The organism is Pseudomonas sp. JY-Q, assembly GCF_001655295.1.
GTDB classification, from domain to species: domain Bacteria; phylum Pseudomonadota; class Gammaproteobacteria; order Pseudomonadales; family Pseudomonadaceae; genus Aquipseudomonas; species Aquipseudomonas alloputida.
The window spans coordinates 5,846,764-5,902,960 of the sequence record NZ_CP011525.1 but is presented as its reverse complement, the minus strand read 5'-3'; the positions used below and the strand labels follow the sequence as shown (position 1 = coordinate 5,902,960).

Annotated in this window: 53 protein-coding genes and 1 pseudogene (2 of these 54 running past the window's edge); 23 read left to right on the top strand and 31 right to left on the bottom strand. The window is 62.4% G+C overall.

Features of this window, described 5'->3' with window-relative positions; translation table 11 throughout:
- Nucleotides 1–202: the beginning of a delta-9 fatty acid desaturase DesA gene (desA, locus tag AA098_RS26545; protein ID WP_003255863.1), read on the bottom strand. It extends 983 nt beyond the left edge of the window; the window shows 202 of its 1,185 coding nt (coding positions 1–202); it begins with the start codon at nt 200–202; its stop codon lies beyond the left edge, outside the window.
- A 146-nt stretch (nt 203–348) separates the two neighbouring features.
- Between desA and dibA the strand changes: the two genes are divergently transcribed.
- Nucleotides 349–2,244 (top strand): phosphodiesterase DibA, encoded by a 1,896-nt coding sequence (dibA, locus tag AA098_RS26540; RefSeq protein ID WP_033726065.1) that lies wholly within the window; start codon nt 349–351, stop codon nt 2,242–2,244.
- Between the two features lie 28 nt (nt 2,245–2,272).
- Here the strand turns inward: dibA and AA098_RS26535 are convergent, their stop codons facing one another.
- From AA098_RS26535 to tcyJ, 9 genes are all read right to left on the bottom strand, one after another.
- Nucleotides 2,273–2,917, bottom strand: coding sequence for a methionine ABC transporter permease (locus tag AA098_RS26535; protein WP_003255861.1), 645 nt, complete (start codon nt 2,915–2,917; stop codon nt 2,273–2,275).
- On the bottom strand, nt 2,907–4,016 hold the full coding sequence (locus AA098_RS26530; RefSeq protein ID WP_033726693.1) for a methionine ABC transporter ATP-binding protein: 1,110 nt from the start codon (nt 4,014–4,016) through the stop codon (nt 2,907–2,909). The genes AA098_RS26535 and AA098_RS26530 overlap by 11 nt, the downstream gene beginning before the upstream one ends.
- Before the next feature lies 1 nt (nt 4,017).
- Nucleotides 4,018–4,818, bottom strand: a complete 801-nt coding sequence (locus AA098_RS26525) for a MetQ/NlpA family ABC transporter substrate-binding protein (protein ID WP_064615114.1) — start codon at nt 4,816–4,818, stop codon at nt 4,018–4,020.
- The gene (locus AA098_RS26520) at nt 4,811–6,196 is read right to left on the bottom strand and encodes an LLM class flavin-dependent oxidoreductase (RefSeq protein WP_054889040.1); all 1,386 of its coding nucleotides are present in this window, start codon (nt 6,194–6,196) and stop codon (nt 4,811–4,813) included. The genes AA098_RS26525 and AA098_RS26520 overlap by 8 nt, the downstream gene beginning before the upstream one ends.
- Nucleotides 6,196–7,377 carry an SfnB family sulfur acquisition oxidoreductase gene (locus tag AA098_RS26515; protein WP_004576379.1) on the bottom strand — a complete coding sequence of 394 codons (1,182 nt, stop codon included), beginning with the start codon at nt 7,375–7,377 and terminating at the stop codon, nt 6,196–6,198. The genes AA098_RS26520 and AA098_RS26515 overlap by 1 nt, the downstream gene beginning before the upstream one ends.
- Nucleotides 7,378–7,518: 141 nt before the next feature.
- Nucleotides 7,519–8,760: an SfnB family sulfur acquisition oxidoreductase gene (locus AA098_RS26510; RefSeq protein WP_054889042.1), complete on the bottom strand. Its 1,242-nt coding sequence runs from the start codon at nt 8,758–8,760 to the stop codon at nt 7,519–7,521.
- A 318-nt stretch (nt 8,761–9,078) separates the two neighbouring features.
- The gene (tcyN, locus tag AA098_RS26505) at nt 9,079–9,837 is read right to left on the bottom strand and encodes an L-cystine ABC transporter ATP-binding protein TcyN (RefSeq protein ID WP_003255850.1); all 759 of its coding nucleotides are present in this window, start codon (nt 9,835–9,837) and stop codon (nt 9,079–9,081) included.
- A 2-nt stretch (nt 9,838–9,839) separates the two neighbouring features.
- Nucleotides 9,840–10,508 carry a cystine ABC transporter permease gene (gene tcyL / locus AA098_RS26500; RefSeq protein WP_003255849.1) on the bottom strand — a complete coding sequence of 223 codons (669 nt, stop codon included), beginning with the start codon at nt 10,506–10,508 and terminating at the stop codon, nt 9,840–9,842.
- Entirely contained in the window at nt 10,505–11,299 is a 795-nt protein-coding gene (gene tcyJ / locus AA098_RS26495) for a cystine ABC transporter substrate-binding protein (protein ID WP_003255847.1), read from the bottom strand. Before tcyJ ends, tcyL begins: the two co-directional genes overlap by 4 nt.
- A gap of 307 nt (nt 11,300–11,606) precedes the next feature.
- Here tcyJ and epsC point away from each other — a divergent pair, with 307 nt between their 5' ends.
- Both epsC and betT read left to right on the top strand, forming a co-directional pair.
- Entirely contained in the window at nt 11,607–12,539 is a 933-nt protein-coding gene (epsC, locus tag AA098_RS26490) for a serine O-acetyltransferase EpsC (RefSeq protein WP_003255846.1), read from the top strand.
- Between the two features lie 268 nt (nt 12,540–12,807).
- Nucleotides 12,808–14,811, top strand: coding sequence for a choline transporter BetT (betT, locus tag AA098_RS26485; protein WP_003255844.1), 2,004 nt, complete (start codon nt 12,808–12,810; stop codon nt 14,809–14,811).
- Nucleotides 14,812–14,874: 63 nt separating this feature from the next.
- On the opposite strand, the gene tauD is transcribed toward betT, so the two are convergent.
- The 4 genes and pseudogenes from tauD to AA098_RS26465 all read right to left on the bottom strand — a co-directional run.
- Entirely contained in the window at nt 14,875–15,708 is an 834-nt protein-coding gene (gene tauD / locus AA098_RS26480; RefSeq protein ID WP_003255843.1) for a taurine dioxygenase, read from the bottom strand.
- 48 nt (nt 15,709–15,756) lie between these two features.
- Nucleotides 15,757–16,596 (bottom strand): taurine ABC transporter permease TauC, encoded by an 840-nt coding sequence (tauC, locus tag AA098_RS26475; protein WP_003255842.1) that lies wholly within the window; start codon nt 16,594–16,596, stop codon nt 15,757–15,759.
- Complete coding sequence (gene tauB, locus AA098_RS26470; protein ID WP_010951613.1) at nt 16,593–17,381, bottom strand: taurine ABC transporter ATP-binding subunit; 789 nt, start codon at nt 17,379–17,381, stop codon at nt 16,593–16,595. The genes tauC and tauB overlap by 4 nt, the downstream gene beginning before the upstream one ends.
- 13 nt (nt 17,382–17,394) lie before the next feature.
- Nucleotides 17,395–18,021, bottom strand: a pseudogene (locus AA098_RS26465) (glycine betaine ABC transporter substrate-binding protein); the annotation flags it as partial.
- Between the two features lie 136 nt (nt 18,022–18,157).
- Here AA098_RS26465 and AA098_RS26460 point away from each other — a divergent pair.
- The 8 genes from AA098_RS26460 to AA098_RS26425 all read left to right on the top strand — a co-directional run bounded on the left by AA098_RS26460 (nt 18,158) and on the right by AA098_RS26425 (nt 25,233).
- Nucleotides 18,158–19,498, top strand: a complete 1,341-nt coding sequence (locus AA098_RS26460; protein WP_003255838.1) for an OprD family porin — start codon at nt 18,158–18,160, stop codon at nt 19,496–19,498.
- 165 nt (nt 19,499–19,663) lie between these two features.
- Nucleotides 19,664–20,302 carry a peroxiredoxin gene (locus tag AA098_RS26455; protein WP_003255836.1) on the top strand — a complete coding sequence of 213 codons (639 nt, stop codon included), beginning with the start codon at nt 19,664–19,666 and terminating at the stop codon, nt 20,300–20,302.
- A gap of 218 nt (nt 20,303–20,520) precedes the next feature.
- A complete protein-coding gene (ssuE, locus tag AA098_RS26450) occupies nt 20,521–21,114 on the top strand; it encodes an NADPH-dependent FMN reductase (RefSeq protein WP_003255835.1) in 594 nt (197 codons plus the stop codon).
- Between the two features lie 85 nt (nt 21,115–21,199).
- Nucleotides 21,200–22,165: a sulfonate ABC transporter substrate-binding protein gene (locus tag AA098_RS26445; RefSeq protein WP_004576375.1), complete on the top strand. Its 966-nt coding sequence runs from the start codon at nt 21,200–21,202 to the stop codon at nt 22,163–22,165.
- Between the two features lie 59 nt (nt 22,166–22,224).
- The gene (gene ssuD, locus AA098_RS26440) at nt 22,225–23,373 is read left to right on the top strand and encodes an FMNH2-dependent alkanesulfonate monooxygenase (RefSeq protein WP_004576374.1); all 1,149 of its coding nucleotides are present in this window, start codon (nt 22,225–22,227) and stop codon (nt 23,371–23,373) included.
- Between the two features lie 10 nt (nt 23,374–23,383).
- Complete coding sequence (ssuC, locus tag AA098_RS26435) at nt 23,384–24,181, top strand: aliphatic sulfonate ABC transporter permease SsuC (protein ID WP_003255831.1); 798 nt, start codon at nt 23,384–23,386, stop codon at nt 24,179–24,181.
- Nucleotides 24,178–24,990: an aliphatic sulfonates ABC transporter ATP-binding protein gene (ssuB, locus tag AA098_RS26430; RefSeq protein ID WP_003255830.1), complete on the top strand. Its 813-nt coding sequence runs from the start codon at nt 24,178–24,180 to the stop codon at nt 24,988–24,990. Before ssuC ends, ssuB begins: the two co-directional genes overlap by 4 nt.
- Nucleotides 24,991–25,017: 27 nt before the next feature.
- Nucleotides 25,018–25,233 carry a molybdopterin-binding protein gene (locus AA098_RS26425; protein ID WP_003255829.1) on the top strand — a complete coding sequence of 72 codons (216 nt, stop codon included), beginning with the start codon at nt 25,018–25,020 and terminating at the stop codon, nt 25,231–25,233.
- Between the two features lie 79 nt (nt 25,234–25,312).
- Here the strand turns inward: AA098_RS26425 and AA098_RS26420 are convergent, their stop codons facing one another.
- From AA098_RS26420 to AA098_RS26405, 4 genes are all read right to left on the bottom strand, one after another.
- A complete protein-coding gene (locus tag AA098_RS26420; protein WP_004576373.1) occupies nt 25,313–25,945 on the bottom strand; it encodes a TetR/AcrR family transcriptional regulator in 633 nt (210 codons plus the stop codon).
- Nucleotides 25,945–27,513: a glutamate--cysteine ligase gene (gene gshA / locus AA098_RS26415; protein ID WP_371914693.1), complete on the bottom strand. Its 1,569-nt coding sequence runs from the start codon at nt 27,511–27,513 to the stop codon at nt 25,945–25,947. Before gshA ends, AA098_RS26420 begins: the two co-directional genes overlap by 1 nt.
- 153 nt (nt 27,514–27,666) lie before the next feature.
- Nucleotides 27,667–28,050 carry a PaaI family thioesterase gene (locus tag AA098_RS26410; RefSeq protein ID WP_003255824.1) on the bottom strand — a complete coding sequence of 128 codons (384 nt, stop codon included), beginning with the start codon at nt 28,048–28,050 and terminating at the stop codon, nt 27,667–27,669.
- Nucleotides 28,050–30,374, bottom strand: coding sequence for a Tex family protein (locus AA098_RS26405; protein ID WP_004576371.1), 2,325 nt, complete (start codon nt 30,372–30,374; stop codon nt 28,050–28,052). The genes AA098_RS26410 and AA098_RS26405 overlap by 1 nt, the downstream gene beginning before the upstream one ends.
- Before the next feature lie 217 nt (nt 30,375–30,591).
- Between AA098_RS26405 and ompR the strand changes: the two genes are divergently transcribed.
- Nucleotides 30,592–31,332 (top strand): two-component system response regulator OmpR, encoded by a 741-nt coding sequence (gene ompR / locus AA098_RS26400; protein ID WP_003255821.1) that lies wholly within the window; start codon nt 30,592–30,594, stop codon nt 31,330–31,332.
- Between the two features lie 13 nt (nt 31,333–31,345).
- On the top strand, nt 31,346–32,659 hold the full coding sequence (locus AA098_RS26395) for an ATP-binding protein (protein WP_003255819.1): 1,314 nt from the start codon (nt 31,346–31,348) through the stop codon (nt 32,657–32,659).
- 97 nt (nt 32,660–32,756) lie between these two features.
- On the opposite strand, the gene rimK is transcribed toward AA098_RS26395, so the two are convergent.
- Both rimK and AA098_RS26385 read right to left on the bottom strand, forming a co-directional pair.
- On the bottom strand, nt 32,757–33,662 hold the full coding sequence (rimK, locus tag AA098_RS26390) for a 30S ribosomal protein S6--L-glutamate ligase (RefSeq protein WP_003255817.1): 906 nt from the start codon (nt 33,660–33,662) through the stop codon (nt 32,757–32,759).
- Nucleotides 33,659–34,141, bottom strand: coding sequence for an ATP-dependent zinc protease (locus AA098_RS26385; RefSeq protein WP_004576370.1), 483 nt, complete (start codon nt 34,139–34,141; stop codon nt 33,659–33,661). Before AA098_RS26385 ends, rimK begins: the two co-directional genes overlap by 4 nt.
- Before the next feature lie 109 nt (nt 34,142–34,250).
- On the opposite strand from AA098_RS26385, the gene AA098_RS26380 reads away from it, so the two are divergent.
- Nucleotides 34,251–34,652 carry an RNA-binding S4 domain-containing protein gene (locus tag AA098_RS26380; protein WP_014755033.1) on the top strand — a complete coding sequence of 134 codons (402 nt, stop codon included), beginning with the start codon at nt 34,251–34,253 and terminating at the stop codon, nt 34,650–34,652.
- Nucleotides 34,653–34,679: 27 nt separating this feature from the next.
- On the opposite strand, the gene AA098_RS26375 is transcribed toward AA098_RS26380, so the two are convergent.
- Entirely contained in the window at nt 34,680–35,474 is a 795-nt protein-coding gene (locus AA098_RS26375; protein ID WP_004576368.1) for a phosphatase PAP2 family protein, read from the bottom strand.
- Between the two features lie 120 nt (nt 35,475–35,594).
- Here AA098_RS26375 and hslO point away from each other — a divergent pair, with 120 nt between their 5' ends.
- From hslO to AA098_RS26360, 3 genes are all read left to right on the top strand, one after another.
- A complete protein-coding gene (gene hslO, locus AA098_RS26370) occupies nt 35,595–36,494 on the top strand; it encodes an Hsp33 family molecular chaperone HslO (protein ID WP_064615112.1) in 900 nt (299 codons plus the stop codon).
- Nucleotides 36,495–36,673: 179 nt separating this feature from the next.
- Nucleotides 36,674–38,215, top strand: coding sequence for a phosphoenolpyruvate carboxykinase (locus AA098_RS26365; protein WP_003255806.1), 1,542 nt, complete (start codon nt 36,674–36,676; stop codon nt 38,213–38,215).
- A 281-nt stretch (nt 38,216–38,496) separates the two neighbouring features.
- The gene (locus AA098_RS26360) at nt 38,497–38,937 is read left to right on the top strand and encodes a thioesterase family protein (RefSeq protein WP_003255804.1); all 441 of its coding nucleotides are present in this window, start codon (nt 38,497–38,499) and stop codon (nt 38,935–38,937) included.
- 56 nt (nt 38,938–38,993) lie between these two features.
- Here AA098_RS26360 and AA098_RS26355 read toward each other — a convergent pair whose 3' ends face one another.
- The 3 genes from AA098_RS26355 to fdhD form a co-directional block, all read right to left on the bottom strand.
- On the bottom strand, nt 38,994–39,476 hold the full coding sequence (locus AA098_RS26355) for a glycine zipper domain-containing protein (RefSeq protein WP_003255803.1): 483 nt from the start codon (nt 39,474–39,476) through the stop codon (nt 38,994–38,996).
- A 196-nt stretch (nt 39,477–39,672) separates the two neighbouring features.
- Nucleotides 39,673–42,018 (bottom strand): FdhF/YdeP family oxidoreductase, encoded by a 2,346-nt coding sequence (locus AA098_RS26350; protein WP_060545256.1) that lies wholly within the window; start codon nt 42,016–42,018, stop codon nt 39,673–39,675.
- Between the two features lie 5 nt (nt 42,019–42,023).
- Entirely contained in the window at nt 42,024–42,854 is an 831-nt protein-coding gene (gene fdhD, locus AA098_RS26345; RefSeq protein ID WP_003255800.1) for a formate dehydrogenase accessory sulfurtransferase FdhD, read from the bottom strand.
- A 175-nt stretch (nt 42,855–43,029) separates the two neighbouring features.
- On the opposite strand from fdhD, the gene lysM reads away from it, so the two are divergent.
- Nucleotides 43,030–43,470: a peptidoglycan-binding protein LysM gene (gene lysM, locus AA098_RS26340; protein ID WP_004575933.1), complete on the top strand. Its 441-nt coding sequence runs from the start codon at nt 43,030–43,032 to the stop codon at nt 43,468–43,470.
- A gap of 111 nt (nt 43,471–43,581) precedes the next feature.
- On the opposite strand, the gene yrfG is transcribed toward lysM, so the two are convergent.
- Entirely contained in the window at nt 43,582–44,244 is a 663-nt protein-coding gene (yrfG, locus tag AA098_RS26335; RefSeq protein WP_003255795.1) for a GMP/IMP nucleotidase, read from the bottom strand.
- Between the two features lie 64 nt (nt 44,245–44,308).
- Between yrfG and nudE the strand changes: the two genes are divergently transcribed.
- The gene (nudE, locus tag AA098_RS26330; RefSeq protein WP_003255794.1) at nt 44,309–44,875 is read left to right on the top strand and encodes an ADP compounds hydrolase NudE; all 567 of its coding nucleotides are present in this window, start codon (nt 44,309–44,311) and stop codon (nt 44,873–44,875) included.
- Nucleotides 44,872–45,690 (top strand): 3'(2'),5'-bisphosphate nucleotidase CysQ, encoded by an 819-nt coding sequence (gene cysQ / locus AA098_RS26325; protein WP_003255792.1) that lies wholly within the window; start codon nt 44,872–44,874, stop codon nt 45,688–45,690. Before nudE ends, cysQ begins: the two co-directional genes overlap by 4 nt.
- A gap of 151 nt (nt 45,691–45,841) precedes the next feature.
- Here the strand turns inward: cysQ and AA098_RS26320 are convergent, their stop codons facing one another.
- The 4 genes from AA098_RS26320 to rfbC are packed head-to-tail and all read right to left on the bottom strand — an operon-like array spanning nt 45,842 to nt 50,102.
- Nucleotides 45,842–46,297 (bottom strand): YiiD C-terminal domain-containing protein, encoded by a 456-nt coding sequence (locus AA098_RS26320; RefSeq protein WP_004575932.1) that lies wholly within the window; start codon nt 46,295–46,297, stop codon nt 45,842–45,844.
- Entirely contained in the window at nt 46,297–47,703 is a 1,407-nt protein-coding gene (locus tag AA098_RS26315; protein ID WP_003255789.1) for a sigma-54 dependent transcriptional regulator, read from the bottom strand. Before AA098_RS26315 ends, AA098_RS26320 begins: the two co-directional genes overlap by 1 nt.
- A complete protein-coding gene (locus tag AA098_RS26310; RefSeq protein WP_003255788.1) occupies nt 47,700–49,514 on the bottom strand; it encodes an ATP-binding protein in 1,815 nt (604 codons plus the stop codon). Before AA098_RS26310 ends, AA098_RS26315 begins: the two co-directional genes overlap by 4 nt.
- A 42-nt stretch (nt 49,515–49,556) precedes the next feature.
- Entirely contained in the window at nt 49,557–50,102 is a 546-nt protein-coding gene (rfbC, locus tag AA098_RS26305; protein WP_003255787.1) for a dTDP-4-dehydrorhamnose 3,5-epimerase, read from the bottom strand.
- Between the two features lie 277 nt (nt 50,103–50,379).
- Here rfbC and aguA point away from each other — a divergent pair, with 277 nt between their 5' ends.
- The gene (gene aguA, locus AA098_RS26300) at nt 50,380–51,486 is read left to right on the top strand and encodes an agmatine deiminase (protein ID WP_064615111.1); all 1,107 of its coding nucleotides are present in this window, start codon (nt 50,380–50,382) and stop codon (nt 51,484–51,486) included.
- A 194-nt stretch (nt 51,487–51,680) separates the two neighbouring features.
- Entirely contained in the window at nt 51,681–51,887 is a 207-nt protein-coding gene (locus tag AA098_RS29990; RefSeq protein ID WP_033726529.1) for a hypothetical protein, read from the top strand.
- 66 nt (nt 51,888–51,953) lie between these two features.
- Here AA098_RS29990 and AA098_RS26295 read toward each other — a convergent pair whose 3' ends face one another.
- Complete coding sequence (locus AA098_RS26295; RefSeq protein WP_054888393.1) at nt 51,954–54,023, bottom strand: TonB-dependent siderophore receptor; 2,070 nt, start codon at nt 54,021–54,023, stop codon at nt 51,954–51,956.
- A 473-nt stretch (nt 54,024–54,496) separates the two neighbouring features.
- Here AA098_RS26295 and AA098_RS26290 point away from each other — a divergent pair, with 473 nt between their 5' ends.
- A complete protein-coding gene (locus AA098_RS26290) occupies nt 54,497–55,816 on the top strand; it encodes an OprD family porin (protein WP_003255784.1) in 1,320 nt (439 codons plus the stop codon).
- Between the two features lie 30 nt (nt 55,817–55,846).
- Here the strand turns inward: AA098_RS26290 and AA098_RS26285 are convergent, their stop codons facing one another.
- On the bottom strand, nt 55,847–56,197 hold the 3' portion of the coding sequence (locus AA098_RS26285; RefSeq protein ID WP_064615110.1) for an FMN-binding glutamate synthase family protein. Its footprint extends 1,317 nt past the window's final position; 351 of the gene's 1,668 nt are visible here — the last part of the coding sequence; its start codon lies off the right edge, out of view — the gene reads right to left on this strand; its stop codon occupies nt 55,847–55,849.

Here is a 56,197-nt window from a genome sequence, read left to right as displayed (position 1 = left end):
TCCACTCACGGGTGTTCTGCGCCGTGGTCAGCCACAGCCAGAAGCGGAAGAAGTGCTTGAGCGCGCCGTTGAGCTCCAGGGCCCGGTGCGCGGAGTAGCGATGCAGGTAGACCGTGACGCTGACAATGGTCACGTGGGTCATCAACAGAGTGATGCCGACCAGTTGCCAGGCCGACAGGTCGAGCAGGCCGTTATACCACATAGGTGCAAATACCCTCGAAATGCAGGGGGAAGGGCTGATTATCCCTTGGCGGGGAAATAAAACCAGTCAACCGTTGAGATAGGAGGTCACGACATGTTTCAGCCTTTATAATGCCCGCTCCTTTTTGATGGCCTTTCCCACCCGACATGTCTGTTTCCGTTCGCGACGCCTTGCGCATGGCTGCGCTGTATGTGGTGCTCTCGATCCTCTGGCTTGCGCTGGCAGAGGTGATGCTGCACAGCATGACTGACGACCCCTTGGCATTGACTGTGGGGCGGCAGATCAACGTGGTGGTCTGGGTGCTGCTCAGTGCCGTGCTGATCTACGTGTCGCGTGTGCGCCTGCTCAATTTCATCGGCCATGGCGCGCGTTTGCGTTGCGAAGACCGTGAACGGCTGCGCATGGCTGCCGCGGTGTTCGACAGTACCCTCGAGGGTGTGCTGGTGACCGACCGCCAAGGCCTGATCGTGCACGTCAATCGTGCCTTCATGCGCATCACCGGCTACCAGCAGGATGAGGTCATCGGCCATCGCCCGAGCAAGTTCAAGTCGGGCCGCCATGGCCTGGCCTTCTACCAGGAAATTTTTGCCACCCTGGCCGAGAAGGGCGAGTGGAGTGGTGAAATCTGGAACCGGCGCAAAAGCGGGGAAATCTACCCGCAGTGGCAGACCATTTGCGCCATTCGTGATGACGAAGGTGAGCTCAGCCATTACGTGGCGGTGTTCAGTGACATCAGCGCCATCAAGCATTCGGAACAAGAGCTTGCCTACCTCGCCCACCACGACCCGCTGACCGGCCTGCCCAACCGCCTGCTGTTTACCGACCGGGTGGAGCAGGCATTGGCGGCGGCGCAGGCCAACAAGCGCGGTTGCGCCCTGTTGCTGCTGGACCTGGATCATTTCCAGAGCATAAACGACGGCCTGGGCCATACCATTGGCGACCAGTTGCTGAAGCTGGTAGGTGAGCGTCTGGGAGAGGTGTTGGGTAACGGCATGACCCTGGCGCGTCTGGGCGGCGACGAGTTCGGCGTGCTGGCCGAAAACTGCCAGCAGGTTGGCCAGGCGGGCAAGCTGGCGCAATGCATCATCGAGCGCATGCGTGAGCCGTTTCAGTTCGAGGGCAATCGTCTGTTCATCAGCGCCAGCGTCGGAATCAGCCTGTTCCCCAGCGATGCCTTGAGTGCCGAGCAGTTGCTGCGCAATGCCGACTCGGCGTTGTACAAGGCCAAAAGCAACGGTCGGGCCTGTTATGCGCTGTACACCGAAGAGCTGACCGCCCACGCCCAGCATCGGGTCGAGACCGCCGCCGAATTGCGTCGGGCCCTGGAGCAGGATGAACTGCGGGTGTACTTTCAGCCGGTACACGACTTGGCGACGGGCCGGCAGGTCGGGGTCGAGGCGTTGGTGCGCTGGCAGCACCCCGGGCGCGGCCTGGTACCGCCGAGTGAGTTCATCCCGATTGCCGAGCGCACCGGCCTGATTGCCGAGATCGATACCTGGGTGCTGCAACAGGCCTGTCGGCAAATGGTGCAGTGGCAGGCTGAAGGCCGGCAGCTGGCATTTGTTGGGGTGAACATCTCCAGTCGCCTGTTTGGCCAGCATGAGCTGTATCGGCAGGTAGCCGAAGTGCTGCACGACACCGGCCTGGCCCCGGCCTTGCTGGAGCTGGAAGTGACCGAAAGCGCGGTGATGGAAGACCCTGAGGTGGCGCTGGAGCAACTGCACCGCTTGCGCGAACTGGGGGTGACCCTGGCCATCGACGACTTTGGCACGGGGTATTCGTCACTGCTGCGGCTCAAGCGTTTGCCGGTGCAGAAGCTGAAAATCGACCAAGGGTTTGTGGCTGGGTTGCCAGTGGATGAAGACGACATCGCCATTGTGCGGGTGATCATCGCCTTGGCCCGTAGCATGGGTATGCAGGTGCATGCCGAGGGCATCGAGCAGGCGGAACAGGCCAGCTTCCTGTTGCAGGAGGAGTGCCAGTTGGGGCAAGGGTACTGGTTCGGGCGGCCAGTGCCGGCTGCGGATCTTCGCTGGGATTGAGACCGGGCTGCAAAGCAGCCCTCAGATTTCAACGCTTGTTCAAACCCTTCGCCAGGCGGTCCCCGCCCAGCTGGATCAACGCCACTAACGCTACCAGCATGGCGATCACGGTCAGCATGATCTGGCTGTCGAAACGCTGGTAGCCATACCGATAGGCGATATCCCCCAGCCCGCCGGCACCAATCGCCCCGGCCATCGCCGACGAGTTGATCAAGGTCACCAAGGTAATGGTGAAGCCCCCGACGATCCCCGGCAGCGCCTCGGGCAACAGTACATGCCAGACGATGTGCCAGCGCCGGCAGCCCATGGCCTGTGCGGCTTCCACCAGACCATGGTCGACCTCACGCAGGCTGACCTCGGCAATCCGCGCAAAGAACGGTGTGGCGGCAATGGTCAGCGGCACCACTGCCGCCCACACACCATAAGTGGTACCCACCACCAGGCGGGTGAAAGGAATCAGCGCAACCATCAGGATCAGAAACGGAATCGAGCGGAACAGGTTGACGAAGGCGCCCAGCACCCGGTTCAGCAGCCGCGCCTCGAAGATCCCACCCTTGTCGCTGGTGACCAGCAGCACCGCCATGGGTACACCCACCAGCAGGGCGATCAGTGACGAAACCCCAACCATCAGCAGCGTATCAAGCAAGCCTTCCAGCAGGCGATCAAACCACATGGCCCAATACCTCCACGTCCTCGGCCCAACGGCGGGCACGTTCCAGCAATTGATGGGTGTCGTGCGGCGAGTGTTGCACCGAGAGGATGAGTTGCCCCAAGGCATGTTCGCCGATGGTTTCCACGCCGCCCTGCAGCAGACGCACACGCCCGCCCAGGTCGTTGAACAGGGCAGACAGCTCTGGCTCGCCAAGCACCGTCAGTTTCAGCACTACGGCGCTGTTGCCGCTCGCCGGGTGGGCCTGGAGGCTGGCTTGCAGTGCGGCGGGTAGCTTGGCCTGCAAAGGGGCGAGCAGGGTGCGGGTAACCTCGTGACGAGGTGAACCAAACACCCGCCAGACCTCGCCCTGCTCGACCACTGCACCGCGTTCCAGCACCACTACCCGGTGGCAGATGTCGCGAATCACCGCCATTTCGTGGGTGATCAGCACGATGGTCAGCCCCAGGCGCTGGTTGATATCGCGCAGCAGCTCCAGGATCGAGGCGGTGGTTTCCGGGTCCAGCGCCGAGGTGGCCTCGTCGCACAGCAGGATCTCGGGGGTGTGCACCAGTGCCCGGGCAATGCCCACGCGCTGTTTCTGCCCGCCGGACAGTTGCGCCGGGTACACGTGATGTTTTTCCTGCAGGCCGACCAGTTCCAGCAACTCGCGCACCTTGCGCTGGCGTTCGGCTTTTGCCACGCCGGCGACTTTCAACGGCAACTCGACGTTCTGCCACACGGTCTTGGCCGACATCAGGTTGAAGTGCTGGAAGATCATGCCGATGCGCCGGCGCAGGGCCACAAGCTGGTCCTCATTGAAAGGCGCGATATCCACCTGGTCGATCAATACGCGGCCCTGGCTGGGTTGCTCCAGGCGGTTGATGGTGCGCAGCAGTGATGACTTACCGGCGCCGCTGCGGCCGATGATGCCGAAGATCTCGCCATGGCGGATGTTCAAGTCAATGCCTTGCAAGGCCGGTTGCGCCTGGCCCGGGTAGGTCTTGCCCAGGCCGATGAAGCGCACGTGGGCTTCATTGACCTCGGGGCGCAGGGCCTGTTCCCTGGCCATAGGCGGCAGTGCTTGGGGTGTAGGCGCCCTGAGCGCGCTGGCCTGGCTCATGTCAGCCTTCCCAGCCGGCTTGGTAGAGCTTGCCGTGAGCTTTGTTCAACGCAGCGCGCACCACTGGCGAATGCTGGTAGATGTCGACGAACTGGGCCAGGCGTGGGTCGTCCTTGCTTTGCGGGCGAATGACGAACTGGATCACGTATTCCTTGTTTTCCAGCCCATCGAACAGCAACGCCGAGGTGGCATCGAAGGTGTTGGCCAGGCGGATGTAGGCCGGGTAACCCTGCACCAGGTCGGCGTCGTCGTAGGCGCGTACCAGTTGCACCGCCTCGACCTGAAGGATCTTCAGCTTTTTCGGGTTGGCGAGGATGTCATCCTCGGTGGCCTTGTAGCCCACGCCGGGCTTCAGGGTGATCAACCCGGCCTTGGCCAGCAGCAGCAGGCCACGGCCGCTGTTGATCGGGTCGTTGGCGATGGCCACGCTGGCGCCTTCAGGCAGCTCGGCAAAGCTTTTGTACTTTTTCGAGTACAGGCCAACGTTGTTGATGATGCCCGGGGCGTAAGGCACAAGGTTGAAGCCTGCAGCAGCCTTGGCGTTTTCCAGGAACGGGATGTGCTGGAAGTAGTTCACGTCGATGTCGCCGCTGTTGAGGCTGACATTGGGCGCAATCCAGTCGCTGAACTCGATCAGCTTCACTTCCAGGCCTTGCTTGTGGGCTTCTTCAACCGCGGCTTCCAGCGGAATGGCAAAGGCCGAGGTGGTGCCGATCTTCAACGGCTCGGCAGCAAGGGTACCGGCGCACAGGCCGAGGGTGATGGCAATGGCCGCGACGGGCCGGAACAGTTTCTCAAGCATGGTGCAGGGCTCCAGTCGGGGTAGGGGTAAAGCGGTAAGCCGAGCCAGGGTGGTCGGCGGGTAAGTGCGGGTGGTCGGTATGGAACAGTTTTTCGCGCAGGGTGCCTTCGGTGTAGGCAGTCTTGTAGCGGCCACGCTGCTGAAGTTGCGGGATGACCAGCTCGACGAAGTCCTCGAAGCTTTCCGGGGTGACGGTGCGGGTCAGGTTGAAACCGTCCAGGCCGGTTTCATCGATCCACGCGATCAACTGCTCGGCCACCTGTTCAGGCGCGCCGACCAGGGTTACGTAGCGGCCGCCCAGGGCGTGCTGTTGCAACAGGCGCCGGCGGGTCCAGGCGTTGTCTTGCAACTGGCGCGTGGCTGACTGGATGGCGTTGCCCTGGTTGAAGGCAATGGGTTCGTCCAATTCATAGGCGGCGAAGTCGATGCCAGTGGACGCGGCGAAGTGCGCGACGCCCGCTTCGGCGCTGGCGTGGCGCAGGTACTCGGCGTGTTTGGCCTGGGCCAGTTGCTCGGTGGCCGCAACGATCACCGTGATGCCCATGAACACTTTGACTGCCTGCGGGTCGCGGCCGGCGGCCTGGGCGGCCGCGCGAACCTTGTCGACCTGGGCGCGGGTGGCTGCCTTGTCTTGGCCACTGATGAACACGCATTCGGCATGGTTGCCGGCGAAGGCCAAGCCACGCGGCGAGCTGCCGGCCTGGAACAGCACCGGGGTGCGCTGCGGTGAGGGCTCGCACAGGTGGTAGCCTTCGACCTTGTAGAACTCGCCCTGGTGCTGAACCTTGCGCACCTTGTCGGGCGTGGCATAGACGCGATGCTCGCGGTCGGCGACCACTGCGTCATCGGCCCAGCTGCCTTCCAGCAGCTTGTACAACACCTGCAGGTATTCATCGGCCTGGTCGTAGCGGCGATCATGCGCCGGTTGCTGCGCCAGGCCCATGGCCCGGGCGGCGCTGTCGAGGTAGCCGGTGACAATGTTCCAGCCCACCCGGCCATTGCTCAGGTGGTCGAGTGTGGAAAGTCGCCGGGCGAACAGGTACGGCGCCTCGTAGGTGAGGTTGGCGGTAAGGCCGAAACCCAGGTGACGGGTGACCGCAGCCATGGCGGAGACCAGCAGCAGCGGGTCGTTGACTGGCAGCTGGATCGACTCCTTGAGGGTGACGTCCAGTGACTGGCCGTAGATGTCGTAGGTGCCGACGATGTCGGCAATGAAAAGCCCGTCGAACAGGCCGCGCTCCAGCAGGCGTGCCAGGTTGGTCCAATAGTCCAGGGTCTTGTACTGGGTTGAAGTGTCCCGTGGGTGGGTCCACAGACCGTGGTTGATGTGCCCGATGCAGTTCATGTTGAAGGCATTGAGCAGAATCTGCTTGGCCATTAGATGGTCCCCCGGCGCGGCGGGTTGGCATCGTTGAGGTAGTAGTTGCCGATGGCGTGGTACTTCCAGCGCACCGGATCGTGCAGGGTGTGCACGCGAGCGTTGCGCCAGTGGCGGTCGAGGTTGTGTTCGGCCAATGTTGCCTGGCTGCCGCCCAGTTCGAACAGGGTGGTACCGGCGGAGAGGGAAATTTCGGTGCTGATGGCGCGTGCTTCGGCCACGGCAATGGAGGCGGCGGCAACATTGTCGGCAGTGCTGTCGTCGCGTGCGCGGTCGAGGTATTCGCCTGCGCGCTCCAGCAGGGCTTCGGCCGCGTGCAAGCGGATCGCCAGATGGCCGAAACTTTTCAGCGTCAGCGGGTCATCCGTGGCCTTGTCCAGGCCGGAGTCGACCCACGGACGGCTGCGGGTGCGCACGAAGTGCAGGGCGTCTTCATAGGCGGCGCGGGCAATGCCGGTGTCGATGGCGGCATGGAGGATCTGCGCCAGCGGGCCAACCGGGGTGGGGCGCTCGAAGGCGCTCTGGAACGGCACCACGTCGGCTGCGCTGACGTACACGTTATCGAACACCACCGAACCGCTGCCGGTGGTGCGCTGGCCGAAGCCGCTCCAGTCGTCGATCACCTGCAGCCCCTGGCTGTCGGCCGGGACGAAGGCCAACTGTTGTATGCCTTGTTCATCCACGACCGAGGTTGGAATGCGTTGGGCATAGATGGCGCCTGTGGAATAGAACTTGCGCCCGTTGATGCGGAAACCGTCGCCGTCACGGCTCAGGCGGGTGGTGCGCTCGTGGGCGGTCTTGGTGCCCAGCTCGGCCAGGGCATTGCCGAAACGGCGGCCGGCCAGTACCTCGGTGTACAGGCGCTGTTGCTGTTCGGGGCTGCCGTTTACCCGCAGCACTTCCAGACCGTAGAAATGATTCTGCGGAATCTGCCCGAGCGAACCGTCGGCCTGCGCGATACGGGCGATGACCTTGGCCAGGGTGACGTTGGATACGCCGGCACCGCCGAAGGCTTTGGGCACGCTGATGGCCCACAGGCCGGAGCGGGTGAACAGCTCGAGTTCGGCCAGCGGCAGGCGGCGCTCGCGGTCGCGCAAGGCGCTGTCGCGGCGCAGTTGCTGGGCGATGTCTTCGGCGACGGCCAGGGCTTGGGCGTCGTTGGTGATGATAGCGATTGTCATGGAGTTCTCCGGGGGCCGCTTTGTGGCCCTTCGCGGGCTTACCCGCTCCCACAGGTGAAGTGATGCCCGTTCAGGCGGTGGCAATCCTGTGGGAGCGGGCAAGCCCGCGAAGGGCTGCGCAGCAGCCCCAAAGGCAGCAAATCAGATCCAGGAATGCCGTGCAGGCAGGGTGCCGTTAAGGTGGTAAGCGCCCACCGCGTGGTACTTCCAGCGCACCGGGTCGTGCAGGGTGTGCACCCGAGCGTTTCGCCAGTGGCGGTCGAGGTTGAACTCGGCAAGGGTGGCGCGGCTGCCGGCCAGCTCGAACAGCTTTTCGCTGGCCTGCAGGGCAATTTCGGTAGTCAGCACCTTGGCCTCGGCCACCGCAATCGAGGCACGTGCCGCACTGGCTGCGTCGATAGGCGCAGCATTGACCTCGTCGAGTACCCGAGCGGCTTTGCGCAGCAGCGCTTCGGCGGCGTGCAGCTCGAGTTTCAGGCGGCCGAAGTCGGCAATTACATAAGGGTCGTCACTGGCACGGTCGACGTTGGCTTCAATCCACGGCCGGGACTTTTCGCGCACGAACGTGATCGCATCATCGATAGCTGCTTCGGCGATGCCGGCGTCGATCGCCGCCTGGATCAGCTGCGAAGCGGCGCCCTGAATGTTGGGGATATCGCGCTGGCGCCAGTTGTCGATTACCAGTTCCGCGTCCACCGGCACCTGGTCCAGCAGCACGGTACCGCTGGCGGTGGTGCGCTGGCCGAACCCGGACCAGTCATCGACAATGCGCAACCCCGGGCTGCCCCGGCGCACGAATGCCAGGCGCTGGCGGCCTTCGTCGTCGAGGGCTTTTACCGCCACCCAATGGGCGAACAAGGCACCGGTGGAGTAGAACTTCTCGCCACTTATGCGGTAGCTGTCGCCGGCGCGCGTGATTCGGGCCTTGAGGGTGAGGGTATCCCTGGTGCCACGCTCAGGCCCGGCATTGCCGATGCGCCAGCCGTCGAGCACGCTGCGAAAGATCCGCGCTTGCTGCGCCTCGCTGGCCGTCAGGCGCAGCAGTTGCAGCATGCCGAACTGGTTCTGCGGGATCTGCCCCAGGGCGGGGTCGGCGGCGCTGATCAGGCGGAACACTTCGGCGACGGTTGCGAACGATACGTCGGGGCCACCGTAGGCCTTGGGTACGCTGATGCTGCCCAGACCGCTGCGGGTAAACAGTTCGATTTCGGCCCAGGGCAGTTTGCGTTGCTGGTCGCGCCGGGCAGCTTGCTCACGGGCGACCTCGGCCAGTTCGCGGGCCGCTTGCAGGGCCTCGGCGTCGTTGCGCAGTACCTTGGCCGGCAGCAGCGGGGGCGAGCTGTCCAGATCGCTATGGAATTGGGTGTTGGCTTGGCTGGGCATCAGTGCCGCTCCTTGGCTGCACTCAATGCCCTGGCGTTACGCACTGGGGTGATTGTGATCCTGACCATTCCTGACCTCACAAAATAGTTATGTCGCTACAGCTGATCGCGACAGATGTGTGCTGGTCCGGTGGTCCGGTTTATATACCCTAATGATTTATAAAAATTTTATGAACTAACTTTTTGGAATATTTATAGAAGGGGGGGATTTGTTAAGGGCGTGCTGGCCTCTTCGCGGGTAAACCCGCTCCTACACATGCCTCAAGATCTGTGCATTCACTGTAGGAGCGGGTTTACCCGCGAAAGGGCCGGAACAGGTTTACTCGGAGGCCGCAGTCCCGAGGAACTTGCGCAAGAACTGCCGGGTACGTTCTTCCTTCGGCGCCGCGAACAGCGCCTTGGCCTCGCCCTGCTCCACGATCACGCCCTTGTCGAAGAAGATCACCCGGTTCGCCACGTCCCGGGCAAAGCTCATCTCGTGGGTGACGATGATCATGGTGCGCTTTTCCTCGGCCAGGCCGCGGATGGTCGCCAATACTTCACCGACCAGCTCCGGGTCCAGCGCCGAGGTCGGTTCGTCGAACAGGATTACCTCTGGTTCCATGGCCAGGGCACGGGCGATGGCCACGCGTTGCTGCTGGCCGCCGGACAGGCGCCGTGGGTAGGCGTCTTCCTTGCCCGCCAGGCCGACTTTGGCCAGCAGGCGCCGGCCAAGCTCGATGGCCTGTTCGCGAGGCGTCTTCTTGACGATCACCGGCCCCTCGATCACGTTCTCCAGGGCAGTGCGATGGGGGAACAGGTTGAAGTTCTGGAACACGAACCCGGCTTGCTGGCGCAAACGGCGAATCGCACCCTGCTGCCCGCCCAAAGGGCGGTTGGCATCGATGCTGATGGCGCCGATCTGGATCTGCCCGGCATCGGGGGTTTCCAGCAGGTTAAGGCAGCGCAAGAAGGTGGTTTTGCCCGAGCCACTGGGGCCGATGATGGCCACCACTTCACCGGGCTGCACGGTCAGGTCGATACCGTTGAGCACGGTCTGGCCCTTGAACCGCTTGGTCAGGCCTTTGACTTCAATCATGCTCAATGCTCCTGGTCATGCTGGTTGACCCGCGCTTCCATGCGGTTCTGGAAGTGCGCAAGGATGCTGCACAGCACCCAGTAGATGACCGCGACCGCCACGTACATGGTGAACACTTCGAACGTGCGCGCAGTAATCAGCTGGGCTTGGCGGAACAGCTCGGGCACCTGGATGGTTGCCGCCAGGGCAGTGTCCTTTACCAGCGAGATGAAGCTGTTGCCCAGCGGTGGCAACGCGGTGCGCAATGCCTGTGGCAGGATCGCCCGGCGCATGGCTTGCACGCGGGTCATGCCGATGCTGGCGGCTGCTTCCCACTGGCCCCGGTCGATCGAGGAAATGGCTGCGCGCAGGATCTCGCAGATGTAGGCCGCCATGTTCAGCGACAGGCCGATCAGCGAAGCGGGGATCGGGTCGAGCTCGATGCCGATTTGCGGCATGCCGAAATAGATGACGAACAGCTGCACCAGCAGCGGCGTGCCGCGGAAGAACGACACGTAGACCCGCGCCAGCCAGTTCAGCGGCAGAATCTTCGACAGCCGCATCAGCGCCAGGGCAAAGCCCAGCACCAGACCGAAGAACATGCCGCCGACACTGAGCAGCACCGTATAACCCGCGCCCTTCAGCAGGAAGGGCGCGGAATCGACAACGAGTTGCAGGCTTTCAGCGATCATTTGGTGACATCGGCACCGAAGTACTTCTCGGACAGCTTGGCCAGCGTGCCGTCAGCTTTTAGCTTGTCGATGGCCTTGTTGATAGCTGCCAACAGTTCCGGCTCACCTTTGCGCAGGGCCACGCCGCTTTCCAGGCGCGAGAAGGCATCGCCAGCAAGTTGGGTGTCCTTGGCTTTTTGCGCGTATTCCAGCGCCGCCAGGCGGTCGATCAGGATGGCGTCGATACGGCCGTTGCGCAGGTCAGCGAACTTGCTTGGGTCGTCTTCATAGGTGCGCACATCGGCTTGCGGCACGTCTTTTTTCACCCACTGTTCGTAGTTGGTGCCAAGGCCTACGCCGACCTTTTTGCCGGCCAGGTCCTGTGCGCCCTTGATGTTCAGCTGCTCGGCTTTCTTCTTCAGGATCAGTGCCTGGATGCCGGAGACAGTGTAGGGCTCGGAGAAGTCGTACTTTTTCTTGCGCTCCTCGGAAATGGTCACCTGATTGACCACTACATCCAGGCGTTTGGATTCCAGCGCGGCGAGGATACCGTCCCACTTGGTCGGCTGGATCTTGGCCTTGACCCCCAGCTCCTTGGCCAGCAGCTCAGACAGCTCCACTTCGAAGCCGGTCAGTTTGCCGTTTTCGTCCTGGAAGCTGAATGGCGGGTAGGTGCCCTCGAGGCCGACGTTGATGACGCCTTTTTCCTGAATGGTCTTCAATTGCTCGCCGGCGAAAGCCTGGCTGAGCAGGCCGGCACCCAGCAGGAGGGCCAGGCTGGCGTTGAGTAGCGGTTTGGCGAATTTCGACATGTCAGAGCCCCGCGCTTGTTGTCTAGGTAGTGAGGTGGCGACTATAGGGTTGGCTGATTAGGCCGGGAAATACTAAAAAATAACTTTAATATTCCTTTTTTGATTTGCGCCAGGTGCTGGCTGCTTTGAGGGTAGGCGACGATACCCACTCCGTCATCGCGGCTTATGCCTGACTTAGTGCAGGATGGAATAAAGCGTTGTTTTTTCCAAGCCTCAGATTTGCCGTAAAGTGGATTGCAGCAGGCAGGTTCGGCCTTTTCGCGGGCCTGGCAACAAAATCAGATGGCCTATACGGCAGGAGAACACCGTGAGCGAACAACCTTCATCCGCGCATTGGCAGTTGCAGAGCATTGTCACTGGCCTGCGCGGGGCCCGTGAGCAATGGCGCACCCGTAATGGCCGCAGTATTGGCGAGCAGGGCGGGCGCGAGCTGCCGTCGCGTGAAGCGATGCGACAGATTCTGGAGCAACTGTGCGGGGCGCTGTTCCCCATGCGCCTGGGGCCAGTCGACCTGCGCGAAGAAAGTGAAGACTTCTACGTCGGCCATACCCTGGATGCCGCGCTGACCGCCTTGCTGGCCCAGGCTCGTCTTGAACTTCGTTACGCGGCACGGCAAAGCAAGGCTGAGCTGGCGGGCGTCGACGCCCGTGCGCTGAGCCTGATCCAGGGCTTTGCAGCTGCGCTACCGGAACTGCGCGTTCTGCTCGACACCGATGTGCTGGCCGCCTACCACGGCGACCCGGCAGCGCGCAGCGTCGATGAAGTGCTGCTGTGCTACCCGGGCATCCTGGCGATCATCCATCACCGGCTGGCACACCACCTGTACAAGGCTGGGCTGCCGCTGCTGGCGCGGATCAGTTCGGAGCTGGCGCATTCGGCCACCGGTATCGACATTCACCCGGGGGCGCAGATCGGCCCGAGCTTCTTCATCGATCATGGTACGGGTGTGGTCATTGGTGAAACCGCGATCATCGGCGAGCGCGTGCGCATCTACCAGGCGGTGACCCTGGGCGCCAAGCGTTTCCCCAGCGATGAGTCGGGTACGCTGCATAAAGGCCTGCCACGCCACCCGATCGTCGAGGACGATGTGGTGATCTATGCCGGGGCCACGGTGCTGGGGCGTATTACCATCGGTAAGGGTTCGACCATTGGCGGTAATGTGTGGCTGACGCGCAGTGTGCCGGCTGAAAGCAACATTACTCAGGCCAACCTGCAACTGGATTGCCAGGACAAGAACTGATCCCGCATTGCGATTGCCTTGCTGGCCTCTTCGCGGGCAAGCCCGCGCCTACGACGGACGTACCAGATGTAGGTGCGGGTTTACCCGCAAGAGGCCGAAACAGGACGACACCAATCGGCGCCCCAATTCGCATTGAAATCCGATCCATGTTTAACTTGAACGCTTGTTCAATGAAAAACGCTGGTCCGCTGCCGGTGTTCAACAGGAGGATTCCTTTGCTGAACCCGTTCATTCCGAACCTCACGTCATTCGACGAGGTGCACGCCCTATGAGTGCACCGAACCCTTCCGCTGCCAACGGCAAAATCCGCATGAACCCCCCGGTGTTCTACTTTGCGGCGAGTTTCATCCTCATCTTTGGCCTGGTAGTCATCTCCAACCCGCAAGCCGCAGGTGACTGGTTGCTGGCGGCGCAGAACTGGGCGGCCAACACGGTCGGCTGGTACTACATGCTGGCGATGACGCTGTACCTGGTCTTCGTGGTGGTCACCGCCTTGTCTGGCTACGGCAAGATCAAACTCGGTGCCGACCACGACGAACCCGAGTTCAGCTACCTGTCGTGGGCCGGCATGCTGTTCGCCGCCGGCATCAGCATCACGCTGTTCTTCTTCTGTGTCTCCGAACCGCTGACCCACATGCTGCAACCGCCCCAAGGCGAAGCCGGCACGGTCGAGGCCGGGCGCCAGGCGATGCAGATCCTGTTCCTGCACTGGGGCCTGCATGGCTGGGGGGTGTTCGCCTTCGTCGGCATGGCATTGGCCTATTTCGCCTACCGGCATAACCTGCCGCTGGCCCTGCGTTCGGCGCTGTACCCGCTGATTGGCAAGCGCATCAACGGCCCGATCGGTTATGCGGTGGATGGCTTCGGCATCATCGCCACGGTGTTCGGCCTGGGCGCCGACATGGGCTTTGGGGTGCTGCATCTGAACGCCGGTCTGGACTACCTGTTCGGCATCAGCCACAGCCAGTGGGTGCAGGTGATCCTCATCACCCTGATGATGGGCGCGGCTGTGGCCGTAGCCGTGGCCGGGGTGGAGAAGGGGGTGCGGGTGATGAGCGACATCAACCTGTTCCTGGCCTGTGCGCTGCTGCTGTTCGTGCTGTTCGCCGGGCCTACCCAGCACCTGTTCAACACGCTGATCCAGAACCTGGGCGACTACCTGGGTGCGTTGCCGCGCAAGAGCTTCGACGTGTATGCCTATGGTGAAAACCGCGGCTGGCTGGGCGGCTGGACCGTGTTCTACTGGGCCTGGTGGATTGCCTGGGCGCCGTTCGTGGGCCTGTTCATCGCCCGCATCTCCCGTGGCCGTACCATCCGTGAGTTCGTCTTTGGCGTGCTGCTGATTCCGCTGGGCTTCACCCTGGCGTGGATGTCGATCTTCGGCAACAGCGCCCTGGACCAGGTGATCAACCACGGCATGACCGCACTGGGCCAGTCGGCGCTGGACAACCCGTCGATGAGCCTGTACCTGCTGCTGGAAACCTACCCCTGGAGCAAGGCAGTCATCGCCACCACGGTGTTCATCAGCTTCGTGTTCTTCGTCACCTCGGCCGACTCGGGCACCGTGGTGCTGTCGACCTTGTCGGCCAAGGGCGGTGACGCTGATGAAGATGGGCCGAACTGGCTGCGTATCTTTTGGGGGGCGATGACTGCACTGATCACCAGTGCGCTGTTGTTCGCTGGCAGTATTGATTCGCTGAAGTCGGCAGTGGTGCTGACGTCGCTGCCGTTCTCGCTCATTCTGCTGTGCATGATGTGGGGGCTGCACAAGGCGTTCTACCTGGAGTCGCAGCGGCAGATCGCGCAGATGCACTCGCTGGCCCCGTTCGCCCAGTCACGTCGCGGCCGTGGCGGCTGGCGCCAGCGCCTGAGCCAGGCGGTGCACTTCCCGTCACGTGATGAGGTGTACCGTTTCATGGATGATGTGGTGCGCCCGGCGATTGCCGATGTGCGTGAAGTGTTCGAGCAGAAAGGCCTGGTACTGATTACCCAGGACGACCCTAGCCATGACAACGTCAGCCTGAAGATTGGCCATGGCGAGGAACAGCCGTTCATTTACCAAGTGCAGATGCGTGGCTATTTCACACCATCGTTCGCCTTGGGGGGGCTGGGTACGCAGGAGTTGAAGAACCGCCGCTATTACCGGGCGGAGGTGCACCTGAGCGAAGGCAGCCAGAACTATGACCTGGTGGGCTACAGCAAGGAGCAGATCATCAACGACATCCTCGACCAGTACGAGCGGCACATGCAGTACCTGCACCTGGTGCGCTGACCAAGCTCTCCTGTCCTGGGCTCTTCGCAGGCAAGCCCGCGAAGAGCCCAGGACAGGCAACCGCTAGTAGGGTGCATCCCCAAGGATGGTCGCCCGGTGCATCACCCGCCGGTTCGGCCGGTAATCATCCACCGCAAAATGCTGGGTCACGCGGTTGTCCCAGAACGCGACGTCATTCTCCTGCCAACGCCAGCGAATGCTGAACTCCGGTCGCGTCGCATGGGCGAACAGCAGCCTCAGCAGCGCATCGCTTTCCAGTTCGCTCAGTTCATTGATGCGTGTAGTGAACCCTTCATTGACGAACAACGCCTTGCGCCCGCTCACCGGATGCGTGCGCACCACCGGGTGCGACAGCGGTGGGTTGTTGCGCCGGGTGGCCTCCCAGCGCGTCAGGTCTTCCGGCGTGGTGCCAAAGCGCTCCAGCGGGAACGACTTGGTGAAGTCGTGGGTAGCGGTCAGCCCGTCCAGCATTGCACGCAGCGGCGCCGACAAAGCCTCGAAGGCCGCAATGCCGCTGGCCCAAAGGGTATCGCCACCGTAAGCAGGCAATTGCTTGGCGCTGAGTACCGCGCCCAGTGCCGGGGTCGGCAAAAAGGTCACGTCGGTGTGCCACACGGCGTTGTCGCGCACATCGGTAACCGCCGTGTCGAGCACCAGCACCTGCGGGGTGTCCGGCACGTTGGGGTAAATCGGGTGGATGTGCAGGTCGCCGAAGCGGGCGGCAAAGCGCGCCTGCTGTTCCGGGTTGATCGGCTGGTCACGGAGGAACAGCACCTGGTGCTGGAGCAGTGCCTGTTCGATGGCATCGCGCTCTTCTGCGCTGATATCGCGGCTGATGTCCACGCCGCTGATCTGGGCGCCGAGTGCTGGGCTTAGGGGAGTGATGGTCAGGCTCATGTCGGTCTCTTCAATCGGGCGCCAGTGTGCTGGCGTGGACAATGGAATTCAGTGAATCTGCCCATGCCAGGGCACCAGCTTGCGTTGCAGGGCACGCAGGCTCATTTCCAGAGCGAAGGCGATCAGGGCGATCAGCAGGATGCCCAGCACCACCACGTCGGTGACCAGAAACTGCGCCGCCGATTGCACCATGAAGCCCAGGCCGCTGGTGGCGGCGATCAGTTCAGCGGCCACCAGGGTCGACCAGCCGACCCCCAGGCCAATGCGGATGCCGGTAAGGATGTCAGGCAATGCACTGGGCAAAATGACGTGGCGGATCAGTTGGGCCTTGGTTGCGCCCAGCGACTGCGCCGCGCGCAGCTTGGCCGGATCTACCGTGCGCACACCGGTGGCTGTGGCAATGGCAATGGGGGCGAAGATTGCCAGGTAGATCAGCAGCACTTTCGACAACTCGCCGATACCGCACCAGATGACGATCAGCGGCAGGTAGGCCAGCGGCGGGATGGGCCGGTAGAACTCGATCAGCGGGTCGAGAATGCCGCGGGCTACGCGGTTGTAGCCGATAGCGATGCCGACTGGTATTGCGGTCAGGGTCGCAGCCACCAGCGCCAGGCCGATGCGGCCCAGGCTTGCGCCCAGGTGCTGCCACAGGCTGGCATCCATGTAGCCTTGGGTCAGCAAGGTCCATGCCTTGGCCAGGATGTCACCGGGCGAGGGCAGGAACAGGGGCTCTACCCAACCGGCAGCCGTCACCAGCCACCAGACCAGTAGCAGGCTGGCCAGGGTCAGGGTGCTGATCCAGCGGGTGGACAGTGGGCGGCGTAGCGTGGCGGCTGGCCGGGTTTGGGTGTTGTGTTTGCCGGCGACCGGCAGGTCCAGGCTGCTCATGCGCGCTCCTGCAGGCTTTGGCGTTGGGAAAACACCCGCGCCAGCACATGCTCGCGGGTTTCGATGAAGGCTGGATCGGACTTGATGGCCCGGGCCGATTCGCCAGCGGCATAGCGCTGGCCGAAGTTCAGCTGCAGGCGTTCCACTACGCGTCCCGGGTTGGGCGCCAGCAGTACCAGTTCGCTGGCGAGGAACACCGCTTCTTCGATGTCGTGGGTAATCAGGAACACCGGCTTGGCGGTGCGTTGCCAAACTTGCAATAGCAGCTCTTGCATCTGCTCCCTGGTGAAGGCATCGAGGGCACCGAACGGTTCATCCATCAGCAGTACCCGAGGGTCAGCCGCCAGCGCCCGGGCAAGGCCCACGCGCTGCTTCTGGCCACCGGACAATTGCCAGATACGCCGTTCGCCGAAGCCATCGAGGTCGACCAGGGTGAGCATTTCGCGGGCCTTGGCCTCACGCTGGGCGCGGGGTACGCCGGCCAGTTCGAGGCCGAAGGCGACGTTGCCCAGCACGTTCTGCCATGGCAGCAGGGCATCGTCCTGGAACACCACGCCGCGTTCTGCACCGGGGCCCTGCACCGGCACACCATCGAGGGTGATGTGACCGCCACTGGGGGCGACGAAGCCGGCGATCAGGTTGAGCAGTGAGGTCTTGCCGCTGCCGGAAGGCCCCAGGGCCACCAGCAGTTGGCGTGGTCCCAGGCTCAGGTTGATGTCGGCCAGCACCGGGGTGCTGGCGCCTGGGTACTGTGCGCTGATGCGCTCCAGCTCGAGCAAGGCCATGACGGGCTCCGGATCAGTTTGGAAGGAACTTGGCGCTGACGTACGGCGAGTAGTCCGGCAGCACTGCTTCGACTTTGCCTTGCTGCTTGAGGAAGTTGGCGGTGTCCGTCAGCGCTTGGGTGGTCGGCGCGCCCAGGGCGTTGGCCTGGTCAGCGGCCAGCGGGTAGACGTTGCCCTCCAGCAGCACCGGGATGTCGCTGGCCTTGGCACCGGACAGCTTCACCAGCTTGTCTACGTTGCCCTTGTCGGCCAGCCAGGCTTTCGGGTCCTTGCGGTAGTCGGCGTAGGCATCGAGGGTGACTTTGGCAAAGGCCTTGACCACATCAGGGTGTTTCTCGGCGAAGTCCTTGCGCACGATCCAGGCATCGAAGGTAGGCGCGCCTTTCTGTGCCAGCTCACCGGAGGTGATCAGGACCTTGCCGTTTTCCTTGGCCACGCCCAGGGCCGGGTCCCACACGTAGGTCGCATCGATGTCGCCGCGCTTCCAGGCGGCAATGATGGCCGGCGGCGCCAGGTTGAGAATCTGTACCTTGGAAGGGTCGATATTCCAGCTTTTCAGTGCGGCAAGCAGGCTGTAATGCCCGGTGGACACGAACGGGACGGCGACCTTCTTGCCGTCCTGTAGCGCAGGTGGCGTCTTAGACCAAAGTCGCGAAACGTTTAGAAACGATTGACTTAATAGTCACGCTTTGGGACTAAATCGCCCATCCCGGTGAGCGGGGCATCAGACCCCTCCGCCAGAGATACACAAAAATTAGAACGTAGAGGAGCAAAACATGTACAAGTCCAGCCTGGCTCTGGCCGTGGCACTGGGGGTTCTCGCCCAACAAGCAGGCGCTGCCGGTTTCGTTGAGGACAGCAAACTGTCGCTCAGCTCGCGCACCATGTACTACAACGGCGACAACCGTGAAGATCACGCAAAACCGGGTGCGGAGCGCCCGGATCAGCGTGAGTCGGGCCAGGGCTTCAAGCTCGACTACATCTCGGGCTTTACCCAAGGCACCGTAGGCTTTGGTGTTGATGCCCAAGCGCTGTGGGGTATTCACCTGGATGGTGGCGAGGGTTACCACAAGTCCGGCTTCTTCCCGGATGACGGCAAAGGTTCTGCAGCCCAGTGGGCTCGTTTCGGTGCCAATGCCAAGGCGCGCTTCTCCAAGACCGAAGCGCATTTCGGTAGCGCGCTCGCACCGAACCTGCCGATCCTGGTTTCCAACGATGGTCGTCTGCTGCCACAAACCTTCGAGGGTGGCACCATCCAGTCGAAGGAAATCGACAACCTGACCATCAACGCGGGTCAGCTGACCCACGCCATGGGCCGTGCTTCGAGCAACCGTACCGGTCTGTCTGTCGCCGGTTCCAATGCCGAGAGCAACAAGTTCCGCTACGGTGGCCTGGACTACAAGCTCACTCCAGACCTGACCCTGCAGTACTACTACTCGAACCTGGAAGACTTCTACAAGCAGCACTTCCTGGGCGCGACCCACGTGTTCAAGATCGCTGACGACCAGTCGTTCAAGACTGACCTGCGCTACTTCGACAGCAGCAGCGACGGCAAGAATGGCAACGACAGCGCTTACAACTTCAACAACAACGGTGGCTACGCCAAAAACACCGGCGAGATCGACAACAAGACCTGGTCCGCCATGTTCACCTATACCTTGGGTGGCCACGCGCTGATGCTCGGTCACCAGCAAGTGGGTGACGACGGTGGCTTCGTATGGTTGAACCAGGGCAGCCTGAGCAACGACAGCGGCACCTCGGAAGGTGCTGGCGGCTCCAGCTTCTACCTGTTCACCGACAGCATGATCAACCAGTTTGCCCGTGCTGGTGAAAACACCACCTTCGGTCAGTACTCCTATGACTTCGCGGCGCTGGGTGTGCCAGGCCTGAAGGCATCGGTTGCTTACCTGCGTGGTGACGATATCCGCAACAAGTCGGGCAGCGGTACCTACAATGAATGGGAACGCGATGCGCGCATCGACTACACCCTCCAGGAAGGTGCCCTCAAAGGCTTGGGCTTCAGCCTGCGCCAAGGCGTGTACCGTGGTGCCGGCGAGAGCAGTGCCGACCAGGATCAGGCTCGCTTCATCGTGAACTACACTTACAGCTTCCTGTAAGTCGTAGCCACAAAGAAAGCCTCGCCTAGTGCGAGGCTTTTTTGTGCCTGCTAATTCGTATGCGTTATGGTTATAAATAAATCGTTATTTATTCTTTTTATTTTTAACTGAATGCAGGCACATTGAGCCCATACGGTACAGAACCCAGCCCAGGAGCCGCAGCCCATGAGCCTCAAACTCGGCGATATCGCCCCCGATTTCGAACAGGATTCCAGCGAAGGCAAGATCCGCTTCCACGAGTGGCTGGGCAACAGCTGGGGGGTGTTGTTCTCCCACCCGGCCGACTTCACCCCGGTGTGCACCACCGAGTTGGGCCTGACCGCCAAGCTGAAGGACGAATTTGCCAAGCGCGGGGTCAAGGCCATCGCCCTGTCGGTGGACCCGGTCGACTCGCATCACAAGTGGATCGATGACATCAACGAAACACAGAATACCGTGGTCAACTTCCCGATCATTGCTGACGCTGACCGCAAAGTGTCCGACCTTTACGACCTGATCCACCCGAACGCCAGCGACACCCTGACCGTGCGCTCGCTGTTCATCATCGACCCGAATAAAAAGGTGCGCCTGACCATTACCTACCCGGCCAGTACCGGGCGCAACTTCAACGAAATTCTGCGGGTGATCGACTCGCTGCAGCTGACCGACAACCACAAGGTTGCCACACCGGGTAACTGGCAGGACGGCGATGAAGTGGTGATCGTGCCTTCGCTCAAAGACGAGGAGGAGATCAAGCAGCGCTTCCCCAAAGGTTACCGGGCGGTCAAACCCTATCTGCGCCTGACCCCTCAACCCAATCGTTAATGGATTCCTCGTTGCATTGCTCTTAGCCAAGCAGGGATTTTCGGGCCGTTTCGACGGCCCTTTTTTATGCCTGTAAAAAACTGTGGGAGCGGGCGCGCCCGCGAGGAGGGCTTTATGGGTAAAGACAATAATGGAATAAACAAATGAAAAAATATGATTTCTAGATATATGTACCAGCTGTTAATGTCTCCTCCAACAGAACACAAGGAAGCGCAGCAATGCTGGTCGTCTCAATCGGTGGTAGCCCAAGTCTCCGTTCACGCTCCGGCGTGCTGCTCGAGCGTTCGCGCCAGTGGCTGCAGGATCGCGGCGTTGAAGTGGTGACATTCCAAGTGCGTGACTTTCCCGCCGAAGACCTGCTGCATGCCCGTTTCGACAGCCCGCATGTGCAACACTTTCAGCAGCTGGTGGCCCAGGCCGATGGCCTGATCGTCTCCACCCCGGTGTACAAGGCTTCGTTTTCCGGTGCCCTGAAAACCTTGCTTGACCTGCTGCCCGAGCGCGCCCTGGCCCACAAGATCGTGTTGCCCATCGCCACTGGCGGCAGCATCGCCCACATGCTGGCGGTGGATTACGCATTGAAGCCGGTGCTGTCGGCACTCAAGGCACAAGAGACCCTGCAAGGGATCTTTGCCGACGACAGCCAGGTGGCTTACGCAGAAGGTACAAAGCCCGCGCAGTTGGTACAGGCGCTGGAAGAACGCCTGCACGACTCGCTGGAAACCTTCCACGTCGCCCTGGCCCGTCGGCCGCGCCCCGTGGCCCCTGGCGTACTGAACGAACGTCTGATCAGCGCTCGCTGGAGCATCTGAACGGCATTACCCGCTTCACCACCTTACTCGCCCGTTAACGAGGCAAGCAGGTGCAACCCGAACCCCATTCGCACAGGAGAGCGCCATGCGCACAGTCTTCTTGCGTCGTGGTCTGGTCGCCCTGTTTGCGGCGGCTGTGTCCTTCGGCGCCATTACCCAAGCCCAGGCCGAGAGCCTGCGTATCGGTTATCAGAAATACGGCACCTTGGTGCTGCTCAAGGCCAAGGGCACGTTGGAGAAGCGCCTGGCCGAGCAGGGAGTACAGGTGCAATGGACCGAATTCCCCGGCGGCCCGCAGCTGCTTGAAGGGCTGAACGTCGGCTCCATCGATTTCGGCGTAACCGGCGAGACGCCTCCTGTGTTCGCTCAGGCCGCTGGCGCCGACCTGCTCTACGTGGCCTACGAGCCGCCAGCGCCGCACAGCGAAGCGATCCTGGTGCCCAAGGGCTCGCCGATCCAGTCGGTGAAGGACCTCAAGGGTAAAAAGGTCGTCCTCAACAAAGGCTCCAACGTGCACTACCTGCTGGTCCGCGCCCTGGAAGACGCCGGCCTCAAGTACAGCGACATCCAGCCTGTCTACCTGCCGCCAGCCGACGCCCGCGCCGCCTTCGAGCGCGGCAGCGTGGATGCCTGGGTGATCTGGGACCCTTACCAGGCCGCCGCCGAGCAGCAGCTGCAAGCGCGCACCCTGCGTGACGGCAAGGGCCTGGTCGACAACCACCAGTTCTACCTCGCCACCCGCAACTATGCGACACAGCACCCAGCGGTGATCAACACCGTGATCGAGGAAGTGCGCGCCGTGGGTGAATGGTCCCAGGCCAACCCGCAAGAGGTGACCGACCAGGTTGCCCCGCTGCTCGGCCTGCCTGCCGGCATCACCCTGACCTCTGTCAAACGCCAAGGCTACGGCGCTGCGCCGCTGACCCCGGACGTGGTGGCCGCGCAGCAGAAGATCGCCGACACGTTCCAGGCGCTGAAGCTTATTCCCAAGCCGCTGAGCATCAAGGACGTGATCTGGACACCCCCTGCCAAAGTCGCTAGCGCGCCTTGATTGACTGCCAGTGCCGGGGCGCCGCTCCGGCTAGAGCCACCCTTGAGGAGACGACTCCAATGAGCCTTAACATTTTCTGGTTCCTCCCAACCCACGGTGACGGCAAGTACCTGGGCACTTCCGAAGGCGCACGTGCGGTCGACCACGGTTACCTGCAGCAGATCGCGCAGGCCGCCGACCGCCTTGGTTTTGGTGGGGTGCTGATCCCGACCGGGCGTTCCTGCGAGGACTCCTGGCTGGTGGCCGCGTCGCTGATCCCCGTGACCCAGCGCCTGAAGTTCCTTGTAGCCCTGCGTCCGGGCATCATTTCACCGACCGTGGCAGCACGCCAGGCGGCCACCCTCGATCGCTTGTCCAATGGCCGTGCGCTATTCAACCTGGTGACCGGTGGTGATCCGGACGAGCTGGCGGGTGATGGCCTGCACCTGAACCACCAGGAGCGCTACGAAGCTTCGGTCGAGTTCACCCGTATCTGGCGCAAGGTGCTGGAAGGCGAAAACGTCGATTACGACGGTAAGCACATCCAGGTAAAGGGCGCCAAGCTGCTCTACCCGCCGATTCAGCAACCACGCCCACCGCTGTATTTCGGCGGCTCCTCCGAGGCCGCTCAAGACCTGGCGGCCGAACAGGTCGAGCTGTACCTGACCTGGGGCGAGCCACCGGCAGCCGTTGCCGAGAAGATCGCACAGGTGCGCGAAAAAGCGGCTGCTCAAGGGCGCGAAGTACGCTTCGGTATCCGCCTGCACGTGATCGTGCGGGAAACCAACGAAGAGGCTTGGGCCGCTGCCGAGCGCCTGATCTCGCACCTGGACGATGACACCATCTCCCGCGCCCAGGCCTCGCTGGCGCGTTTCGATTCGGTGGGCCAGCAACGCATGGCCGCGCTGCACGGCGGCAACCGCGACAACCTGGAAGTCAGCCCCAACCTGTGGGCAGGTGTTGGCCTGGTACGGGGCGGCGCGGGTACCGCGCTGGTGGGCGACGGCCCGACCGTGGCAGCACGGGTCAAGGAATATGCCGACTTGGGCATCGATACCTTCATCTTCTCGGGTTATCCACACCTGGAAGAGTCTTACCGCGTGGCGGAGCTGCTGTTCCCGCACCTTGATGTGCAGCGCCCAGAGCAGCCGAAAACCGGTGGTTATGTAAGCCCGTTCGGCGAAATGGTGGCCAACGACATCCTGCCCAAATCTGTGTCGCAGAGCTGAGGGCCTGGCCATGAGTCGTGCAACTTCTTCGAACCTGACCCAGCGCCTGGCGCCGTGGGCGCTGCCGGTGCTGCTGTTGGCCATATGGCAACTGGCCGTCAGCGCTGGCTGGCTGTCGACGCGTATCCTGCCGGCACCTAGCGCAGTGGTAAGCGCGGGCGTCGAACTGGTGCGCAGCGGCGAAATCTGGACCCACCTGGCCATCAGCGGCTGGCGTGCAGGCCTGGGCTTTGTCATCGGCGGCAGCATCGGCCTGGTACTGGGCTTCATCACCGGCTTGTCGAATTGGGGTGAACGCCTGCTCGACAGCTCGGTACAGATGATCCGCAACGTGCCGCACCTTGCGCTCATACCGCTGGTGATTCTGTGGTTCGGTATCGACGAGTCGGCAAAGATCTTTCTGGTCGCGCTGGGCACGTTGTTCCCGATCTACCTGAACACCTACCACGGCATTCGCAACGTTGACCCAGCGTTGGTGGAAATGGCGCGCAGTTACGGCTTGTCCGGCTTCGGCCTGTTCCGCCAGGTGATCCTGCCGGGGGCGCTGCCTTCGATCCTGGTGGGTGTGCGTTTCGCCCTGGGCTTCATGTGGCTGACGCTGATTGTTGCCGAAACCATTTCGGCCAACGCTGGCATCGGTTACCTGGCAATGAATGCTCGCGAATTTCTTCAAACCGACGTGGTAGTGCTGGCCATCGTCCTGTATGCCGTACTCGGCAAGCTTGCCGACCTTGCGGCCCGGGGCCTGGAGCGCGTGTGGTTGCGCTGGCACCCGGCCTATCAAGTTGCCAGGAAGGAGGGCGCATGACCGTGCTCAAGGAACAGCCGCCACGCCTGCTGCGTGGCACCCCGCTGGCCTCCAAGGGCCTGCGCAAGACTTTTGGTCAACGCGAAGTTCTGAAGGGTATCGACCTGCACATTCCGGCCGGCCAGTTCGTGGCCATCGTCGGCCGCAGCGGCTGCGGCAAGAGCACTTTGCTGCGGCTGCTGGCCGGGCTGGACCAGCCCACCGCCGGGCAACTACTGGCGGGTGCCGCGCCGCTGGAAGAGGCCCGTGAAGAAACCCGCCTGATGTTCCAGGACGCGCGGCTGCTGCCGTGGAAAAAGGTGATCGACAACGTTGGCCTTGGGCTGTCTGGTGACTGGCGACAGCGTGCACTGGAGGCCTTGGATGCGGTTGGCCTGGCCGACCGCGCCAACGAATGGCCGGCAGCGCTCTCGGGAGGCCAGAAGCAGCGCGTGGCTTTGGCCCGAGCCTTGATTCACCAGCCCCGCCTGCTGCTGCTGGACGAGCCACTGGGGGCGCTGGATGCATTGACCCGCATCGAGATGCAGCAACTGATCGAACGCCTGTGGCGTCAGCACGGCTTCACTGTGCTGCTGGTGACCCACGACGTCAGCGAGGCGGTTGCCGTGGCTGACCGGGTGATCCTGATTGAGGACGGCGAGGTCGGGCTCGACCTCACTGTTGACCTGGCACGGCCCCGGGCGCGTGGTTCGCACCGTCTGGCCGCGCTGGAAAGCGAAGTGCTCAACCGTGTTCTGTCCACCCCGGGCACTGCGCCCGAGCCGGATCCTGTAGCCCCTCTGCCCACGCAACTGCGCTGGGCGCACTGAATCCCAAAAGCCAAAAGGAAGCAAACCATGACTATCAAAGCCATCAATGTTCGCAACCAGTTCAAAGGTACTGTGAAAGAAATCCTCGAAGGCCCGGTACTGTCGGAAATCGACGTGCAGACGGCTTCGGGTATCGTCACTTCGGTGATTACCACCCGTTCCGTGCGTGAGCTGGAGTTGCAGGTGGGCAGTGAAGTGATTGCCTTTGTGAAGTCGACTGAAGTGTCTATCGCCAAGCTGTGATGCGGCAGGTCGATATTGGGGCTGCTTTGCAGCCCTTCGCGGGTTCACCCGCGAAGGGCGCGCAACGCGGCCCCATGATTCAGCGGGAACGCTTGGCCAGAAACGGCGGCAGGTACAACCCCAGATACGCTTCGAACACCCGCTTGCCTTCCTCGGCCATGCGCAGGGTGATCGCCTCGTGCAACTGCACCGACCGCGCATACACCCGGTCGCTCAATTCCATGGCCAAGGCAAACACGTCCACATCCAGTGGCATCACCGGCAGGTGAAAATGCTGGTCGAACAACGTGTGCATCAAGTCGCCCAGTTCCATGTCGTGCTGCCGGTCGGCCTGCACCACCTCGCTCAGGCCATGCTGCGCCAGGATCAACTGCCGCGCTGCTGCATCCTCGTTATAGATATCAAGCATGCGTTGTTCGATCAGCCGTGACAGTTCGTGCCAGGTGCTGAGCGCGCTGCTGTCGATCGGTGCGCTCAGGGCTTCGCGAAACGCCCGGTGCACATCTGCAGTAAGTGCCTCCAGCAAGGCCGGCACGCTGGCGAAAAAGTGATACACCGACGAAGGCGGAATCTGCGCCCGCTCGGCCACGCTGTAGATAGACAGTGCTGCCACCCCTTGCTCGGCCAACAGCTCACGCGCAGCCGCCAGGATCGCCTCGATCCTGGCCTGGCTGCTGGCGCGCGGTTTGCGCGGGGTGGTGGTGCGGTTCATCAGCTGCTGATTGCCAGGATGCTGGCCTGGTAGGCGCCGACGAACAGGTCGAAATCACCGACTTCGTCTCGCTCCAGCTCGGACTGCCTGGCGAGCGACTCTCGGGCCAGCGTCTCGAATGCTTGCTGCTTTTCGTTGCTCAGCGGTTGCTCGCGGAAAGTCTTGGCGTGCACACGGCTCTGGCGCAGCGAGAACTGGACGAAACTCTCGTCATGCTCGGTCATGCGTGCCAGCACCTGGGCCGACGGGGTCAGCGAGGTGTCGTCGACCTTGGCCTGCTGCGCATCCAGGGCCTTGGCGTGCTCATCAGAACCTTGCGCCTGGTCGAGCAGATTGGCCAATTTGCGGATACGCTCGATCAGCTCGCTGGCCCAGTCTTTCAGGCTGATCGGCTGGCCATTGCGGTGCAACTCCAGGCCCGGACGACGACCTTCCTTGACCACGGTCAGGAAGTTGCTGGTGCACTGGCCGCACTCACCGTTGTCCAGTTGCGGGCTGTCTTCCAAGGCGCAGAACAGCAGGAATGCGTCGAGGAAGCGCGCCTCGGTCAGGTCGATACCGACCGGCAGGAACGGGTTGATGTCCAGGCAACGTACTTCCACATACTGCACGCCCCGCGAGGTCAGGGCCTGGATCGGCCGCTCGCCGGTGTAGGTGACGCGCTTGGGGCGGATGTTCGAGTAGTACTCGTTTTCGATCTGCAGAATGTTGGTGTTCAGCTGAACCCACTCGCCATCCACATGCGTGCCGATTTCAACGTAAGGCGGGTAGGGCGTGCCAACGGCCTTGCGCAGGCTGTCGGTGTAGCTGGCCAGGTTGTTGTAGCAGGGCGTCAGGCCGGCCTGGGCGTTGCTCTGGTAACCCAGGTCGCTCATGCGCAGGCTGGTGGCATAAGGCAGGAACAGGGTTTCGGCATCCAGCTCTTCGAGCTGGTGCGGGCGGCCACGCAGGAAGCCTTTGTCCAGGGCCGGCGAGGCGCCGAACAGGTACATCAGCAGCCAGCTGTAGCGGCGGAAGTTACGAATCAGCGCGATGTAGGCCGACGACTGGTAGTCGCGGTCATTTTCCGTACTGCCTTCGGCTTCGCGCAGCAGTGGCCAAAGCGCTTCGGGCAGCGAGAAGTTGTAATGAATACCGGCGATGCACTGCATGGTGCGGCCGTAACGCAGGGCCAGGCCCTTGCGGTAGACGTGTTTGAGCTTGCCGATATTCGAGCTGCCGTACTCGGCGATCGGGATGTCCTCCTCGGCCGGCAGCGTGCACGGCATCGACGGGCTCCACAGGTATTCGTCGCCCAGCTTGCTGTAGACGAAACGGTGGGTCTCTTCGAGGCTTTCGAGCACCTTGGCCGGATCGGCCAGGGCCGGGGTGATGAACTCCAGCAGCGACTCGGAATAGTCGGTGGTGATCTGCTCGTTGGTCAGCGCCGATCCCAGTGCTTCCGGGTGCGGGGTCTGGGCCAGGCGACCTTCATCGGTCACGCGCAGGCATTCGCGCTCAATACCGTGCAGGCACTGCTTGAGCAGGGGGAGATTGGCGCCGAGCAGGCGGTTGAGGAGTTCGCTCAAGATGTATTCCTTCACGCGTCAGTCGCCCCAATATGGGGGTAGAGATAACGGTCTACAAGGGTAGGAAGAAAGGAACTGGCGTTGTCGCCTGGTTTACGCGGTTCCAGCAGTGCCAGCGCACTGCTGAAAATACCGCAGATACTGCTTGGTGAGCTAGAGAACCGCGAAGGTTCCTTGCGCTTTGGCCACCAGCTTGTCGCCCTGAACTACGTCAGCGTCGACCACCAGGGTGCGCCGCCCGGCGTGCAGCACGCGGGCGGTGCACAGCACTTCGCCGTCGCTGACGGCACGCATGTAGTTGATCTTGCACTCGATGGTGACGCTTTGCTGGTCAAAGCCATGGCTGGCCGAGCAGGCCAGGCCCATGGCGATATCCACCAGGCTGAAGATCGCCCCGCCGTGCAGCTTCTGGCCACGGTTGCGCAACTGGGGCTCCAGCGCAAGGGCTACCTCGGCAACACCGGTGTCCAGGTGTTGCAGGCGGCAGCCCAGCAGTTGGCTGAAGGCGCTTTCGACGTATTCGCGTGGTACGTCCATTACTTCTTCTTCAATTGCTTGGCGTTGGCGAACAGCGAGGCCATGGCATTGTTGGCCGGCGCAGCCGTGGCGGTTTCACGCTGGCGCGGTGCCTGCTGCTGGCGGCTGCCACCATTGCCGCGGTTACCACCGCGGTTGCCTTCGACCTTCTCGCCCGGGGTGTCGCTCATGCGCATGGACAGGCCGACGCGTTTGCGCGGGATGTCCACTTCCATGACCTTGACCTTGACCACATCGCCGGCCTTGACCGCTTCACGCGGGTCTTTGACGAACTTCTCCGACAGCGCCGAGATATGCACCAGGCCATCCTGGTGCACGCCGATGTCGACGAAGGCACCGAAGTTGGTAACGTTGGTCACCACGCCTTCGAGGATCATGCCCGGTTCCAGGTCCTTGAGGTCTTCGACGCCGTCCTGGAAGGTGGCGGTCTTGAACTCCGGACGCGGGTCGCGGCCGGGCTTGTCCAGCTCTTGCAGGATGTCGGTGACAGTTGGCAGGCCGAAGGTTTCGTCGGTGAACTTTTTCGGGTCCAGGCGCTTGAGGAAGCTGCTGTCACCAATCAGCGAGCGGATGTCGCGGTCGGTATCGGCAGCAATGCGCTGCACCAGCGGGTAAGCCTCAGGGTGCACCGCAGAGGCGTCCAGCGGGTTGTCGCCGTTCATCACACGCAGGAAGCCGGCGGCCTGCTCGAAGGTTTTCTCACCCAGGCGGCTAACCTTTTTCAGCGCTGCACGGGTGGCAAACGGACCATTGGCATCGCGGTGGGCGACGATGTTCTGTGCCAGCGTGGCATTGAGGCCGGAGATGCGCGTCAGCAGCGCCACCGAAGCGGTGTTCACGTCCACGCCCACGGCGTTCACACAGTCCTCGACCACCGCGTCCAGGCCACGTGCCAGTTTCAGCTGGGACACGTCGTGCTGGTACTGGCCGACACCGATGGATTTCGGATCGATCTTCACCAGTTCGGCCAGCGGATCCTGCAGGCGACGGGCGATCGACACGGCGCCGCGGATCGACACGTCCAGGTCCGGGAACTCGCGGGCGGCCAGTTCCGATGCCGAGTACACCGAAGCACCGGCTTCGGAGACCATGATCTTGGTGATTTTGAGGGCTGGATATTTCTTGACCAGCTCGGCCACCAGCTTGTCGCTTTCGCGGCTGGCGGTGCCGTTGCCGATGGCGATCAGCTCCACCGAGTGCTTGGCGCACAGTGCGGCCATGATTGAAATGGTGCGGTCCCAATCGTTCTTCGGCGCGTGCGGGTAGACCGTGGTGTGGTCCAGCAGCTTGCCGGTTGCGTCGACCACGGCGATCTTGCAGCCGGTGCGCAGGCCCGGGTCGAAGCCCAGGGTGGCGCGCGGGCCGGCCGGTGCGGCCAGCAACAGGTCGTGCAGGTTGTGGGCGAACACGTTGATCGCCTCGCCTTCGGCATTGTCACGCAGCTCGCCGAACAGGTCGGTCTCCAGGTGGGTGTACAGCTTGACCTTCCAGGTCCAGCGCACCACTTCTCCCAGCCACTTGTCGGCGGGTCGGCTGCGGTTTTCGATGCCGACGTGGTTGCCGATCATCAGTTCGCATGGGTGCAGGGTGCCGGGCAGTTCTTCGCCGACCTTCAGCGAGACGCTCAACACGCCTTCGTTGCGCCCGCGGAAGATCGCCAGGGCACGGTGCGATGGCGCAGTACGCAGCAGCTCGTCATGAGCGAAGTAGTCGCGGAACTTGGCGCCTTCTTCTTCCTTGCCAGCCACGACGCGGGCGCTGAGCACGGCTTCCTGCTTGAGATAGCTGCGCAGCTTGTCGAGCAGGGCGGCGTCTTCGGCAAAGCGCTCCATCAGGATGTATTTGGCGCCTTCCAGCGCGGCCTTGACGTCGGCTACGCCCTTTTCGACGTTGACGAAGCGTGCGGCTTCGCTTTCCGGGGCCAGGGTCGGGTCGTTGAACAGGCCATCGGCCAGTTCGCCGAGGCCGGCTTCCAGAGCGATCTGGCCCTTGGTGCGGCGTTTCTGCTTGTAGGGCAGGTAAAGGTCTTCGAGGCGGGTCTTGGTGTCGGCCAGCTTGATCTCGCGGGCCAGTTCCGGGGTCAGCTTGCCCTGTTCCTCGATGCTGGAAAGGATGCTGGCGCGGCGCTCGTCGAGTTCGCGCAGGTAGCGCAGGCGCTCTTCCAGGTGGCGCAACTGAGTGTCGTCAAGGCTACCGGTCACTTCCTTGCGGTAGCGGGCGATGAAGGGCACGGTCGAGCCTTCGTCCAACAGGCTCACGGCCGCCTCGACCTGCTGCGGGCGTACGCCCAGTTCCTCGGCGATACGGCTGTTGATGCTGTCCATGTAAACCACCTGACATTTGTGAATACGGGGGTCGCCTGTGGGCTTTTTGCCCGGCGGCGCTGGATGAAAGCCGCGCATTATACCCATCGCAAACGGCTTGCGGTGATGGCGCCCGGCCAGCCGGAACTGGCGCCGGGGGAAAAATCTGCTAACAATGCTCACGCAACGTGCAGCAATGGCTACGCCATAATGCGCGGCGATATCAGAGGAGTTATTCATGACCGGCACGCCAAACACCGCTGAAGGTGACAAGATTCTCATCGTCGACGACGATCCGGGGCTTAGCAGCCTGCTGGAACGTTTCTTCACCAGCAAGGGCTACCGTGCCCGTGCAGTGCCCAACACCGAGCAGATGGATCGCCTGCTGCAGCGCGAGGTGTTCAACCTGGTGGTGCTCGACCTGATGCTGCCAGGCGAGGATGGTCTGTCCGCCTGCAAGCGCCTGCGCCAGCAGAACAACCAGATCCCGATCATCATGCTGACCGCCAAGGGCGACGAGCTCAGCCGCATCAAGGGCCTGGAGCTGGGCGCCGACGACTACCTGGGCAAACCGTTCAACCCGGACGAACTGATGGCCCGGGTCAAGGCGGTGCTGCGTCGCCAGGCGCCGAGCGTGCCGGGAGCGCCGGGCAGCGAAGACGAGTCGGTCACCTTCGGCGACTATGAACTGTCGCTGGCCACCCGCGAGCTCAAGCGCGGCAACGAAGTGCACATGCTAACCACCGGCGAGTTCGCCGTGCTCAAGGCCCTGGTGATGCACGCCCGGGAGCCGTTGACCCGCGACAAGCTGATGAACCTGGCGCGCGGCCGCGAATGGGATGCGCTGGAGCGCTCCATCGATGTGCAGATCTCACGCCTGCGTCGCATGATCGAGCCGGACCCGTCCAAGCCGCGTTACATCCAGACCGTCTGGGGCGTCGGCTACGTGTTCGTACCGGACGGAAACGCCGGAAAATGATGCCTGAACGTCGATGAAAACACCGCTCTGGTTTCCGCAAAGTTTCTTCGCCCGCACCCTGTGGCTGGTGTTGATCGTCGTTCTGTTCTCCAAGGCGCTGACCCTGGTCTACCTGCTGATGAACGAGGACGTGCTGGTCGACCGTCAGTACAGCCATGGTGTAGCGCTGACCTTGCGCGCCTATTGGGCCGCCGACGAAGAAAACCGCGACAAGATCGCCGAGGCGGCAGGCCTTATCCGGGTGACCGGCTCGGGTGTGCCCGAAGGCGAGCAGCATTGGCCCTACAGTGAAATCTACCAACGGCAGATGCAGGCCGAGCTGGGTGACGACACCGAAGTGCGGCTGCGCATTCATGCACCGCCCGCGTTGTGGGTCAATGCGCCAAGCCTGGGGCCGGGTTGGCTGAAAGTGCCGCTGTACCCGCACCCATTGCGTGGGCAGAAGATCTGGAACGTGCTGGGCTGGTTCCTGGCCATTGGCTTGTTGTCCACAGCATCGGCGTGGATTTTTGTGCGTCAGCTCAACCAGCCGCTCAAACGCTTGGTATTCGCCGCCCGCCAGCTTGGCCAGGGGCGCAGTGTGCGCCTGCCGATCAGCGATACCCCCAGCGAGATGACCGAGGTGTACAAGGCGTTCAACCAGATGGCCGAGGATGTCGAGCAGGCCGGGCGCGAGCGCGAGTTGATGCTGGCCGGGGTTTCCCACGACTTGCGCACGCCACTGACGCGCCTGCGTCTGTCGCTGTCCTTGCTGAACAGCGACAACGAGCTGAGCGATGACATGGTTCGCGATATCGAGGACATGGACGCGATTCTCGATCAGTTCCTGGCCTTCATCCGCGATGGCCGTGACGAGCCGGTGGAAGAGGTCGACCTTGCTGACTTGGTGCGTGAGGTGGTGGCTCCGTACAACCAGCCGGAAGAGCGTGTGCGCCTGTGCCTGGAGCCGATTCCACCGTTCCCGCTGCGCCGGGTTTCGCTCAAGCGCATGCTGGGCAACCTGATCGGCAACGCCCTGCACCATGCTGGCAAGGGGGTCGAGGTGGCTGCCTATGTATCAGGTGATGAGAGTGCGCCGTATGTGGTGCTCAGTGTGCTGGACCGGGGCACCGGTATCGACGAGTCGGAGCTGGAAACCATTTTCAACCCGTTCATTCGCGGTGACCGGGCGCGGGGCGGCAAGGGCACCGGGTTGGGGCTGGCGATCGTGAAGCGGATTGCTGCGCAACATGGCGGGAACGTGGAGTTGCGTAACCGGTCTGGCGGCGGGATCGAGGCGCGGGTCAGGTTGCCGCTGGGGCTGCTGCTGCCGCGTAATGCTGTGTGAGGCTCACTGGCCTCTTCGCGGTTAAAGCCGCTCCTACAGGGACTCTGCAATACCTGTGGCAGCGGCTTAGCCGCGAAGAGGCGGGCACAGGCTTGAATCAGCCTTTGCCCTTGGTCCGGGTCTGATTGGGCCCGCCATTCTTCTCCAGGTGCTCGATGATCATCCCGGCGACGTTCTTGCCGGTGGTGACTTCAATGCCCTCCAGCCCTGGCGACGAGTTTACCTCCATCACCAACGGCCCGTGGTTGGAACGCAGGATATCCACACCCGCCACGCTCAACCCCATCACCTTGGCCGCCCGAATGGCGGTGATGCGCTCTTCAGGGGTGATTTTTATCAGGCTGGCGACGCCACCCCGGTGCAGGTTGGAGCGGAACTCGCCCGGTTTGGCCTGACGCTTCATCGAGGCAATCACTTTGTCGCCTACCACGAAGCATCGGATATCTGCGCCACCGGCCTCCTTGATGTACTCCTGCACCATGATGTTCTGCTTGAGGCCCATGAACGCTTCGATCACCGACTCGGCCGCCTGGGGGGTTTCGCACAGCACCACGCCAATGCCCTGGGTGCCTTCCAGTACCTTGATCACCAGCGGGGCACCGTTGACCATCTGGATCAAGTCGGGGATGTCATCCGGCGAGTGGGCGAAACCGGTGATCGGCAAGCCGATGCCGCGCCGCGACAACAGCTGCAACGAGCGCAGCTTGTCGCGCGAGCGGGCAATGGCTACCGACTCGTTGAGCGGGTAGACGCCCATCATTTCGAACTGGCGCAGCACCGCGCAGCCATAGAACGTAACCGAAGCACCTATGCGCGGGATCACGGCATCGAAGCCTTCCAGCGGCTTGCCGCGGTAGTGGATCTGCGGCTTGTGGCTGGCAATGTTCATGTATGCCCGCAGGGTATCGATCACCACCATTTCGTGGCCACGCTGGGTACCGGCTTCGACCAGGCGGCGGGTGGAATACAGACGCGGATTGCGCGACAGCACAGCGATCTTCATGCAGCACCTGTGACAGGGGAAAGGGTGGCCGGGAAGGCCGGTTTGTCTTGTACGTATTTCAGGCCTGGGTTCACTACCAGCTGGCCGTGTATCAGGGCCTTGGAGCCAAGCAACAGGCGGTAGCGCATGTTCTTGCGGCAGGCCAGGGTGAACTCCACCTCCCACACACCATCACCCAGCGCCAGTGACGTGCGGATGACGTAGCGGGTCTGGGCGTGGCCGTTGGAGCTCTTGATGGTCTTCATCGTCACCAACGGTGCCTCGCAGCGGCGGTGGCGCAACTGCACCACCGAGCCCAGGTGCGCAGTGAAGCGAACCCAGGGCTGGCCGTCGCGCTCGAAGGGTTCCACTTCGGTGGCATGCAGGCTCGACGTGCTGGCACCGGTGTCGATCTTGGCGCGCAGCCCGGCCACGCCGAGGTCAGGCAGGGCGACCCACTCGCGCAGGCCGATCACAGTCAAATGGTCAAATGTCTTCACGAAGCGCACCCTGCGAATGAGGTGGAGAACTTTAAGCACGGCGGGGACTTTTTGCATCCGTATGTGAAGGTAGTACAGTTCGATGAAAGACAGAATCCGAGGTAACGGGATGGCACAAAAAGCCGAAGACGACGACAAGGTTCGCCTGGACAAATGGTTGTGGGCGGCGCGTTTCTACAAGACGCGAGCGCTGGCCAAGGCGGCGATCGAGAGTGGCAAGGTGCATTGCCGGGGCGAGCGTTGCAAGCCGGGCAAAGAGCCGCGAGTGGGCGACGCGTTCGTGCTGCGTACCGGCTTCGATGAGCGCACGGTGGTGGTGAAGGCGCTGTCGGTGGTGCGTCGTGGTGCCCCAGAGGCGCAGGCGTTGTACGAGGAAACCGAAGAAAGTGTGCGTCGCCGTGAACAGGCGGCTGAGATGCGTAAGGCCGGGGCCATGGGCGTGACCACCGATGGCCGGCCGACCAAGAAGCAGCGGCGGCAGATTCACCAGCTGCATGGAAGTTACGATTGAATGGGGCTGCTGCGCAGCCCCAGGAATCTAGCGCAACACCGCCATTCGTCCGACCAGCGGTAACGTGGACAGCAGCTTGAACAACGGCGCTGTCCAGCGCATCAACGCCTCGCTGCCTTTGGCCGCCAGGGGCGTGTAGTAGCTCCAGCCCAACGCCAGTACGGCCATCAGCAAGCCGCCGATGTAGTCGTCCTGCCCCCAGTGGGCACCGGCCACCAGGCGCGGCAGCATGAACAGCGCTGCGAGCCCCCAGACCACTAGGTATTGCACAAGGCGGCGGCTGAACACGCTCATGAACAGCGCCCAGATCAGCAGCACCGAGGCGTGATCACCCGGGAAACTTTTGCTGGAACGGTCCTTGAGTTCCCAGGCCGCCTCCAGGTTCGGGTAATAGTCACTCAGGTGCACGACATCGTCGAAGATCATCGATGGGCTCTTGTGTTGCCACCCGGCTGCATCCACCCACTTGGAAAACAGCGCGCGAATCACCACTAAGAGGAGTAGCGTGACCAGAAAGCCGAAAAATGCCTGGCGAACCTGAGCGGCCTTGAACACCCAGTCACCACGAATGAGCACAGCGAGCAGGATCAGGCCGACGACGATGTCGAACGGGCGTAGGCTGCCGATGGTCCAGATGTAGCGCCAGGTGGTGCTATCGGCCAGCGGCGCGTTCAGGCTGCGGAACAGCCACTCGTCGAAAGTCAGGCACAGGATCTGGCCAAAAGGCCATAACCAGAAACACAGTAGAGCGATGGGAAGCAGCGTACAGGCTGCCAATGGCCCCCAGGACCACCTTGCTTGGAACAGTGGTCGATTGTCCATAAAATACCTCTATTGCAAACAGGAATCGGAGCGCCTTGTGAGCGCTCTGTCACGGGTTCTCGCCGATTCTCGACAACCCTTGTAACCATTTTGTCATCATTTTTTAGATAGCCGAAACCTATGAGCGATTTGCCTGGTACAGATTTCACCCAACGTTTCCTCTTCGACGAGCGCGATGTGCGCGGCGAGTGGGTGTCTCTCGATGACAGCTACGCCGCAGTGTTGGCGCGTCATGAGTACCCCCAGCCGGTCAAGGTGCTGCTCGGTGAGTTGATGGCCGCCACCGCCTTGCTGGTGGGTGCGATGAAGTTCGATGGCTTGCTGATTCTGCAGGCGCGTTCGGCTGGGCCGATTCCGCTGCTGATGGTGGAATGCTCCAGCGACCGCGAGATCCGCGGCATGGCCCGCTACGAAGCGGACCAGATTTCGGCTGATGCCACCCTGTCGCAGCTGATGCCCGACGGCCACCTGACCCTGACCATCGACCCGGTCAAGGGCCAGCGCTATCAGGGGACCGTCGACCTCGATGGCGCCAACCTGTCGGAATGTTTCACCAGCTACTTCGTCCAGTCGCAGCAGCTCAATACCCGTTTCTGGCTCAATGCCGCAGGCGGCAAGGCCCGTGGGCTGTTGCTGCAGCAACTGCCGCGTGATCGCCAGCCGGATGATGAAGAGCGCGAAGACAGCTGGCAGCACGTGGTGGCCCTGGCCAAGACGCTCAAGCCTGAAGAGTGGACAGAGGGCAACGAAACGCTGCTGCACCGCCTGTACCACGAAGACGCCGTGCGCCTGTTCGATATCCAGCCACTGCGCTTCAATTGCAGCTGTTCGCGGGAACGCTCCGGCAATGCGCTGGTCAGTCTGGGCGAACACGACGCCAAGGCGCTGGTGGACGAATGTGGCGGGACGGTAGAGATCGATTGCCAGTTCTGCAACGAGCGCTACTTCTTCGATGCCAGCGATGTGGCGCAACTGTTTGCGGGTGGCGGTACTGACGTGGCCTCAGAAACTCGTCACTGAAACGTTAAATCACAGGATAATCTCCTGTCGAATTGCGCAAAAGCGCAGTTCTGACAGGAGGGGCCTACTTTTTTTGGGCGTTTCTGGCATAATCCGGCCACTTTTTTCGCTGTAGTAGTTTTTTCAAGACAACTACAAAACGTTTGGAGCACTCGGCCTCGGGCCGGATGGGGTATCTCATGACGCAAGCCAACAACACCGTGTACACCGACCTGAGCGTCGATGAGCTGGTAAAAGAAGCGCTGCAACGCGGTGAAGGCGTACTAGCCGATACTGGCGCACTGGTCGTGGAGACTGGTCACCGTACTGGCCGCTCGCCGGCTGACCGTTTCATCGTCGAAGAACCTTCCACCCAGGACGCCATTTCCTGGGGCCCGATCAACCGCAAGTTCCCGGCTGACAAGTTCGATGCCCTGTGGGCTCGCGTCGAGGCGTTCAACAACGCCCAGGATCACTTCGTTTCCTATGTTCACGTAGGGGCCGCAGCCGAGCACTACCTGCCGGTGAAGATGACCACCCAGACTGCCTGGCAGAACCTGTTCGGTCGTTGCCTGTTCATCAACCCGGAGCAGTTCAACCCGGCTGGCCGCGACCAGTGGCAGATCCTCAACGTCGCCAACTTCGTGTGCGAGCCTGAGCGTGACGGCACCAACTCCGACGGTTGCGTGATCATCAACTTCGCCCAGAAGAAAGTGCTGATCGCTGGCATGCGCTACGCCGGCGAAATGAAGAAAGCCATGTTCTCGGTGCAGAACTTCCTGCTGCCGGCTGCCGACGTACTGCCAATGCACTGCGCAGCCAACATCGGCGAAGAAGGCGATGTGACCTTGTTCTTCGGCTTGTCCGGTACTGGCAAGACCACCCTTTCGGCTGACGAAAGCCGTTACCTGATCGGTGACGACGAGCACGGTTGGGGCGAAGGCGTTGTCTTCAACATGGAAGGCGGCTGCTACGCCAAGTGCATCGACTTGTCCGAAAAGAACGAGCCGGTCATCTGGAAAGCCATCAAGCACGGCGCAGTACTGGAAAACGTCGTTCTCGACGCCAACAAGCACGCCGACTACACCGACGTCAGCCTGACTCAGAACAGCCGTGCGGCCTACCCGCTGGAGCACGTTGCCAAGCGTTCGGAAGCGAACCTGGGCGGCGAGCCTAACGCAGTGATCTTCCTCACCTGCGACCTGACAGGTGTTCTGCCTCCGGTTTCGATCCTGAACAACGAGCAGGCGGCCTACCACTTCCTGTCCGGCTACACCGCGCTGGTCGGTTCCACTGAAATGGGCTCGGGCGGCGGCATCAAGTCGACCTTCTCCACCTGCTTCGGCGCACCGTTCTTCCCGCGTCCGGCTGGCGAGTACGCTGAGCTGCTGATCAAGCGTATCAATGGTTTCAACTCCAAGGTCTACCTGGTCAACACCGGCTGGACTGGTGGTGGCTACGGCGTTGGCAAGCGCTTCAGCATCCCCACCACCCGTGCCGTGATCGCTGCCATCCAGAGCGGCGCATTGGTCGGTGCCGAAACCGAGCACCTGGACATCATCAACCTGGACGTGCCGAAGGCCGTTCCGGGCGTTGAAACCGAACTGCTCAACCCGCGCACCAACTGGGCTGACAAAGCGGCCTACGACGAGGCTGCCAAAGGTCTGGCCAAGCTGTTCATCGAAAACTTCAAGAAGTTCGAAGTTTCCGACGCCATCAAAGCCGCTGGCCCGCAGCTGTAAGCCGAGCCCAGCCGCAACGAGAAAGCCGCCCCCAGGGGCGGCTTTTTTGTGGATGCGGGTTTACCCGCGAAAGGGCCGGGCCTGCTGGCCAATTTCCACCCGTGGTTCACCGTCGCAGCCGCCATCGTATTCGCGGGTAAACCCGCTCCTACACACTGATCGGTGGTGGGCGCAGGCCGTTGTAGGAGCGGGCTTGCCCGCGAAGGGGCCCGCATAGGCAGCGAAAGTCTGTTTTTTCTGTTTCACTGTCGGCATCCATAGCGAAGACAAGAGCCAGCCAGATGACCGAAGCCCCTCAGCGCACTGCCTTCTCCCACTTCCACCCGATCCTCACCCGCCCCCAGGACAACGACCTGAACGGCCACATCGCCGGTGCAACGGTGCACGGTTTTTTTGAAACCGCGATCCAGGCGTTTCTCGTCGAGCAGGCCGAACTGGACCTGCGGCACGGTGAACTGGCCGCCTTCGTGGTCAGTTCGGCTGCGGATTTCTACGCGCTACCGGGCTTCCCGGATTTGTTGGAGGTGGGGTTGGGAGTGACGCGACTGGCGGGCAGCACGGTAGAGTACCGGCTGGCGCTGTATCGCCCGGGCGAACCGGAGGCGTGCGCAGCAGGCACGGTAGTGCAGGTGTTCATCGAGCGCGACAGTGGCCGGCCTGTGGCGTTGCCAGAGGCGCTGCAGGTGATTCTGTCCGGCCTCGTGCTGGAGCGGCAGGCATAAAAAAGCCCCGCTGGCAGGGGCGGGGCTTTTGTTGCCGGGGGCAGGGCCCTCAGGCGTTAGTCGCGCCAGTGGCGCTTGTGCTTGCGGTGGCCATAGTGGTGACCACGGTCCCAGTGACGACGGTCGTCGTCGTAGCCGCGACGATAGCGGCGGCCATCGCGGTAATCGTCTTCGTCGGCCTCTTTGCCCAGGTAGTTACCCAGCGCACCACCGGCACCACCGCCGGCTGCCGCGCCAATGTAGCTACCCGTGGTGCCGCCCACGGAGCGACCGACCACGTTACCACCTGCAGCGCCCAGCGCGCCGCCGATAGCGGCCTCACCACGCTGGCGTTTGTCTGCGCCCAGGGCGCCACCTGCCGCACCGCCCAGACCGGCACCAATGGCGCCGCCGGTGCTGCCACCGATGGAGTTGCCCACGACAGAGCCCAGTACCCCACCCAATGCGCCGCCAATGCCGGCCTCGGTGGTGCCGCCTGCCATGGCAACGCCGCTGAGCAAGCTGAAAGACAACAACAGAATCGAGGAGTACTTCTTCATCAAGAGAGCCTCATAGGGATGACGAGGCGAATTTGAGGCTAAGAGACGTGGCTGGCAACGGAAATCCGACGAGTAACACGAGTTGTACACAATTCTCTAACTTGCTGTATTTACTATGAAACTTTATCGTTTTTAGGCTGTCTGAGACCTTTATGACAAAGCCCTGAGCCGCCACGGAACAGGGCTTTTTTCATTTTTACAGGATACGCCCGTCCTCGCGCGCACGCTCCAGCTTGATGGCAATGAACTTCGATGTTGGCGTATGGCTACCAACACCAATGCTCTCCAGTGGCACCAGCGGGTTCACCTCCGGGTAATACGCCGCCGCCTGCCCGGCAGGTATGTCGAAGGCCAGCAGGGTAAAGCCTTGCACCCGGCGCACATGTTCATCCCCCCACAGCGAAACGATGTCGACCTTCTGCCCCGGCTGGAAGCCCAGGCGGATGATGTCGGCTTCGTTGGCGAACAGCACCTCGCGTTGGCCGCGCACACCGCGGTAGCGGTCGTCCAGGCCGTAGATAGTGGTGTTGTACTGATCGTGCGAGCGCATCGATTGCATGATCAAGTCTGGCAACTGGCCGCTGGCCCGTACGCGTTCGTCAAGCAGCGTGTCGGGCAGCAGGTTGGCCTTGAAGTTGGCGCGGCCGGTGCTGGTCGCCCATTCGCGGCTGGCCGCGCTGTTGCCCAGATAGAAGCCACCCGGATTACGCAGGCGCTGGTTAAAGCCGCTGAAACCGGCAATGGTGTCGCCGATCAGATCGCGAATGCGGTCGTAGTCGGCCACCAGCCAGTGCCAGTCCACCGGTTGCTTGCCCAGCGTGGCGGCGGCGATGCCAGCGATCACTGCAGGTTCCGAGCGCATTTGCGTCGACAGCGGCTTCAGCTGGCCGTTGGAAGCGTGGACCATGCTGAACGAGTCTTCCACCGTGACTGCCTGCGGCCCGTCGGCCTGCAGGTCGATGTCGGTGCGGCCCAGGCACGGCAGGATCAGTGCCTGCTTGCCATGGACCAGGTGGCTACGGTTGAGCTTGGTGCTGATGTGCACGGTCAGCTCGCAGTTGCGCAGCGCCTGGGCGGTGCGCTCAGTGTCGGGTGTGGCTTGGGCGAAGTTGCCGCCCAAGCCGATGAAAACCTTGGCCCGGCCATTGAGCATCGCGTGAATGGCTTCGACGGTGTTATGGCCATTGCGCCGCGGCACGGGGAAGCCAAAGCGCTTTTCGATGGCATCCAGCAGCGCCTCTGGCGGGCGCTCGTTGATGCCCATGGTGCGGTCACCCTGCACGTTGCTGTGGCCACGCACCGGGCACAGGCCGGCGCCGGGCACGCCGATGTTGCCACGCAGCATCTGCAGGTTGACGATTTCCTGAATGGTCGGCACCGAATGACGGTGTTGGGTGATGCCCATCGCCCAGCACATGATCACCCGCTTGCCGCGGCAGTACATGCGCGCGGCCAGTTCGATATCGGCCAAGGTCAGGCCGGACTGTGCCTGGATGTGCGACCACGGCGTGGCGTCCACCACGGCCAGGTACTCGTCGACGCCATGGCCATGTTCGGCGATGAAGGCGTGGTCGAACACGGCCGGTTCGCCGTTGGCCTGGGCTTCGCGCTCCCATTGCAGGGCGAACTTGGCCATGCCACGCAGCATCGCCATGTCGCCACCCAGGGCCGGGCGGAAGAAGGCGGTGTTGGTCGGACGGTCACTGTTGGTCAGCATTTCCAGTGGGTTCTGGGGGTGCTGGAAGCGCTCCAGACCACGCTCCTTGAGCGGGTTGATGCACACCACCTGGGCGCCACGTTTTACCGCATCGCGCAGTGGGTCGAGCATGCGCGGGTGATTGGTGCCGGGGTTCTGGCCCCAGACAAAAATAGAGTCGGCGTGCTCGAAGTCGTCGAAGGTGACTGTACCCTTGCCGACCCCGACGCTTTGCCCCAATGCCACGCCGCTGGCCTCATGGCACATGTTCGAGCAGTCAGGGAAGTTGTTGGTGCCGTAGGCGCGCACGAACAGTTGGTACAGGTACGCCGCTTCGTTGCTGGCACGTCCCGAGGTATAGAATTCGGCCTGGTCAGGGTTGGCCAGCTTGTTCAGTTCGCGGGCGATCAGGGCGAAGGCGGCATCCCAGCTGATCGGCAGGTAACGGTCGCTGGGTGCGTCGTAGACCATCGGTTCGGTCAGGCGCCCTTGGTACTCCAACCAGTAGTCGCTCTGCTGCAGCAGCGAGGTGACGCTGTAACGGGCGAAGAAGGCTGCATCGACACGGCGCTTGGTAGCTTCCCAGTTCACCGCCTTGGCGCCGTTCTCGCAGAACTTGACCATGCCGCTTTCCGGCGAATCCCCCCAGGCGCAGCCGGGGCAGTCGAAGCCGCCGTTCTGGTTGGTCTTGAGCAGGGCGCGAATGTTCTTCAGCGCGTTATCGCTGCCGACCCATGCCTTGGCCACGCTACGCAGTGCGCCCCAACCGCCGGCGGGACCGTGGTAGGGCTTGTAGCGAGGAGGGGAGGCTGGGGCGTTGTCCGGAAGATGTTGGTACGAGGTCACGACTGTTACGACTCCGCCGCTGGGCTGTAGACCCGCGGTGCGCTGTGCTTGGGCAAATGGATAAGGTTGAGGTTGTGCTTGCGTGCCCATTGCAGGGCAAGGCCGGTGGGCGCTGACAGGCTGACCAGGGTCTGGATGCCGGCACGCAGTACTTTCTGGATCAGCTCCAGGCTGCAGCGGCTGGTGACGATGGCCAAGCCACCCTGGCTGTCGATGCGTTGCCGCAGCAGGGCACCAATCAGTTTGTCGAGGGCGTTGTGCCGGCCGATGTCTTCGCGGCCGAGCAGCAGTTCGCCTTGGCGGTCCATGAACAGTGCTGCATGTACGGCGCCGCAATGCTGGCCCAGTGGCTGGAAGGCGTCGATGCGCTCGCGCAGGCCGACCAGCCACTGGGCCGGGGGCAGGGGCGCACCCGGCAACACGGCCAGATCCGGCAGCGCCTGCTCCAGGGCCTCGACCCCACACAGGCCGCAACCGCTGGTGCCGGCCAGTTGGCGGCGCTGGTTTTTCAGGTTCCAGAACGCCCGGCTGGAGATTTCCAGGTCGGCGTACATTGCCGAGCCGCTGCCGGAAAGCTTGAGGTCGTAGATTTCTGCGGTGCCTTCGACAATGCCGCTGCCGACGCTGAAACCGACCGCGAAGTCTTCCAGATCGGTAGGACTGACCAGCATCACCGCCTGGTTGAGGCCGTTATAGACAATGGCCAGGGCCACTTCCTCGGCCAGCGGGGTGCTGTCGCGTTTGGCGTCGCTGAGCTGGACGTAATCGTAGGTGTTGCTGGCGGCGGGCATGGACAAGGGCGATGAGGCCGCGCAGACCGGAGGCTTGCTGTTCATCGGGGCGCTGAATACCGGCGGCTTTCTGATAGCACAAGCCTAGGCGTGCGGGCCGGCGGCGTCTAATCGCTAGGGTCTATGCCTTGATAGACCGCGTCGATTGGTCGCGCAGGGCGGGAGTGGTAAAGCTGGCCTAGACTCCTGTGTCCAAGGTTTCGTCAACAAGGAGAGCGCAATGAGCCTGTTCAGTTTCGTGAAGGAAGCCGGCGAGAAGTTGATCGACCTGCTGACCCCTGGCAACGCCAATGCCGAAGAGCAGCTTAAGAAACACGTGGAAGCTGTCGGCCTGGGCAACCCCAACATCACGGCCACTGTAGAAGGAGACAAGATCATCCTCAAGGGTGAAGTGGCCAGCCAGGAAGAGAAGGAGAAGATCATCCTGGCGGCGGGCAACATCAGCGGCGTGGCCAGTGTCGAGGACCAGATCACCGTGACCGGGCCGGTAGTCCAGGCGGCAAGGTTCGTCACTGTGAAATCGGGCGACACACTTTCAGCCATTGCCGTGGTCGTGTATGGCAGTGCCAACCAGTACAACAAGATTTTCGAGGCCAACAAGCCGATGCTCAAGCACCCGGACAAGATCTATCCGGGGCAGGTGCTGCGTATTCCTGACTGATCGCTGAAGTCTGTGCCGGCCTCTTCGCGGGCATGCTCGCTCCCACAGGTTGAGCGCCCTCTCACGGCTGGCGCAGTATCTGTAGGAGCGGGTTCACCCGCGAAGAGGGCCTCATAGGCCTACCAGTAACTCCCGGTAATCCTCGACCGCCGCAAACTCTTCAGTATCCCGCGGCCCTGCTTTGCTATCTGGCTGGCGCACCGCCAGCAAGTGCCCCACACCAAACCGCCGTGCACTGCGCAGAATCGCCAGCGTGTCATCAATGAACAGGCTGCGTTCTGGTTCGAAGCCGATATCCGCCTGCAGGGCATCCCAGAACTGCGGGCTTTCCTTCGGGTAGCCATAGTCGTGCGAGCTGATCAGCCGCTCGAAGTACGGTGCCAGCTCCACCCGTTCCAGCTTCAGCGACAGCGAGTCACGGTGGGCATTGGTGATCATCACGACACGCTTGCCGGCCTGGCGAATCGCCGCCAGGAAGGTATCGGCATCCGGGCGCAGGGCAATCAGGTCGGCAATTTCCCGCTTCAGCTCGCGAATGGGCAGGCGTAGCTCGCGGCTCCAGAAGTCCAGGCAGTACCAGTTCAATGTGCCGGCATTGCGTTCGAACAGCGGTTGCAGCTCCATTTCGGCCATGGCCCGGCTAACACCGTGCAGCTCGGCATAGCGCTGGGGCAGGTGGTCCAGCCAGAAGCGGTTGTCGTAATGCAGGTCGAGCAGGGTGCCATCCATGTCCAGCAGGACGGTATCGATGGCAGACCAGGGAAGAACAGGCATGGGAAACTCTCGATCAGTCGGCAAGCCACGGTATAGTAACCCGTTCACGCCAAGGAGCCGCCCCATGCGCCAGAAACCCACCGTACTCAGCCGCGAAATTGTCGCCAGTAGCCGCCTGTTCCGCGTCGAAGCCGTACAGCTGCGCTTCAGCAATGGCGCCGAGCGCACCTATGAGCGCCTGGTGGGCCGGGGTAACGGCTACGGCGCGGTGATGATCGTGGCCATGCTCGATGCCGAGCACGCCGTGCTGGTGGAGGAATACTGCGGTGGCACCGATGAATACGAGCTGTCGTTGCCCAAGGGCCTGATCGAGCCGGGCGAAGACGTGCTGGCGGCAGCCGACCGGGAGCTCAAGGAAGAAGCCGGTTTTGGCGCACGCCAGCTGGAGCACCTGACGGAACTGTCGCTGTCGCCGGGCTACATGAGCCAGAAGATTCAGGTGGTGCTGGCCAGCGACCTGTACGAAGAGCGCCTGGAAGGCGACGAGCCCGAGCCGATGCGGGTCGACAAGGTCAACCTGCGTGAGTTGTCGGCCTTGGCCATGCATCCGCAGTTCACCGAGGGCCGCGCCCTGGCGGCGCTGTACCTGGCCCGTGACCTGCTGATTCAGCGGGGGCTGCTGGAGCTATGAACGACCTGCAACTGATGCACGAAGTGGTCAAGCTGGCGCTGACGGCAGGCGAGGCGATCCTGCCATTCTGGCGCGCCGATGTCGCGGTAACCAACAAGGCCGACGATTCGCCGGTTACCGCCGCCGACCTGGCCGCGCACCGGGTAATTGCCGATGGTCTGCTGGCGCTGGCGCCGCAGATTCCGGTGCTGTCCGAAGAGGACTGCAATATTGCGCTGGCCGAGCGGCAAAGCTGGAGCCGCTGGTGGCTGGTCGATCCGCTGGATGGCACCAAGGAATTCATTGCCGGCAGTGAAGAGTTCACGGTCAACATCGCCCTGATCGAGAACGGCGAGGTGGTGTTTGGCGTGGTGTCGATGCCCACCAATGGGCGCTGCTATTTTGGTGGGCGCGGCATGGGGGCCTGGCGTGCAGATGCCGGTGAGGCAGCCCAGCTGATCCAAGTACGCAACGCACCCGCGCAGGGCGAGCGTTTTACCGTGGTGGCCAGCCGTCGGCATTCCAGCCCGGAGCAGGAAGCGCTGTTGGCCGGCCTTGGGGCTGCGGTGGGCGAGCTGGAGCTGGCCAATATCGGCAGCTCGTTGAAGTTCTGCCTGCTGGCCGAGGGCAGCGCCGATTGTTATCCGCGCCTGGCGCCGACTTCGCAATGGGACACTGCTGCGGCGCAGGGTGTGGTGGAGGGGGCCGGTGGCGAAGTGATCGGGCTGGATGGCTTGCCGTTCCGGTATCCGCCACGCGAGTCGCTGCTCAATCCGCATTTCCTGGCATTGCCTGCCAATGCTGCATGGCGCCAGGCCTTCCTGAACCTCATCTAACTGCCTGGCACGATCCTGTGGGAGCGGCCTTGCGTGGCGAAAGGGCCGCAAAGCGGCCCCGGCAATTCTGGCGGCGAAGCTGAAATCCTGGGGCCGCTTTGCGGCCCTATCGCGACGCAAGGCCGCTCCCACAAAGGCCGCGTTAGTCGTACTAGCGGTGCAGAACGTACTGGCCGCTGAATTTCACTGCAGGCTCGTCACTTCCGGCATTGCTCACGGTGGTTTCCAACGTCAACCGCGCCCGCCCACGGCGCTGGTACAGGGTCAGGAACCGCTCCCAGGTTTTCTCGTCTGGCGCGGCACAACGCGCCACTGCCGTGCCGGTCACTGGCAACGGGTAGCTGATCTGCCCTTCCTGGATGACGATATGCCCGTCATCGATCCCCAGTTCACGCAGGCGCAGGTGCAGCCAGCCCCAACCCACCAGCACTGCTGCGCAGTACAGGCTGCCGCCGAACATGGTGCTTTTGTGGTTGACGTTGGCCGCCAGCGGCAGTTGCAGGCGCAGGGTGTGCTGCTGCCAATCGATCACTTCCAGGCCCATCTCGCGGGTCAGGGGGATGTCGCTGTGCAGTACGGACTGCAGGTACTGGCTATTGGTGCTCATTAACGGTTGTCCTCTTGATCGTCATGCCCGCCGCTGCCGCCGTCGAAGTTCAAGCCATGCTTGCGCAGCTTGTCATGCAGGGTTTTGCGGGGGATACCCAGTGCTTCGGCCAGGCTCCGCATGGAGCCGTGTGGCTGGGCCAGTTCGGCGGCGATCAGCGAACGTTCGAACTGCTCGACCTGTTCGCTGAGGTTGCCGCTGAGCATGGGCGCTGCCGGCGCTGCTGCCGAGGGTGCCTGGCCATCGAGTGCCAGTTCCAGGCCAAGGGCGAAACGCTCGGCGGCGTTCTGTAGCTCGCGGACGTTGCCTGGCCAGTCATGACGCAGCAGCAGGGCGCGTTGCGCGGGTTGCAGCGCATGCGGCGACAGGCCATGACGTTGGCTGGCAGCATCGGCGAAATGCTGGAACAACACCAATATGTCGTCGCCGCGTTCACGCAGTGGCGGAATACGCAGCGGCGCCACGTTCAGGCGGTAATACAGGTCCGCGCGGAAACGCCCTTGGTCGGCAGCCTGACGCAGGTCTTCCTTGGTGGCGGCTATGATGCGGATGTCCAGCGGGATCAACTGGTTGCCGCCCAGGCGTTCGACCACCCGCTCCTGCAGCATGCGCAGTAGCTTCACCTGTACATCCAGGCTCATGCTCTCGATTTCGTCGAGGAACAGCGTGCCGCCGTTGGCAAATTCGAACTTGCCGATACGGCGTTTCTGCGCGCCGGTGAACGCACCGGGCTCGTGGCCGAACAGTTCGCTTTCGACCACCGACTCGGCCAGCGCGCCGGCGTTGATCGCCACGAACGGCCCTTCGCTGCGGCTGGACAGGTCGTGCAGCGCGCGGGCCACCACCTCTTTGCCAGCGCCCGTCTCACCCAGAATCAACACGTCGGCGCGGGTGCCGGCCAAGGCGCCGATCTGCTCGCGCAGGCGCAGCATGGCCGGTGAATGGCCGACCAGGCGGGTTGCCAGTTGCTGGCGGTCGCTCAGTGCCAGGCGCAGGCTACGGTTGTCCAGCACCAGTCGGCGCAAGGCCAGGGCGCGGCGTACGCTGTCGAGCAGGGCGTCTGTGGCAAAGGGTTTTTCCAGGAAGTCATAAGCCCCGGCACGCATCGCCTGCACCGCCAGCGGCACATCGCCATGGCCGGTTATCAGCAGCACCGGCAGTTCGCTGTCGCGGCCGTGCAGTTGTTCCAGCAACTGCAGGCCATCGATGCCCGGCATGCGGATGTCGCTGACCACCACGCCTGGCCAGTCGGCCTCGATACGTTCGGCCAGGCCTTGGGCTTCGGGCAGGGCGACTACCTTGAGCCCGGCCAGGTCCAGGGTCTGGCTCAAGGCTTGGCGCAGGTGGGGGTCATCGTCGACCAGGATGACCTGGGCTCGGCTGTCGATCAGTGTCTCGGTGGTCATGCCGAGGGGTCCTCCGAATTGGGCAAAGTAGCGCCAGATGCGGCCACACGCAGCTGGAGGGTCAGCATTGCACCACCTTCCGGGTGGTTGGCCAGCAGCAGTTCACCGCCCAGGGCGCGCATCAGGCTTTCACAGATGGCCAGCCCCAGGCCCAAGCCCTGGGTACGGGTCTTGGTGGTGAAAAACGGCTCCTTGGCGTGCTCCAGGGCCTGGCGGCTGAAGCCGGGTCCGTTGTCACGGATGTACAGGTAGACGCAGTCATCACGCTGCTCGGCACTTAGCCACAGGCGGCGCGGGTTGGCTTTTTCGGTCAGGGCGTCGAGGGCATTGGCCAGCAGGTTGCCTAGCACCTGGCGCAGGCGCGTTTCGCCGGCCTGTACCCACAAGGTGGCTTCCGGCAGGTCGCGGATCAGCTCTACGGCCATCGCCCGGCGGCGCTTGGCTAGCAGCGCCAGGGCATCGTCCAGGGCCGGCTGCAGGGCCACGCTCTCCGGGGCATGGCGGTCACGACGGGCGAAGGCACGCAGGTGGGCAATGATCGAGGCCATGCGCCCGGTCAGTTCGCCGATCAGCTTGAGGTTGCCGCGGGCGTCTTCGGTACGTTGGTGGTCGAGCAGGATCTCGGCGTTTTCTGCGTAGCTGCGGATGGCGGCCAGGGGCTGGTTCAACTCATGGCTGATACTGGCCGACATGGTGCCGAGCACCGACAGCTTGCCGGCCTGCACCAGTTCGTCCTGCGCACGCACTGCCTCCTGCTGAGCGTTTTCGCGCTCCAGCACGGCATTTTTCAGGCGGGTATTCAGGCCTTCAAGGTCGGCGGTGCGTTCGGCCACGCGCTTTTCCAGTTCCTGGCGGCCACGGGCTTCGAAGTCGATGCGGTCGATGTAATGGCGCCGCCGTTGCATCACCAGGCCTGCCAGCAACATCAGTACCAGCAGCGTGCCGGCACCGATGGCCATTACCGTCTGCACCGAGCGATCAACCAGCGTGCGCGGGGCAAGGATGCTGACTTGCCAGCCAGTTTCCTTGATGTCGCGGGTCTGGGTGATCCAGGCCTGCGGGTTGAGAGCCAGCGGCTGTGGGGCCTGGGTCGGATAGGGCTGGATGGCGATGATGGCCTGGCGCTCGGCGTCGGTCAGCGTGCGGGTAGCACGGAAGCGCCAGTCGGGCCGTGAAGTCAGGATGACCACGCCATTGTGATCGGTCAGCAGCAGCTGCTCGGGCGTACGGCCCCACAGGGTTTCGGTGTGGTCGAGATCGACCTTGACCACCAGCACCCCGACGATCCGCTCGCGGTCCCGCACGGCCGCGGCAAAGAAGTAGCCGCGCTTGGCCGAGGTGGTGCCCTGGCCGAAGAAGCGGCCCAGGTGGCCAGCCATGGCTTCGTTGAAGTAGGGGCGGAAGGCGAAGTTTCGGCCGACGAAGCTGTCGTGCTTGTCCCAATTCGAGGCGGCCAAGGTGTTGCCGCTGACGTCCATCAGGTACATCACCTCGGCACCGGTCTGCTGCACGATGTCCTTGAGCAGGCGGTTGGCGTTGGTCACCGCTTCCAGGCGGAAAGGGTCGGCCAGCACGCCACGCAGCGCCGGCAAGTCGCCGAGAATTTGCGGCAAGGTCTCGTAGCGGTGCAGGGTGCCGAGCAGGTTGGCCACATACAGGTCGAGGGTCTGGCGGTTCTGCGAGGCCAGTTCTTCCTGGTAATAGCGTTCGGCCAAGTGATGCAGGGGCCACAGTAATGGGGCCAAGATCAGCGCCAGCAGGGCCAGGCTGCGCCAGCGGGGACGGCGTGGGGGCGTGGGCTTTGCAATCATCAGGTAAATGCGCCAGAAAAGTCTGACGCAATTATGCGCTAGTTAAGGCAGCAGTTCCGCCTCTGCCAATGGCAGGCCTACCTTGTCCTTGTCCGACAACAGCGGTGGTTGCTGCAGCCCCCAGTCGATGGCCAGTTGCGGGTCGTCCCAGCGGATGCAGCGGTCGGCGCCCGGGTTGTAGTAGTCGGTGGTCTTGTAGAGGAACTCGGCCGATTCACTCATCACCGCAAAACCGTGGGCGAAGCCAGGCGGAATCCACAGCTGGCGATGGTTGTCGGCTGACAGGTGCACCGCGACCCATTTGCCGAATGTTGGCGAGCTTTTGCGCACGTCCACGGCGATATCGCGGATCTCCCCGTGCACCACGCGCACCAGCTTGCCCTGGGTGTTTGCCACCTGGTAGTGCAGCCCACGCAGCACGCCCTTGATGGAGCGCGAGTGGTTGTCCTGAACGAACTCCACGTTCACGCCGGTTTGCTGTGAGAACTCACGGGCGTTGAATGCCTCGAAGAAAAAACCACGGCTGTCAGCGAACACCTTCGGCTCGATGATCAGTACTTCAGGGATTGCTGTAGGGATGATGTTCATAGCGGCTCGCTGGCCCGTCGTTCAAGTATTGACCCTAGTCGGCCTTGCCGGAAATTTCCGCGCGTAGCTGTAACAGGATGCATAAGGTGTGGCTATGGTAGACAGCAGGCCGCTCCTTTCACCAGACCAGCGCTGACTGGTATCGATTGTTATCGATTTAAATTCGCCGAATGGTGCGGCATTCTTCGATTGTCAGGCTTCAAATATCGATATATATCGGTTATAAATTGGCAAACGCCCCAGCACCCCCGGCTCAGGGCCATCACAGAGGTCACCCATGAAAACCCTCAATTCCACGCCCCGTGCCGATGGTTTCCACATGCCCGCCGAGTGGGCCCCGCAGACTCAGGTGTGGATGGTCTGGCCGGAGCGCCCGGACAACTGGCGCCTGGGCGGCAAGCCGGCGCAGGCTGCCCACGTAACCCTGGCCAAAGCCATTGCCCGTTTCGAACCTGTGACCGTCGCGGCCTCCGCCGGCCAGTACGAAAACGCCCGGCGCCAACTCGACCAGCCGAACATTCGTGTGGTTGAAATCAGCAACGACGATGCCTGGGTGCGTGATACCGGCCCGACCTTTGTCATCGACGGCCATGGCGAAGTGCGCGGTGTCGATTGGGGCTTCAATGCCTGGGGCGGCTTCGACGGCGGCCTGTACGCACCCTGGAACCGCGACGAGGAACTGGCCGCCAAGGTGCTGGAAATGGAGCGCTGCCAGCGCTACCAGACCGAAGGTTTTGTGCTTGAAGGTGGTTCGATCCACGTAGACGGTGAAGGCACCGTGATCACCACTGAGGAATGCCTGCTCAACCGCAACCGCAACCCGCACCTGAGCCGCGAGCAGATCGAAGCGGTGCTGCGCGATCACTTGGCGGTCGACACCGTGGTATGGCTGCCTGATGGCTTGTTCAACGACGAGACCGACGGTCACGTCGACAACTTCTGCTGTTACGTGCGCCCGGGCGAAGTGTTACTGGCCTGGACCGATGATTCCAACGACCCCAACTATGCGCGCTGCCACGCGGCCATGGATGTGCTGAAGAACACCCGCGACGCCAAGGGCCGCGAGTTCATCGTGCACAAGATGCCGATCCCGGGCCCGCTGTTCGCCACCGCCGAAGAGTGCGCCGGTGTCGACCAGGTCGCCGGCAGCCAGGAGCGTGACCCGTCGGTGCGCCTGGCGGGTTCGTACGTGAACTTCCTGATTGTTAACGGTGGCATCATTGCCCCAAGCTTCGACGACCCGGCAGATGCCGAAGCCAGAGCGATCCTGGCAAGGATCTTCCCCGACCATGAGGTGGTGATGATCCCGGGCCGCGAGCTGCTCTTGGGGGGCGGCAACATCCACTGCCTGACCCAACAGCAGCCGGCGCCGGTCAAGCGCTGAGCGCGTGATGAATAAAGAGGCCCGTCATGTGACGGGCCTCTTTTTTGCGCGGGCGACGCCCGGAGGCCCGAGCTGGCATACGTTTTGTATTGTTTTTCAAGCAGATAGCGAGATGGCACGGCCAGGCCGCGCCTCTGATCTGTAACAATACCTACGTAAATTAGCCGCTCACGGGCCAGGGAGTACGTGTGGACATGAACGCAGCAAGTGAGTCGGCTTTGCGCCCATCGGCAGTTGATCGCCAATCGCTCAGGCTTTTGGCGAAGCGGTTGAAACACCATGGAAGCATCAGGGTCAGGACGACCGACTCGACCGACCCACGACGTCTGCTTGCCGGGCGATACCCCCAAGGGTTGATCAGCGAAGCAGAGATGCAGGCGCTGATGGCGGTGTGGCACTGATTGATTGCACCTGTACCTGCCTCTTCGCAGGCATGCTCGCGAAGAGGCAGGTACAGGCAACTAAGATCAGAAACTGTAGCTACCCGTCACCACAAGGCTACGCGGATCGCCCACCTGGATCTGCGCCGCACTGGTCGCCGAGCTGTAGTAGGTCTTGTCAGCAATGTTGCTCAATGCCGCCCGCACATCCCAGTCATGGGTCCGATACCCCGCCAGTGCATCCCAACGGCCATACCCTGGCAATACCGTGGTGTTCTGGTTGTCCGCATAACGTTCGCCCACCAGTGTCAGCCCGGTTTCGGCGTACCACCCCAGTTCTGGCTTCCAGGTCACGAACAGGCTGCCATTGCGCTTGGCCACGTCATTGATGCGGTTGCCTTCCTGGCCGTTATTGTCCTTGACGATGATCGCATCCTGCAGGCCAATGCCGCCGCGTACATACCAGTTGCCGACGATGTTGCCGGTGGCAGTCAGCTCGATGCCGCGCGAACGCTGCATGCCGCTGAGCAAGATGATGTTCGGGTCGTTCGGGTCGCGGGTGCGGCGGTTGTAAAGTTCCAGCTCGTAGATGGCCAGGGTGGTGGTCAGGCGCTGGTCGAGCCAGTCACTTTTCACCCCGATTTCCTTCTGCCGGGTCTGCTCCGGACGGGTGTCGTTGGTATTGCCCGGCGCCCCCGGGGTGATGCCGATCAAGCCTCCGCCCACCGGCGAGAAAGTCTTGCTCCACGAGGCGTAGAACGAATGGTCGCGCCATGGCGTGTAGACCACGCCCAGGCGTGGGCTGGTGCTGTTGCTGTCCTGCGGTTCGCGCAAGCCATCCTTGTTGGTGGTTTCCACTTCGAACTGGTCAAAGCGTACGCCGGCGAGAACCTGCCACTGATCGTTCAGGCGAATCTGGTCCTGCAGATAAACCCCGCGGCTGTCGACCACGGTGTGGTTGTTGCTCGATACCGCCAACGTACCATTGTGCGGCTGGCTGGGTTTGCCCAGGCCTGGCAGGTTCTGGCTGCCGGCGCTGTATAGCAGCGGGTCGCGCCGCTGGTTGCCGAATTCCAGGCCCAGCAGCAGCTTGTGTTCAAGGCCCAAGGTGTCGAAGTCGCCCTCGGCCTCCAGGTTGTTGAACAGGTTGCGGGTGTTCAGGTCCTGCTGCCAGCGTTGGCGGGTCAAGGTATTGGTGCCGGCGTTGTAGCCCGTGACATAGGTATTGTCGAACTCGCTGTCGAGTTTGAACAGGCCCAGGGTGTGGCGCAGCTGCCAGGTTTCGTTCAACTGGTAGTTCAGGCGCGAGCGCAGCGACTGGGCGCGGTCGTCAATGTAGTCGCGATGGTCGCCGTAGGTGGCGCTGCGGCTGACGTCTGCCGGGCGGCCGTTGACACTCGGGATGCCCCGGTCTGGTGTGCGGTTGTAGCGGCTGTATTCGTACTGCACCAGCCAGTTCAGGTCGGGGGTGATCTGCCAGCTGATCGACGGGGCGAACAGTTGGCGGCTGCCGTCGACACCCTCGCGAAAGCTGTTGTTGTCCTGGTTGCCCATGTTCAGGCGTAGGCTGACCGTGTCGCTGGGGTCGGCGCTGAGGTCGGCATACAGGCTGCGCAGGTCTTCGCTGCCGGCCTGCGCTTCGATGGTCGAGCGGCGACCCGGCTCTGGTGCCTTGCTGACCCTGTTGACGATGCCGCCCTGGCTGCCACGGCCATACAGCACCGCCGCAGGCCCCTTCAGCACTTCGACTCGCTCGATGTTGTGCAGGTCGCGGATGTATTGGCTGTCGTCGCGGATACCGTCCAGATAGAAGTCGTTGCTGGCCTCGAAGCCGCGGATGCGTACGCTGTCAAATCGGGTGTCGGCGCCGCTGCTGACGTTGGGAATACCCTCCAGCGCCTTGCCCAGCGTGTTGCTGCCGTAATCCAGCACATTGGCGGTTTTCACCGTATCGATGGCCTGCGGCACATAACGCACGGGCGTCGAGGTGCGGGTTGCAGTGCTTACCTCCTTGACCCGCGGGTTGTCCTTCTCGCGCTCGCTGTCGGCGGTTACCGACGACTCCGGCAGTGTGGTGGTGGCGGCGCTGGCCAGGCTAGCGCTGAACAGCAGCGACAGGCCGAGCGTCAGGGGTGAAAGGCGGCAGGGTACAAGCATGGGCACATCCGGGCGAGCAGTTGAAAATAAAGTGCGGATGGTAATGCTTGTTATTTGCTCTTGCTCGGGTATTCGTAAAGGGTTGTCTTTACATATGTGTCTGTTTGTAACTACCTCTACGGTCACGCTTTGCCTGCTTTCAGGAAATTGTCCGCTCGATCAAAAGGCAATTTCCTACACAAGATAAATTGCCCGCTGATAGCGCAAACCTGCATGGAAATGCACCAGACAGGCCGGTGATTTTGGTTATATCAACCTGCATTTCACGACTTTTTGACATTTGTAATCGCACACGGCTAGGATTCGGCCAACGCCTGCTGGCCATGGTATTGGCCAAGCTGCTGCCAAGGGCCGCCGTAAACTTACCGGTCGGTCCGCCCGGCTGGATCCGCATAGCGTCGAACCTACGAAGGGGCGTTGGTTCCTGGCGTCATATTGCAGAGCGTTTTTGATTAAGAAATAAGGAAAACAACATGTTGAAAACCAGGATCAGCCTGGTCGCCCTGGCGATGATCGCCGCGACCCAGGCTCAGGCCAATGACCAGGCTGACAGCAAGGGCTTCATCGAGGACAGTCACGCCAACGTCCTTCTGCGCAACGCCTACATCAACCGTGACAAGAAGCATGGCACCGACGACCAGATCGAATGGGGCCAGGCGTTCATCGCCAACTTCTCCTCCGGTTTCACCCAGGGTACCGTTGGCGTCGGTGTTGACGCATTCGGCCTGTACGCCGTGCGCCTGGATGGCGGCAAAGGCCACAACGGTGGTGGCGGCGTCGACTTCTTCAAACCGCACGAAACCACCAATGCCGAAGGCAACGCCAGCTCGCCGCACAACCTGGCGCGTGGTGGTGCTGCTGTGAAGTTCCGCATTTCCAACACCGTGCTGAAGTACGGTGACCAGATGCCAGCACTGCCAGTGCTGCAGTACGACGATGCACGTCTGCTGCCAGAAAGCTTCACCGGCACCCTGATCACCTCCAAAGAGATCCAGGGCCTGGAACTGAACGCCGGCCGCTTCACCCAGGAAGCGCGCAAGAGCGCCGAGCGCCGTGATGGTGGTGGCCTGAAGTCGATCAACGTCTTAGGTGGCAGCTACAAGTTCACCGACAACTTCACCGCTTCGCTGTACACCGCCGACAACGAAGATGTGATGAAGAAGCACTACCTGGGCTTGAACTACGTCTTCCCGATCGCCAGCGACCAGTCCCTGACCCTGGACTTCAACGGCTACAAGTCGGACATCAACAACAAGTACGTAAAAGCCGCAGGCCTGAACGGCGACTCCAACACCATCTGGAGCCTTGCAGCCACCTACGCGTACGGTGCGCACTCGTTCACCCTCGCTCACCAGCGCAGCACCGGCAGCACTGGCTACAACTACGGCTTCTACCAGAACGCCGGCGGCGTGGGTGACGGTGGTTCCACCATCTACCTGGCCAACTCGTACTGGTCCGACTTCAATGCCGAAGACGAGCGCTCCTGGCAGCTGGGCTACGGCCTGGACTTCGGTGCCTACGGCATTCCGGGCCTGACCTACAAGCTGGCTTACGTGGTGGGTGACAACATCAACACCCGTAACGTCGCCAACCCGCAAGGCTTCGGCGAAGGTAAAGAGCGCGAGATCTTCAACCAGATCCGTTACGTGGTGCAGGACGGCCCGGCCAAGGACCTGTCGATCAAGCTGCGTAGCTCGTTCTTGCGTACCAACAACGCCGTGCAGCAGAACGGTTACAACGACGACGGCAACGAAGTCCGCGTATTCGTCGAGTACCCGATCAGCATCTTCTGATTCTGATCTGATGTATCGAACAGCCCCGGCCTATGCCGGGGCTGTCTCTTTTCGGCGAACGGTTACTGGTTGAGCCGGCGCTGGGCTTAAAGTCTCCGGCGCAAAACTGTCGCTACGCGCCATCCGCCACATCCGCGCATAAAACTCGCTTTCGATCGAGCCACTGAGTAATTCGCCCGGCTTGAGGAATGTGTGCAAGTCCGAAAACAACCCGATTTCGCTGGGGCTGATGCGCCGTGCCAGGTGCTTGGGCTTGAGCTCCGAAGGGTGCTCCAGGCCTGCGGCAGCCAACATCTCGGCCAGCGCGTGCAGTGTGTTGCGGTGGAAGCTGGCTACCCGCTCGGCCTTGTCTGGCACCACCAGGGCGCGCTGGCGCAGAGG

Coding starts and splice junctions, on each gene's coding strand:
- dibA (WP_033726065.1), top strand. CDS start 349: ATGTCTGTTTCCGTTCGCGACGCCTTGCGCATGGCTGCGCTGTATGTG.
- AA098_RS26535 (WP_003255861.1), bottom strand. CDS start 2,917: ATGTGGTTTGATCGCCTGCTGGAAGGCTTGCTTGATACGCTGCTGATG.
- AA098_RS26530 (WP_033726693.1), bottom strand. CDS start 4,016: ATGAGCCAGGCCAGCGCGCTCAGGGCGCCTACACCCCAAGCACTGCCG.
- AA098_RS26525 (WP_064615114.1), bottom strand. CDS start 4,818: ATGCTTGAGAAACTGTTCCGGCCCGTCGCGGCCATTGCCATCACCCTC.
- AA098_RS26520 (WP_054889040.1), bottom strand. CDS start 6,196: ATGGCCAAGCAGATTCTGCTCAATGCCTTCAACATGAACTGCATCGGG.
- AA098_RS26515 (WP_004576379.1), bottom strand. CDS start 7,377: ATGACAATCGCTATCATCACCAACGACGCCCAAGCCCTGGCCGTCGCC.
- AA098_RS26510 (WP_054889042.1), bottom strand. CDS start 8,760: ATGCCCAGCCAAGCCAACACCCAATTCCATAGCGATCTGGACAGCTCG.
- tcyN (WP_003255850.1), bottom strand. CDS start 9,837: ATGATTGAAGTCAAAGGCCTGACCAAGCGGTTCAAGGGCCAGACCGTG.
- tcyL (WP_003255849.1), bottom strand. CDS start 10,508: ATGATCGCTGAAAGCCTGCAACTCGTTGTCGATTCCGCGCCCTTCCTG.
- tcyJ (WP_003255847.1), bottom strand. CDS start 11,299: ATGTCGAAATTCGCCAAACCGCTACTCAACGCCAGCCTGGCCCTCCTG.
- betT (WP_003255844.1), top strand. CDS start 12,808: ATGAGTGCACCGAACCCTTCCGCTGCCAACGGCAAAATCCGCATGAAC.
- tauD (WP_003255843.1), bottom strand. CDS start 15,708: ATGAGCCTGACCATCACTCCCCTAAGCCCAGCACTCGGCGCCCAGATC.
- tauC (WP_003255842.1), bottom strand. CDS start 16,596: ATGAGCAGCCTGGACCTGCCGGTCGCCGGCAAACACAACACCCAAACC.
- tauB (WP_010951613.1), bottom strand. CDS start 17,381: ATGGCCTTGCTCGAGCTGGAGCGCATCAGCGCACAGTACCCAGGCGCC.
- AA098_RS26460 (WP_003255838.1), top strand. CDS start 18,158: ATGTACAAGTCCAGCCTGGCTCTGGCCGTGGCACTGGGGGTTCTCGCC.
- AA098_RS26455 (WP_003255836.1), top strand. CDS start 19,664: ATGAGCCTCAAACTCGGCGATATCGCCCCCGATTTCGAACAGGATTCC.
- ssuE (WP_003255835.1), top strand. CDS start 20,521: ATGCTGGTCGTCTCAATCGGTGGTAGCCCAAGTCTCCGTTCACGCTCC.
- AA098_RS26445 (WP_004576375.1), top strand. CDS start 21,200: ATGCGCACAGTCTTCTTGCGTCGTGGTCTGGTCGCCCTGTTTGCGGCG.
- ssuD (WP_004576374.1), top strand. CDS start 22,225: ATGAGCCTTAACATTTTCTGGTTCCTCCCAACCCACGGTGACGGCAAG.
- ssuC (WP_003255831.1), top strand. CDS start 23,384: ATGAGTCGTGCAACTTCTTCGAACCTGACCCAGCGCCTGGCGCCGTGG.
- ssuB (WP_003255830.1), top strand. CDS start 24,178: ATGACCGTGCTCAAGGAACAGCCGCCACGCCTGCTGCGTGGCACCCCG.
- AA098_RS26425 (WP_003255829.1), top strand. CDS start 25,018: ATGACTATCAAAGCCATCAATGTTCGCAACCAGTTCAAAGGTACTGTG.
- AA098_RS26420 (WP_004576373.1), bottom strand. CDS start 25,945: ATGAACCGCACCACCACCCCGCGCAAACCGCGCGCCAGCAGCCAGGCC.
- AA098_RS26410 (WP_003255824.1), bottom strand. CDS start 28,050: ATGGACGTACCACGCGAATACGTCGAAAGCGCCTTCAGCCAACTGCTG.
- AA098_RS26405 (WP_004576371.1), bottom strand. CDS start 30,374: ATGGACAGCATCAACAGCCGTATCGCCGAGGAACTGGGCGTACGCCCG.
- ompR (WP_003255821.1), top strand. CDS start 30,592: ATGACCGGCACGCCAAACACCGCTGAAGGTGACAAGATTCTCATCGTC.
- AA098_RS26395 (WP_003255819.1), top strand. CDS start 31,346: ATGAAAACACCGCTCTGGTTTCCGCAAAGTTTCTTCGCCCGCACCCTG.
- rimK (WP_003255817.1), bottom strand. CDS start 33,662: ATGAAGATCGCTGTGCTGTCGCGCAATCCGCGTCTGTATTCCACCCGC.
- AA098_RS26380 (WP_014755033.1), top strand. CDS start 34,251: ATGGCACAAAAAGCCGAAGACGACGACAAGGTTCGCCTGGACAAATGG.
- AA098_RS26375 (WP_004576368.1), bottom strand. CDS start 35,474: ATGGACAATCGACCACTGTTCCAAGCAAGGTGGTCCTGGGGGCCATTG.
- hslO (WP_064615112.1), top strand. CDS start 35,595: ATGAGCGATTTGCCTGGTACAGATTTCACCCAACGTTTCCTCTTCGAC.
- AA098_RS26365 (WP_003255806.1), top strand. CDS start 36,674: ATGACGCAAGCCAACAACACCGTGTACACCGACCTGAGCGTCGATGAG.
- AA098_RS26360 (WP_003255804.1), top strand. CDS start 38,497: ATGACCGAAGCCCCTCAGCGCACTGCCTTCTCCCACTTCCACCCGATC.
- AA098_RS26355 (WP_003255803.1), bottom strand. CDS start 39,476: ATGAAGAAGTACTCCTCGATTCTGTTGTTGTCTTTCAGCTTGCTCAGC.
- fdhD (WP_003255800.1), bottom strand. CDS start 42,854: ATGAACAGCAAGCCTCCGGTCTGCGCGGCCTCATCGCCCTTGTCCATG.
- lysM (WP_004575933.1), top strand. CDS start 43,030: ATGAGCCTGTTCAGTTTCGTGAAGGAAGCCGGCGAGAAGTTGATCGAC.
- yrfG (WP_003255795.1), bottom strand. CDS start 44,244: ATGCCTGTTCTTCCCTGGTCTGCCATCGATACCGTCCTGCTGGACATG.
- nudE (WP_003255794.1), top strand. CDS start 44,309: ATGCGCCAGAAACCCACCGTACTCAGCCGCGAAATTGTCGCCAGTAGC.
- cysQ (WP_003255792.1), top strand. CDS start 44,872: ATGAACGACCTGCAACTGATGCACGAAGTGGTCAAGCTGGCGCTGACG.
- AA098_RS26320 (WP_004575932.1), bottom strand. CDS start 46,297: ATGAGCACCAATAGCCAGTACCTGCAGTCCGTACTGCACAGCGACATC.
- AA098_RS26315 (WP_003255789.1), bottom strand. CDS start 47,703: ATGACCACCGAGACACTGATCGACAGCCGAGCCCAGGTCATCCTGGTC.
- AA098_RS26310 (WP_003255788.1), bottom strand. CDS start 49,514: ATGATTGCAAAGCCCACGCCCCCACGCCGTCCCCGCTGGCGCAGCCTG.
- rfbC (WP_003255787.1), bottom strand. CDS start 50,102: ATGAACATCATCCCTACAGCAATCCCTGAAGTACTGATCATCGAGCCG.
- aguA (WP_064615111.1), top strand. CDS start 50,380: ATGAAAACCCTCAATTCCACGCCCCGTGCCGATGGTTTCCACATGCCC.
- AA098_RS29990 (WP_033726529.1), top strand. CDS start 51,681: ATGAACGCAGCAAGTGAGTCGGCTTTGCGCCCATCGGCAGTTGATCGC.
- AA098_RS26295 (WP_054888393.1), bottom strand. CDS start 54,023: ATGCTTGTACCCTGCCGCCTTTCACCCCTGACGCTCGGCCTGTCGCTG.
- AA098_RS26290 (WP_003255784.1), top strand. CDS start 54,497: ATGTTGAAAACCAGGATCAGCCTGGTCGCCCTGGCGATGATCGCCGCG.